Origin of the sequence: Lysinibacillus sp. UBA6686 (assembly GCF_002455205.1) — a bacterium.
In the GTDB taxonomy this organism is placed as follows: Bacteria; Bacillota; Bacilli; order Bacillales_A; family Planococcaceae; genus Lysinibacillus; species Lysinibacillus pakistanensis.
On sequence record NZ_DKJS01000008.1, the window covers coordinates 1 to 57671 of the forward strand.

Below are 57671 nucleotides of genomic sequence, written 5' to 3' on the forward strand. Positions count from 1 at the left end.
TCATTGACATAATAGTATTTCAACAACAGGAACCCCTTTCACATGATGTGGTGAAAGGGGTTTTTAAGTGGATAGGCTGTTTTACTTTTTATTACACTAGAAAATTCTTTACAGTCACGAAATCTATGATAAGATACTATTTATTTTAATGGAAATAGGAGAAGTGAAATGTATTGGCAACTACAGTAAGAGAAAGTGATAGTAAAGACACAAACAAGTTAAGTTTATTTCATTTAACTTGGCCGATTTTCTTAGAAGTATTTTTATTTATGTTAATGGGCCTTGCTGATACTTTTATGCTAAGTGCTTTATCTGATAATGCTGTATCTGGGGTTGGTGCAGCCAATCAATATATTCATATTGCGATTTTAATACTTGAAGTAGTTGGTAACGGTGCATCGATTGTTGTATCTCAATATTTAGGCTCAAGGCGCTTTTTTGAAGCTGCGAAGATATCAGCTTTGGCAGTTACGATGAACATGGTTGTAGGAATCATTATGAGTGTGCTTTTTTTCTTCTTCGCAAGTCATCTAATGACAATGATGAACTTACAGGGAGAAGTACTTAAATATGCCCAAAGCTATTTAGTCATTATAGGAAGCTTTATTTTTTTACAGGCAATTATCAATGCATTAGCAGCAATAATTCGCGTGCATGGTTGGACGAAACAAACAATGTATGTATCACTAGGAATGAATGTGCTGCACGTTATTTTAAATTACGGTTTAATCTTTGGTAACTTAGGATTACCTGAGCTAGGTGTAAAGGGAGCAGCTATATCTTCTGTTATCAGCCGTGGATTAGCAGTTCTAGTATTTTTCTGGCTGCTGTATCAGGTGATGGAGGTAAGAGTGAAGCTAGAATATTATTTTGAGTATTCAAAGGACTATATTCGAAAAATATTAAACATCGGTTTGCCTTCTGCATTTGAGCAGGTGCTTTATCAATTCTGTCAGATAGTTTTCCTATACTATGCAACATATTTAGGGGCTGAGACATTGGCAGCGAGACAATATGCAATGAATATTTCAATGTTTACGTATTTATTTGCCATTGCAATTGGTACAGGAACAGCCATTATTATTGGCCGTTATGTTGGAGCTGGCAATAAGGATCAGGCCTATCAACAGCTTTGGAAAAGTGTACGTGCAGCCTTTGTATTTACATTTGCAATGGTGGCGATTGTGACAATCTTCCGTAAGCCATTAATGCATGTTTTTACGGATAATACAGAGATTATTGCTATTGGTGCCTCTGTATTAGCATTAAGTATTTTGCTTGAGACGGGACGTACAATGAATATTGTGGTTATTAACTCATTACGTGCCTCTGGTGATGCTAGATTTCCTGTGAAGATTGGCTTTTTATCAATGGTTTGTATGAGTCTTCCTTTGGGGTATTTATTCGTCTTTGTTTTAGATTGGGGTCTAGTAGGTATTTGGCTAGCGATATCAGCAGATGAATGGATGAGAGCGATTATCGTATACTTTAGATGGAAAAGTCGTAAATGGGAGCGTTATGCGCTTGTTTCGCCGACAGAACAAAAGGAGGAACATTGAATGGGGGCACTTTCTAAACGAGCTGCTGGAGCGGCTTTAATGAATAATAATCTATCACTTTTTGCCTGTCCAATTTGTCAGGAATCCATGACGATACAGGAGCAAGGGAGAATGGTATGTTCAGCCAATCATTCTTTTGATATTGCCAAGCAAGGCTACATTAATATGCTGACACATGGAGCTGCTTCAAAATATAGCAAGGAGCTCTTTGAGTCTCGTAAGACGGTTATTGATAGTGGCATTTATGATGAAATTGAAGATAAAATTATAGAACTAATTGCTCCTGCACAAACCGTGCTTGATACTGGCTGTGGGGAGGGCTCACATTTAGCCCGTATAATGGCTGAGAAAAAAGGCATTGGTGTGGGGATTGATATTGCGAAGGAAGGAATACTTGCTGCATCTAGACATTATCCAGAGCAGATTTGGTGTGTGGGTGATTTGGCGAAAAGTCCATTTGCAAAATCGAGCTTTGATGCCATTTTAAATGTGCTATCACCCGCAAATTACGAAGAATTTAAACGTTTACTAACTCCAGGTGGTTGTGTAGTAAAGGTTGTCCCTCAAAGTAGGTATTTGCATGAGCTTCGAGCACAATTATATGCGGATTCGGACAAGGAGTCCTATTCAAATGACCAAATAGTTGCTCGTTTTAAAGAAAGCTTTATGGAAGTAAGTGTGAAGCGCATCACCTATACGACACCATTTGCTACTGAACTAATCCCCGCATTGCTTGAAATGACGCCAATGGGGTGGCATAAAAAAGAAGGCGCTGCTATCCGTTTAAATGAAATTACAATTGATGTTGATATATTAGTGGGCCGTGTATAACTTTGAAGAAATTTGGAAACTCCTGTGAAAAAAACAGGAGTTTTGTCGTTTCTGGAGAAGAAGTAAGTGAGGTAATAGAGATGGAGGTGTGCGTATGGCAATGACCATGCCGGAAACAATACGTTCCACTGCAACAATTGGTGAACGCTTACTTTTTCGAACATTAAAGGAATATTTGCCTGATGATTATATTGTTTACTATGAGCCTGAAATTTTAGGAAGAAGGCCGGATTTTGTTATTTTAGGTCCTGATTTAGGGTTAATTGTACTTGAGGTGAAGGATTATACTAAGCACACCTTATTGCATGTCAATCAGGATACTTGGATGATTCGTTCTGCTAAAGGAAATCAAACAACGGTTAAAAGTCCATATAAGCAAGCAAAAGACTATATGTTCCATCTATGTGATGCACTTAAAAAGGATAAAGGTCTTGTGCAATTGGAAGGTAAATATCAATTTAAACTTAAATTCCCCTGTGGAGCAGGTGCGGTATTTACAAGAATGACACAAAGTGATTTTATTGAACATGATCTTTATAGTATAGTAGAGCCCAATTTTTGTTTAACTAGAGATGAAATTGATCCAGACTATGAAGGCTTTTCAGAGGAAAATCTCTTTGAAAAAATTATGAATATGTTCAGCATGCCATTCCGATTAAAGGAACCTCTATCTCCAGAGGATATCAATAGAATACGCTATCACCTATTCCCAGAGGTTAGAATAAGTGCGGAATTTAAAGCACCTGTCCCTTATCAAGATCAGTTATTGCTGTCATTGCATGATATCAAAACAATGGATTTACATCAGGAAAAATTAGCTAAGCAGATAGGTGATAAAAATCGACTAATCCGTGGAGTGGCTGGGAGTGGTAAAACTTTAATTTTGGCAGCTAGAGCCAAGATTTTAGCTAAGCAGCATCCTGATTGGAAAATTTTAATTTTGTGCTACAATATTTCTCTCGCTAAGGCAATAGAGCAAATGATTTTTCATATGATGTACACCCCTGATAGTTTGTTTGATTTTGATTTTTCACAGGGAATAGATGGCTACCAAGAGAAATCTCATCAAATACAAGTCCGCAATTTTCATGCATTTTTAAGACAGGATTTAAAAATCTCTGAGGAAAGAATACCACTTTTACTAGAAAAGTTAGAAAAGGGCGAAGCTATATTACCAAAATACGATGCTATTATGATTGATGAGGGGCAAGATTTTGAGAGTCAATGGTTTAAACTAGTGGCAAATTTACTAAATCCAAATACCATGTCACTACTCTTAGTTGAGGATCGTGCTCAATCAATTTATAAACGAGCGCGCTCTTATATTCAAGATACGGGTTTAAACTTCCAAGGTCGATCAAGGGTATTAAGTATTAATTATCGTAATACAGCCCAAATTGTGAAGTTTGCCTGGGATTTTTATCAACATTTCTCCATACTAAAAAATAAGGTTGTGTCAAAGGAGATAGAGGGCGAAATTATTGCTCCGCAAAGTACAAGACGTAAAGGAGAAGAACCAGCCATAATTCGACGTAATAATTTCTTTGAAGAGGCTCAAATTGTAGCATTACAAATTCGGAAATTGCATGTAGAAAAGAAAATCCCATATCATGAAATCCTTATTTTATACAGGGTACGAAAGAGTAAGGGACAGGATTATGTAGCCATTTTACAACAAAAGCTACGAGAATTAAATATTCCGTATTATTGGATTGCGGAATCGGCTGACAGCAAACGTGCCTTTGAGCGCAATGAAGAATCGGTCAAAATTAGTACAATTGATAGCAGTAAAGGCTTGGATTTTCAAGTAGTATTTATTGTGAATCTTGATAATACACCTTGGTATCTAGAGGAAGATTTAGAACAGGAAGCTTCACGTCTTTATATTGGTATGACACGTGCAAAGCAATATTTATGTTTATCTTATTCAGGTGATTCTGCCTATACACAATACTTTGATGAAATTGTTTTGACAAGAAGAAAGATAGATAATAAAGATAGCTATAGCGGATAGCGTTGAATGGACTTATGCAATTGCAGTATACTGGTCTTTTCGATTACAATGGGGATAACTATTGAAATAAGGTAGGAATGAAACAGTGTATAAATTAGCAGCAAATGTTGTCAAAGTGTTTTTAAAATTAATGGGCTCAAAGGCTCGGGTATATGGGGAAGAAAACTTACCAGAAGAAGGTGGGTATATTATTGCATGTACCCATACAGGCTATGTTGATATTTTAAATTTAGGGGTTGCGATGTATCCTAAAGAAATTCATTTTATGGCTAAAAAGCAATTATTTGAAATGAAGGGACTTGGCTGGCTTATTAAACGTTTAAATGCTTTCCCAGTTGACCGCGATAATCCTGGTCCTAGTGTTATTAAAATTCCCTCTCAATTATTGAAGGAGGGGAAAATTGTTGGTATATTTCCTTCAGGTACTAGAAGTGCAGAAGGTACAGATTTAAAGCAGGGTGCTATTACAATAGCACAACTGTCCAAAGCACAAATCGTACCAGCCGCATACGTGGGTGCGCGTAATGTTGGTGATGTTTTTAAACGTGGAAAAGGTTATCTAATTTATGGTGAACCCTTTTATGTTACGGGGAAAGGCAAAGAAGGACGCGATGAATTCACACATCGATTAGAGCATGAACTAATGTCTTTAACAGAGGAATTAGAACAGCGCATTGCAGTTGTGAAAAAATAAAGTCAATGTTATTTTGAGAAGATTTACTGAACGTTAGTATATTCAATTAAAAGAGCACTCAGAATCACGTTTGATTTTGGGTGCTTTGTTGTAGGAGGATATGGAAAATGATTCATGTACTTTTTGTATGTTTGGGGAATATTTGTCGCTCCCCAATGGCGGAAGCAGTTATGCGTAATTTGATTGAGAAAGAGAGCTTGACTCATAAAATAGCAGTGGATTCAGCCGCTACAAGTTCTTGGCATATTGGTGAACCTCCTCACAAAGGAACTCAAGAGAAGCTTAAAGAATACGGCATCTCCATAAAAGGAATGCAAGGACGCCAATTGCACAAGACAGACTTTGAAAAATTTGATTACATTATTGGTATGGATGAAAGTAATATACGAAATATTCGAGCAATGCTAGGCAATCCGGATTCGTCAAAGATTTTTCGTTTTTTAGATTTAACGATCCATCAAAAAGATGTACCTGATCCATACTATACAGGGGATTTTCAAGAAACATATGATTTAGTTTTAGAGGGCTGCTATGCTTTACTAGAAAAAATCAAAGGAGAACAAAAACTGTAGGAAATTGATGGTCAGGCGCCTTAATAACGCAAAATTTCATACTTTATTTTTAGTGTTAAACATTGGTACACCTAGCTTTGCAAGCGTATTTTGTGTTATTATTTGCAGAGTAAAGATACGATAAGTATTTAACTTCTTTCAGCAGAAGTTTCCCACCTCTATAGGTGGTGAGATGAATACGAATTTTATTTACTTTTTAGAGGGTGTCCAAACACCCGCTGAAATAGAGGAACTCAGTCTAAGAACGCCACGTCCTGTGGCAACGACTGGGTGACCAACATCTTGTTGGCCTAAAGCCTCCGGCGGATGTCACGGAATCGAAAAGGAATTCTTTGTGTAGCACAAAGCCGATTCCAGACGCAATTATGCCTAGGCATAATTGATTTACCATATACAGATGTGTAATTTCACATCTATGATTTTGATAAACTTACATGTTGAAAGAGAGTGGAAACAATGGGTCGTAAATGGAACAATATTAAAGAAAAGAAAGCGTCTAAAGACCAAAGTACGAGTCGCATTTATGCAAAATTTGGACGTGAAATTTATGTGGCAGCTAAATCGGGGGAACCAGATCCTGAATCAAACCGTGCGCTTAAAGTTGTTCTTGAACGAGCAAAAACATATAGTGTTCCTAAGCATATTATTGAAAAAGCAATTGAAAAAGCAAAAGGCGCTGGCGATGAAAGCTATGATGAATTACGTTATGAAGGATTCGGACCAGCAGGTACAATGATTATCGTTGATGCTTTAACTAATAATGTTAATCGTACTGCTTCTGATGTACGTGCAGCATTTGGTAAAAATAATGGGAATATGGGTGTAAGTGGGTCAGTTGCTTACATGTTTGATTCTACGGCCGTAATCGGTTTAGAGGGCAAGTCAGCAGATGAAGTTCTTGAAATTTTAATGGAAGCGGATCTTGATGCACGTGATATTCTAGAAGAAGAGGATACAGTTATTATTTATGCAGAGCCAGATCAATTCTTTGCTACACAAGAAGCTTTAAAAGCTGCTGGTGTACAGGAATTCACTGTGGCAGAGCTGTCCATGCTTCCACAAACAGAAGTAGCATTAACGGGTGACGATATAGTGAAATTTGAAAAATTAATTGATGCATTAGAGGATTTAGAAGACGTACAAAATGTTTTCCATAATGCAGATTTAGGTGAATAATTAAGAAAACCAGTAGCATAAACGCTACTGGTTTTTAATTAGGGGGAGACTTGTGCAAACGGTTTTAGCAATTGTTTTATTTTTAATAACGTTATTTTTTGTTATAGTCCAGCCACGCCAATTATCTATAGGTTGGTCTGCCTGTATAGGAGCTCTGTTAGCATTGGCACTAAAGATTGTTACTTGGCATGATGTTTTAGAGGTTACAGGGATAGTTTGGAATGCCACTTTATCATTTATCGGCATTATTTTAATCTCTCTTATTTTAGATGAAATCGGTTTTTTCGAGTGGGCAGCTCTACATATGGCACGACTTGCTAAGGGCAGTGGTATTCGATTATTTATTTATATTGCCTGTCTTGGAGCCATTGTTGCAGCTTTATTTGCGAATGATGGAGCAGCATTGATACTAACCCCGATTGTTTTAGCTATGGTTCGTAAGCTCCATTTAACTGAAAAAATGATTTTCCCATTTATTATTGCGAGTGGCTTTATAGCAGACACGACTTCATTACCCTTAGTCATTAGTAATTTAACAAACATTGTGTCAGCAGATTATTTTGATATAGGGTTTATGGAGTATGCCTTACATATGTTTCTGCCCAATATCATTTCTTTATTGATAAGCATTGTTGTACTTTATATTGTTTTTCATCGTTCAATTCCTAAAGCCTATTCTCTAGAGGCAGTTGAAAACCCGAAACTGGCAATTCGTGATCAAAAATTATTTTCACTTTCGTGGTATGTAATAGCTATTCTATTAATTGGTTTCTTTACGAGTGAGCTTTTAGCAATTCCAGTATCTTTTATTCTATGTGGTGTAGCGGCAATCTTTTTCTGGCTTGCGCGCAAAAGTGATACGGTCGATACAAAGCGAGTTGTAAAAGGAGCACCATGGAATATCGTGTTCTTTTCTATTGGGATGTATGTGGTGGTTTACGGCTTGAAAAATGTAGGGATGACGGGGTTGCTTGCAGATTTATTAGAGCATGCTATTCAACAGGGGTTAGTTGTCTCGACAATTACGATGGGGTTTGTTGCAGCGGTATTGTCAGCTATCATGAATAACTTACCTACTGTCATGATTGATGCGTTAGCTATTGCAGATACAAATGCTACAGGGATTATAAAAGAAGGGCTAATTTATGCAAATGTCATTGGCTCCAATTTAGGTCCAAAAATGACACCGATTGGCTCACTTGCAACATTATTATGGCTTCATATATTGGCGCAGAAGGATATTCAAATAAGCTGGATGCAATATATGAAAATAGGTATAATTCTAACAATCCCCACCCTTTTCGCTACTTTACTAGCTTTAGTTGCGTGGATAACCCTAATATCATAGAAATGCAGTCGAAATAATTAAAAGGCTAGCACAATGAGTAAGAAATGCCGATCAAACGAATTTACTAGCATTAACACGGAACGAAGGAAGTAATAGAGAAGCAATCAATACATGTAAATTAGCATAAAAGTCAAAAAACTATCTTTCAATGGGGACTTCCCCTGTGGAAAGATAGTTTCTTTATTAGCATAAAAGTATGAATATAAGCATATTTGTGTAAATAATCAAATAATTCGTGCATAAATGCGTTTTACCCATTGTGAAAATTTTCAAACCATAACATAATATATAATAATACATCTGATGAGCGAGAAAAAAAGGGGGTCAAAGCATGAAGTTTTTACGTTCGATACAGGGGAAACTGATTATCATTTCACTAGCATTATTAATAATACCTAGTTTAATTATAGGTTTAGTTAGCTATGGTAAAGCTAAAAATGGTATGGAGGATATTGGGGAACAAGTTATTAAAAATAGTGTTGAATCTGCTTTGCAATTAATTGAGCTCGCAAATGAAAGTGTAGAAAAAGGAGACATCCCTTTGGAGGTGGCTCAGGAGCGAGTGCGTGAGGCATTTCTCGGGCCAAAGGATAGTGAGGGAAAGCGGCCAATTAATTATCCTGGAGATTTAGGAGAGTACGGCTATATTTATGTCTTAGATGATAAGGGGACATTAACAACTCATCCAACTAGAGAAGGGGATAATCTATGGGAGGATCAGGATAGCAGCGGTAATTATTTTATTCGTGAAGTAACAGAAAAAGCACTTGCGGGAGGAGGTTTTACGGAGTATGAATTCGAGCTACCTGGTCAAGATGTATTAGCCGATAAAATTATTTATTCTGCTAAGGATCCTAATTGGGGATGGATCATAGCATCAGGTACATATATGCAAGACTTTAATAAGGAAGCTCATTCATTATTATTTGTTATTGGCATAACATTATTGGGGGCCGCCATTATTGGAACTACAGTTGTCATAATGGTTTCTAGACATTTAGCCGTACCTGTTCAAAAGCTATCTAAGCGTGTGCGTGAAGTAGCTAAAGGGAATCTAACAGTAGAAATTGAAGATTTACAACGCTCAGATGAAATTGGGCAGTTAAATGAAGGCTTCAATGAAATGGTCGATCAATTAAAAACGTTAATTACGGATGTAGAGGAAGCCATTGTAGAGATTCAATCAACATCATCAAATTTAACATCTGTCGCTGAGGAAACAAATGCTTATGGGGATGAAATAGTAAAAGCAATTAATGAGGTTTCAAAAGGGGCTGTAAAGCAAGCTTCGGATTCTGAGGATACAAATCGAACGGCTATTAATTTTGCGCAGCAGATTGAAGTACTGCATGATAAGAATGAATTAATATTTGACGCCTCCCAACATATGAAACAATCCAATCAGGAAGGACTTGTCAACTTAAATAGATTAAAAGAGAAATCACAAGAATCTTCAGCATTAATTTACACTGTACAATCAGTATTCAGTAGTTTAATTGAGAAAGTAAGAGAAATTGAAGGAATTGTCGGTACGATTACGGAGATTTCGGATCAAACAAATCTTCTTGCATTAAATGCATCCATTGAGGCAGCTAGAGCTGGTGAACATGGTAAGGGATTTGCAGTTGTGGCTGAGGAGGTAAGAAAGCTTGCTGACCAAACATCTGTTGCAACTGAACTAGTTCGAACAACTTTAAAGGGAATTGAAAGCGAAACCAATTTAGTAAACGACGAGATGAAGAAAACAAATGTCATCGTTCATCAGCAAAATGACTCTGTGGCTATTACTGAGTCCTCCTTCAAGGAAATTGAATTAGCGGTAGAGAAAATAATTGCAGTCATTGGGGATATGACTGAGGGCGTAGCGTATTTGAATAGCTCGAAGAATCACATTATGCACTCTATTGAAAGTATTGCCTTGATAAGTGAGAAAAATGCCGCTGCATCAGAGGAGGTAACAGCCTCAGTGGATGAACAACAGCGTGCGATTCAATTGGTTAGTGAATCTTCTAATGATTTAACAGACGAAATAACAGCATTACAGGAATCAATTAGACGCTTTATATTAAGATAATTGAACAGGATGTTTGTACCGTAGCACCGGACAAGCATCTTTTTTTCTTTCCTAAACGTTAATAAAAGGTAGGGGAGGAAATTATCATGAAAAAATGGGTGATGAGACTAGGCTTATTAAGCATTGTCATATGTATTGGCATGTATATTTGGCTAGGTAAAGAGATGAAGGAAGGCGTTCAGCCAGCTGCAAACGGAAAAGCTGCGTATATGATTGTGCTAGGTGCAAAGGTAAAACCAGGGGGCATTCCATCGCTTTCATTGAAAAATAGATTGGAAGAGGCTGTGAGGTATCTAAAGAAATACCCTCATGTCCAAGTAATTGTTTCTGGCGGACAAGGGCCGGATGAAGATCAGACTGAGGCTTCAGTTATGCTTGAATATTTACTAAACAATGGCATCGAAGCTAGCAGAATAATAGCAGAAGATCGATCTACATCAACCTATGAAAATTTACTATTTTCAAAGGAACTACTACCGAAGGAAACGAAGCATGTTACGATTGTCTCCAATGATTTTCATTTAAAGCGAGCAAAATATTTAGCTGAAACATTGGATCTAGAGGTAGATGTGGTGGCGGCCAAAACACCAAAATCAGTAGAAGCAAAGTTAAGGCTACGTGAAAGAGCAGCATTATTAAAAACATATATAATTGGCTATTAAATTGTTTCTTAATACTAGATATTTGGCATATAATAGAAATATAACGGTGTATGAAAGAGGGGACTTCTATGAAAACGTTTAAAGACTATGAATACCGTCGACCAAATATTGAAGAAATGAAAGAGCAGCAATTATCTTTAATTGAGCAATTTAAACGTGCGCAGACGATGGACGATCAAAGTAGCATCATTCAGCAACTCAACGCTTTAAGTAATGATTATGCTACAATGGCGAATTTAGTGTATATACGTGCATCAATTGATACAAATGATGAATTTTATCAAGCAGAGCGTGATTATTTCGATGAGGTGGGTCCCGAGCTAGAAGAGGTAACTACAGAATATTATAAAGCATTGATAGCTTCTCCATTTCGTGAACAATTAGAGAATAAATGGGGTCAGCAGCTATTTGATTTAGCAACTTATCAAATTAAAGGCTTTTCACCAATAGTCATTGATTTAATGCAAAAGGAGAACAAGCTTGTATCAGAATATAATAAACTAGTAGCCTCCGCACAAATTGATTTTAATGGGGAAACATTAACACTTGCTCAGCTTGGACCATTTGCAGAGTCCACTGATCGTGAAATACGTAAATCAGCAACAGAAGCACGCTTTGGCTTTTTTGCTGAGCATGAAGAAGAATTTGATCGACTCTATGATGAGCTTGTAAAGGTACGTCATGAAATTGCCGTTAAACTAGGCTATAAAAATTATGTGGAGCTAGGCTATGTTCGCATGAACCGCATTGATTATAATGCAGATATGGTGAAGAAATTCCGCGATCAGGTTCGCGATTTAATTGTACCAGTTGCTTCTGAGCTGTATGAGCGTCAGGCAAAGCGAATTGGTATTTCTGATTTTAAATTCTATGATGAAGCATTAAACTTCTTATCAGGAAATGCAACTCCAAAGGGTGATCCAGCTTGGATTGTAGAGAACGGTAAAAAAATGTATGAGGAATTATCACAAGAAACGGGTGAATTCTTCAATTTCATGATTGATCATGAATTAATGGACCTAGTCGCGAAGAAAGGGAAAGAAAGCGGTGGGTATTGTACATTTATCGAAAACTATCATTCACCATTTATCTTCTCAAACTTTAATGGTACTTCAGGTGATATAGATGTATTAACACATGAAGCTGGACATGCCTTCCAAGTGTATTCAAGTCGTGACATCGGTATTCCAGAATACTTATGGCCAACATTTGAATCTTGTGAAATTCACTCAATGAGTATGGAATTCTTCACATGGCCTTGGATGGAGCTGTTCTTTAAAGAGGACACAGAGAAATATAAATTTACACATTTAAGTAGTGGTCTATTATTCTTACCATATGGTGTTGCGGTAGACGAGTTCCAACATGTAATATACGAAAATCCAACAATGACACCTGCTGAGCGCAAGTCAGCATGGAAGAAAATTGAGGAAACGTATTTACCACATCGTGACTATGATCATAATAATTACCTTGAAGCAGGAGGAATTTGGCAACGACAGGGTCATATTTATGCAAGCCCGTTCTATTATATTGATTACACGCTAGCACAAATTTGTGCCTTCCAGTTCTGGAAGCGCTCAAGAGAAGAGTTTGAGGAAGCGTGGAAGGACTATTTACATTTATGCGGCTTAGGTGGTTCTATGTCCTTTACAAAGCTTGTAAAAGAGGCTGGCTTAATATCACCATTTGAGGATGGCTGTGTCGAATCAGTTATTGGTGAAATCAAGGCGTACCTAAATTCAGTAGACGACACGGCACTATAAATCTTATACACACTTGATTATTTAAATTCGTGACACTTTCACTGTGTAAATACTTGTGAAAGTGTGCGAATTTTTTAGTTGTGAATGTATGTATAGTAAATTTTATTTTAACAATCAATACTAGGATACTTGCGAAATGGTTAATATATCAGTAGTATTTTCAGTAACTGTGAAAAAAGGAAGTGAATGAGAGTGACAAGAAAAGTTTGGTTTCAAGTAGGCGTAGGGATATTATTAACACTACTAATCATTAAATATTTTGTGGAGATTCATTGGATTTTTTCACCGCTAGTTATCCTATTAAAAGCGATTTTTGTGCCTCTATTACTTGGTGGTGTTTTATACTATGTGACAGAGCCAATTCAGCGATTTTTGGAAAAACGTAAATTCCCGCGGTGGGCAAGTATATTAACAATTATTATAGGGTTAATTGCTATTGCAGGCATCTTTGGATGGATTGTAGGAAATCCGATTGCAGAGCAGGTCAATAAATTAGTAAAGAATGCACCTATGATTAGTGCGAATATAAGTGCAAGTATTAGCACAAGTATTCAAGATGCAACGGACTATCTGTTGCAAAATAAGGATAACTTCCCAACACAGTTGAAAGATATTATTGATAAAATGGCAAACTCCGTACAGGATATTGCGGTAGTGGCAAGTAAAGGGCTTGTCTCCTTTTTACAATCTATAGTGTCTGTCTCCTTATTGGCTATTTTAATTCCATTCTTCTTTATTTTTATGTTGAAGGATCACGAAAAATTTGCGCCTTCGATTTATAAATATTTCAGTGGTGAACGTCGTGAATGGATTAAAAAAACATTAAGTGAAATTGATGATGTTCTACGTAGCTATATTCAAGGACAGCTGCAAATTAGCTTTTTATTAGCGCTTATTATGTACGTTGGGTATTTAATTATTGGTTTAGAGTATTCATTGCTCCTTGTCATATTCGCTTTCTTTATGAATATGATTCCGTTTATTGGACCTTGGATTGCCTTTACACCAGCTTTAATTGTTGCAGTAATACAGGATCCAGTTCTTGTAATATGGGTATCAGTTGTAACACTTGTTGCGCAGCAAATTGATAGTAACTTTATAACACCAAATGTTATGGGAAAAACACTAGATATACATCCATTAACAGTTATTACGATAATTTTAGCAGCAGGTAATATTGCGGGCTTTATCGGAATTATTATTGCTGTGCCATTTTATGCCGTATTAAAGGTTATCGTATCCAATATTTATGATCAACGTAACGCAATTAAGAAAAGGGCTACGAAGTCAGTATAGGAGTCGAAAAAATGGAACAAGAAATTGTGAAGGTTTTTAATGAGCAGCATGAACAAATTGGAACAGCAACGAGAGCTGAGGTACATGAGAAAGGGCTGTGGCATGAAACATTCCACTGTTGGCTTGTCAATGAGAATTATATCTATTTTCAAATCCGTAGTGCACAGAAAAAAGACTACCCAGGCTTGCTGGATATAACAGCAGCAGGGCATTTATTAGCCGTTGAGACAGTTGAATCAGGAATTCGTGAAGTAAAGGAAGAGCTGGGTCTTGCTATCAATGTGGATGATGTCGTAAAAATGGGCATGACATCCTGTAGTATAGTTTCAGAAAATATGATCGACAATGAATTTTGCCATGTTTACATATATCCATTCAAACATGATTGGGATTCTTTTGATCTTCAATATGAGGAAGTGTCAGGGGTTGTGAGAGCCGATTTAAATGAGGCAGAGGCCTTCTTTTTAGGAAAAACAGCCACTCTTAATATTGAAGGCTATGAATACTTCCCTGACGGTCAACGAGCAAAAATTGTGCGTCCAGTTAGTGCTGCACAGTTTGTTCCATATCGAGAACTATATGTAGCACATGTGATTCAGTTTGTAAAAGACAAGATGTTTAAAACAACATAAGTAAAATAGGACAAGAGCTATTCATTAATAGTGCTTGTCCTATTTCGCTTCGTTATAACAGAAAAAATAAGTTATACTGTAGGAAGATTGTATAGAAAAGGAGCATTTTATATGCTAACATTTGAACAAAAACAAGGTATCATCGAATCATTTTCTGAGCTTACTAAGAAGGAAATTTCTTTAAAGCGCTTAAATTATCATTTTATGGACAGCCTGTATGAAAAGACCATTGTTGTAGAAAAGCTTCATCCAAATGGCAACGGATTTGTCTATGTTGGAGATTTATTGCGTTATGAGGAAGAGGCGAATGATAAAGGCTTAGTGAATATACGTGATTATGATGAGCAACGACTTCATGAAATTATTGAAGATGCTATTCAATATTTATCAGAGGAAGAGGATGAACAAGAGCCGATTGTTGAGATATGGCAAAGTAGAGATAATGTACAATTAACATTAGCCTTTGAGCAGCGTTCTTGGAATGTTTATCATGGAGAAAATTTAGAAGAAGCTTTTGGTACGTATGATGCTGCGAAAGAATATTTACTAGAAGAAGGTTTTCGGAATAAGAAATAAGTAGTTCGGGGGAACAGGGTCAATGAATGGGAAAAAATTAGTGGGAATAGTAATTGTAGTTGTTGTTGCAGCGTGTTTATTTTCAGTTTTCACGATTACTAAATTTTACAAAGACCACGAGAAACAGCCAAATAGTGAAAATCGTGAAATAAATAAGTCAAAGAGCTTGAATTTAATTTTACCACAGGCTACAATTATCTCGAATTCAAGATAATTGGAAGGTGGACTGTTTATGCAGCACGTTTTTTATAAAGGAACAGATGAAACAAAGCCAGTATTGTTGTTACTACATGGTACAGGTGGAAATGAGGAAAGCCTAATTGGTCTTGCAAGGGAAATTGATGAAACTGCAAGCATTTTAAGCGTTCGTGGGAATGTGTTAGAGAATGGCATGCCACGCTTCTTTCGTCGTTTAGCGGAGGGTGTTTTTGATATGGAGGATTTAATCTTCCGTACAAAGGAATTATATGACTTTTTATCAGAGGCAGCACAGCAGCATGAATTTGACCGCAAACAAGTTGTAGCTATTGGCTATTCAAATGGTGCAAATATTGCTGCAAGCCTATTATTCCATTATGAGAATGCTTTAGCAGGTGCTATTCTTCATCATCCGATGGTACCAAGAAGAGGCATAGAACTTCCGAAACTTTCATCTATTCCTGTCTTTATCGGTGCTGGTACAAATGATCCGATGTGTACTGCACAGGAATCAGAGGATTTAGGGGCACTTTTAACTTCAGCAGGCGCAAATGTGACAACTAAATGGTTTAATTTTGGTCACCAGCTGACTATGCCTGAAGTAGTAGCAGCAAAAGAATGGTATAACAATATTTATGCATAAAAGGAAAAATCCGCAGCCCTACAAAGGAAGCGGATTTTTTGATCTTACTTATTTTTTTTAGCAAAGGGTAGCCACCAGTTCCAGTCACCGAACAGCTTCATGAGACTAGGTACAAGCATAAGACGGATAATGGTCGCATCAATTGCAACGGCAATGGCTATACCTACACCAATTTGTTTAACAGGCATTACATCCGTAAAGGCAAAGGCACCTGTAATAACAATCATAATAAGTGCTGCAGATGTAATAATACGACTAGTAGAAGTAAGTCCATCAATTGTGGCACGTGTATTATCTACGCCTTTTAAATATTCCTCTTGAATACGTGAAATTAAGAAGACTTCATAATCCATACTTAAGCCAAACACCAGACAGAAAACAATAACTGGAATAATCAGGACAATTGAACCTGCATCGATACCAAAATGTCCATATTGGAAAATATAGACGAGTATTCCGAAGGCAGAAGAAAGACCAATAATATTCATAATAATCGCTTTTAGTGGAATTAATACGGATCTGAAAGCGAGCATTAAAATAAAAAATGTTGAAATAAGAATAATAGAAATAGCCAATACAATTTTATTGGCAATTTCATCGAAGATTTCTTGATTGAATTTTGCCTGCCCACCGAGTGCAAAATCAACGCCTAAATCCTTATCTTTCCATTTTCGAGCAAATTTTTGCGCAGTAGATGAAGAACCGGCCGCATCTAATGTAATTGGGATAAATAGCTGAGTATCTTTAGTAAACGTACTTAAAACGGGCTGTAATTGCTCTGCTACCTGTGGAATTTCCAAGGAAGCATTCAGTTCCTCAGGTGTGTTGATGTTAGCAGCCGTATAAATCGTTGACACATTCGTTACTAATGGATCAGCAAGTAGCTTTTCCTGAATCGTATAAATAAGCTCTCTCGCCTCATGATTCTCCCATCCTTCCTTTCGATCAGCGAGCAAGTATAATGTCGAGGTTTCACCAAGCCCAAATGTGTCATCTAATTTATCATAGGCTGTACGTGCATCATATTTAGTCGGTAATGAGTCCACTTGAGGTATTTTAAGTTCAATATCCTTCAATGGAATCATACCAATACCTAATAGGAATAATGCTGCAATAACAATCGTTACTGGATACTTCATAACAAAGCCTGCAAAGCCACGCCATCGATTAGCTCCACCGGGCTTTACACGTATTAAACGCCATTTATTTAAGCGATCTCCTAGGAGCATCATCGTAGCAGGTAGTAGCGTAAGGCCAGAAAGAACTGCCAGTAATACCACAATCGTTCCACCTAATGCAATGTTATGGAAAATTTCAACGTCTATGACTATCATCGCACCCAAACCAATCATCACACATACGGCTGAAAAAATAATAGATCTTCCAGCGGTTTGTATAGCGATTTGTATGGCCTCAGGGATGGATGTATGAGCCCGTTCCTCACGATAACGGTTAATAAACAATAGAGCAAAATCGATACTTAAAGCTAGTCCAAGCATAGGTACTATATTTAATACAAAAATAGATAAGTTAACATTACCGCTAAGCAATGTCATAACGCCAAATGCAGTGACAACTGTGACAACACCAATAATAATTGGTAGTATAGAGGCTACAACAGTCCCAAAAGCAAGTAAGAGGACTATAATTGCAATTGGCAAGCCTATTGCTTCTGCGGACGCTAAATCTTTTTGACTGGCTGTATTAATGTCTGCAGAAATAACGGGTCCACCTGTTATAGTAACACCGTCTTTTTCAATCAAAGAACGAATATCCTCTACAATATCAGTTTGATTATCAATATTATTTTTCAGATGAACCATAGCATAGGCAATGCCGTTCTTTTGTAAAGAGGCATCATCAAGTGGTGACTGAATGGAGTGGATTGCCTTGATGGTATCCAACTTCTTTAAAGTATCTTGAATTTCCTTATCTTTAGCTGGATCGAAAACAACCAAAATTGTATCTGAAGGCAAATCAAAATTTTTGGCTAGCTCTTTTGTGACATAGGTATGATCTCCTTCCACAAAAAAGCCATCTCCTTGCAACTTACTTGGCAATTGTATGGCAAAAACGGCCATAGCAATAAAAATCACAAGCCAAATAGCTACAATGGCTTTTGCATGTGCTGTTATAAAAGCTGAAAAAATTTTCATAGTTGTGTAGCATCCCCCTTTTCAAATAGTGTAAAGGATGTGTCTCATTTTGTCGTGTGACAATGTTAAGACTCCTGTCCACTAATGAACAGGAGTCTTAAAGTGTTGAAAATCAAAATGGTCAATGATACCTTTGTGAGTATTTAGTCAACATGAAGGTGAATCTCGTTCCGAGCTACTCGCTTTATTGCTGACGCTTCGCTTTCGCACGGAGCAAAGCTTCCAGTGGGCGGCAACATGAGTGAAGAAAGCAGTTAGTCGGAACGGAGATAGACTTCTCGTTTTGAAAAAGGGCTATACCAACAACAAGAGACTCCTGTCCACCAATGAACAGGAGTCTTAGATGTAATTTAAAAGAATAAAGATAATAATAAGTAAATAACAGCAGCCATTACTGCAGAAATTGGCATTGTAATAATCCAAGTAGTGACTATTTTACGAGCCATTCCCCAGTTAACACCTCGTACACGTTGTGCAGAGCCTACCCCCATAATTGAGGAAGAAATTACGTGAGTTGTTGATACTGGTAGATGGATTAAAGTAGCGCCAAAAATTACAGATGCAGATGCTAAGTCTGCAGCTACCCCGTTTACAGGGCGGATCTTCATAATTTTACCGCCGACTGTTTTAATAATTTTATAACCGCCTATAGAGGTACCAAGACCCATAGCAGTTGCTGCCGCTGCACGTACCCAAAAAGGAATTTCATCCCCTGTATGTAAGCCTCCAGCAATTAAAGCCATGGTCATAATTCCCATTGCCTTTTGAGCGTCGTTTGTCCCATGTGTAAATGATTGAATAGCTGCTGTGAAAATTTGCATCGTACGGAATCCTTTATTTGTACGATATAAATTCAAATTTTTAAATAATAGTTTAAATAGTGTCATCATCAGAAACCCGGCACAAATAGCAAGGATTGGTGAAAAGACCAATGCCATGATAATTTTAGTAAAGCCGCCATAGTTTAAAACGTTGAAACCCGCAGATGCTACAGCAGCCCCTGCAATGGAACCGATTAATGTGTGTGATGAACTAGAAGGAATTCCAAAATACCATGTTAGTAAATTCCAGATAATTGCCGAAATTAATGCGGCTAAAATAACAATTGAGCCTGTTGTGTCTCCTTGAAAGGCATTTAAAGAGAAAGGATCTACAATGTCTTTTGTAAGAGCTTTTGCCACACCAACAAAAGTAATAGCCCCGATAAAATTCATCGTTGCTGCCATTAAAATGGCTGCTCGTGGTGGTAATGCTCTAGTGGAAACCGAAGTTGCGATAGCATTTGCTGTATCATGGAAGCCGTTGATAAAGTCAAATGTTAGGGCAAAGATGACGACCAGTACGGTTAGTATAATGATTGTGTTCATTGTAAGTGCCCATCTCCTAATTACGCGTTACGCATGATAATTGTTTCCATTGTGTTGGCAACATTTTGACAATAATCAGCGATATCTTCTAATTGTTCATATATATCTTTAAATTTAATAATTCGAATCGGATCTTTCTCATTTAAAAATAATTGTTTGATGGATGAACGTTGTACTTCATCACATTCACGCTCATAATCTTTAATTAGAATTGCGTGTGGACGCATACCAATAAGATTCTTTTTCTTTAACTCTTCTGTTGCTTTAACAATTTCATCAGCACTTTTTGAGATGTATCCTAAGAAGATACGCATTGATTCATCGACTTCTGTTAGGGAGAACATTTCAAAATGAGCGATACAATGCTCCGTACCATCTAATACATCATCCATACGAATCGCAAATTCTAAGATGTCTTCACGCTCGATAGGTGTCATAAATGATTTATTTAGCATGACGATTAGATCATGAATGAGCTTATCGCCAGCCGTTTCGTAATTTTTCATAGTAATGCTAATCTCTTTCAGGTCAGCTACACTGTTGATACGAAAATCATTTGCGTAATGTACGGCCTCTCTCATATTTTCAGCAATTTTATGCAGGGCAATAAAGAAAGGGTCTTGTTTTTTTGAGTTAAGCATGCAAATCGAATCCTCCTGGATATAAAATTAATCGACCTCTAAACTTTACTATCATAACAAAATCTTTAATTTTTCTACATAAAATTCATACATTCTACACAAAACTTTACATTCCTGTAATATGCAAAATGTTCACAAAATATAAGCTGGAAACTGAAAATAGTAATAAAAGAGCTTTTAAATAGGGGATTATAATAGCCAGTATTATACAAAGAACTTTCAATCGTCAATGTAATTGTAAAGATAATGTAAAGAACGGCTTTCTATTTAGTGTGCCCTTTTTCTTAAGAATATCTTCATTTTTATCCTTTAACTTTTTTAAGAATTTTTTTCTACAATAGAAAGAGAATGAGAAAGGGGCGTTAATGACAATGATTCAAGTCGAGAACTTACAACATACATTTTTAATCGGAAAAAAGGGCAAGGAAAAACAAATTCCTGTATTGAAAGGAGTTAACTTTGAGGTTAAGCAAGGAGAGATTGTTGCAATTGTTGGCAAAAGTGGGTCTGGAAAATCAACCCTATTACAAGTTTTAGCGGGATTCATGAAATCTGAGCAAGGATCTATCAAGATTAATGGAAAGGAAACAGCTCATCTTACAGAAGCAGATAGTGCAGCTTTTCGTTTGAGCCAATTTGGCTTTATTTTTCAAAACTTTCAATTAATGCCCGGATTATCTGCGTTTGAAAATATTGAACTTCCTTTAAAGTTACAGGGCGCTAGGAAAGCTGTGCGAAAGGAAAAGGTAAAAAAAATAATGGACAAGGTTGGCTTATCAGAGGTATCAGACCATTATCCAAATGAATTGTCTGGTGGGCAGCAACAGCGTGTAAGTATTGCTAGAGCTTTGATCACTAATCCACCTATACTGTTGGCAGATGAACCTACAGGAAGTCTTGATTCGGAAACTGAGCAAGATATTTTGTTGCTTATCCAAAGCTTAAATCGTGAGCTTGGTTTAACATTTGTCATCATTACTCATGACGAAGAAGTAGCAACCATAGCGCATAGACGTTTCCGTATGTACGACGGTGAGCTTGTTAAGGAGGAGGCTTAACATGTTATTTAAAGATCAGATAGATTTTGTTACACAACATATTAAGAAAAATAAATTACGTGTCTTTATGACGGTGCTAGCAGCAACAATGGGCTGTGCATTTTTAATTGTCCTTGCATCTGTAGGATTTGGTCTACAGGATTCATTACGCAATGATATATTATCAAATGAAAAGGTAACAAAAATTCAAGTATTCGATAATGAGCCGTTTACAGATAAACAAATACAGGAAATAAAAGGGGTCGAGCATGTTGAAACTGTACTTGAAACAATTACAGTGAATGCCTCTGCACACTCATTTTTTGAGGGACGAGATACAAGCTCTAACCTCTATGTTGCCAATATGCAGGATTTTGAGCAAGTAAATGGCAAGCTTGCAGAAGGGAAGTATCCATCAAAACCAAATGAAATTATTGTTGGCTATCATTTTGCTCAAACCTTATTAAATGATGCTGAGCGTAAAATCATTGAAGAAAAAAATAAAGAAGCCGAGGTAGAAGGCACATATTATGATGGTAAAGAAGAAGGGTATAAGGAATCTTTAATTGGCAAAGAAATCGAATTGTCACTCGCACCTAACCTTAGTGCAGCTAAAGAGACAGAGAAAATGAACTATACAATTGTGGGTGTGATGAAGGAGCCCTCCTATGATTGGATGATTAATAACGCTGTCTATATGGACATAGAACAAAAGCCAGTATTAGCATCTAATTTGGCTACAACGGTAGATGTTAAAGAGGATGAAATGTTTTTCTCGGAATTTAATATTTTTGCTGATACGTTAGAAAATGTGAAGCCTATATTAGATAGTCTTAAAGATAAAGGCTATAGCGTGTATTCTATTACTGAACAATTAGATCAAATGAATGTATTTTTCCTTGTTCTAAAGATTGGTCTTATATTTGTTGGAACAATTGCCGTATTAATTGCATCAATTGGTATTTTCAATACAATGACAATGGCCGTAACAGAGCGTACTCGTGAAATTGGTGTGCTAAAGGCCATTGGTGCTAGTCCTAAGCTTATCCAACGATTATTTTTAATGGAAAGTACGTTCATTGGTCTCGTGGGTACTGTTATTGCAGTAGCAATATCATATGCAATAAGCTTCGTAGCTAATGCCGCATTACCGTTAATTTTAAAGGCTGCAACAGGTGAAGATGCTTTTAGTAATAACAATATTATATTTTCCTTAATTCCTTGGCAGCTTGTTGTTATTGCAGCAGCTATCAGTATTGGAGTGGCTATGATTTCAGGCTATCGTCCAGCACGTAAAGCCACTAAAATCGATGTTATCCAAGCGTTACGACAAGAACTATAATAGAGAAGGCGGTCCAAATATATTGGACCGCCTTTTTTTCTGTGTTTACTATAAAAAATTATAAGTATGTTTCTAATTCTTTCGCTAAGAATGGCTGGGCATTTAGTAAGGCTAAAAAATTATCGTAACGAGCACGCTGTTCGGAGCTCGTTTTTTTACCTGTGTGATAAGCACGGATAAGAATGTTTTTTGGTGTGTTTTCCATGTCGATAAACTCCAGTAATTGTGCCTCATAGCCAACAAGAGATAAAATTTCGGCTCGAATAGCATCCGTAGCAAGTGCAGCAAATCGTTCGCGTACAAGTCCATGCTGAAGCATGATGTCAAGTGCTGGTGTATTTAATTGGCGATTTAATTCATGCTGACAGCAAGGAACGCTTAAAATAACCCTTGCTCCCCATTTCACAGCACGTGCTAAAGCCATATCTGTGGCAACATCACAGGCGTGTAATGTCACAACCATATCTACATTTGACTCACTATTATAATCATTAATATCCCCTACTAAAAACTCAAGCTGCTCGTAACCTAAATCATTTGCGATTTTGGAACATTCTTCAATGACTTCTTTTTTCAAATCTAAGCCTGTAACACGAATATCTAAACCCTTTTCAACTTTCAAATAATGGTAAAGCGCAAAAGTTAAATAGGATTTTCCAGAGCCAAAATCTAAAATACGCACCTGGCGATCCTTTGGTAAATAAGCAAGGGCATCATCAATAAATTCAATAAAGCGATTAATTTGTTTAAACTTATCATATTTTTGTTTTTTAATTTTTCCTTCTTCTGATTGCACGCCAAGACGGATTAAAAATGGATATGGTTGATCCTCTCTAAGAAGATAGTTTTTTTGGCGATTATGCGCTAAATTAATTTGCTTGGGAGCGGCTGATTTATCTGATTTCCATAGTACTTTATTCTTTTTGGATAGTTGAATTTGTACTTTTTCGTCTATAAAATCCATATGCGCTTGACGGTATTCATTAAAAAATAATGCAAGTCTTACTGGAAAATCCTCTAGAGGGACATTTTCATGTTTTAAAATACGTTCAAATTGGTACTCAATTTGTATATGATAAACATCCTTAAGCAAAATAGGCTTTAGCTTGATGCGCTTAACTTCATTTGATTTCATTCGTGGTTGACTAATGGTCGCTGTAACAAGTTGCTGCTGTAAAATTCTCTCTGTCAGTTGAGTTTTCATTTCTTCAAATATCATACTTTTTCGCCTTCTTTATTCAGTAATAGATGGCACTAGTTTAACACAATTTATATAGAGCGATGATACTTTAAGTGTTATACAAAATGCATAAAAGTAATTTTATGGGAATATTTACTTTAAGTAGAATAGATGAAAAAGCCACAAGGAGGAGAAAATATGTCAGGTAACATGTATCAATTACTGGCGATTGTTATTTATATGGTAGTAATGCTAGGAATCGGCTGGTATGCATTCGTTAAAACGTCCAATTTAACAGATTATATGCTTGGTGGTCGATCACTTGGCCCTGCTGTAACAGCCCTTAGTGCAGGAGCAGCGGATATGTCAGGCTGGCTCTTAATGGGCTTGCCAGGAGCCATTTATTTATCTGGTTTGGTGGAGGCTTGGATTGCTATTGGGTTAACCGTAGGAGCCTATTTGAATTGGTTGATTGTCGCTCCACGATTGCGTGTCTATACACAAGTAACAAATGACTCCATCACCATTCCAAGTTATTTAGACAATCGTTTACGTGACCATACAAAGCTGATAAGAATTGCATCTGGTATTATTATTTTAATATTTTTTACATTTTATGTATCATCGGGAATGGTAGCAGGGGGTAAGTTTTTTGATAGTTCATTCGGCTATGACTATCATACAGGTTTATTAATTGTGTCTGCAGTTGTTGTAGCTTATACACTATTCGGGGGTTTTTTAGCGGTTAGTTATACCGATTTTTTACAAGGGCTCATTATGTTTTTGGCACTCGTAACTGTACCATTATTTGGTCTATTTTTAACGGGGGGTCTAGGGGATACGATAGCATCTATTAAAGCGGTAAATCCTGAGCATTTAAATTTATTGCCAGCAACTGCAACAGCAGCAGGAGTTATTTCTTCGCTTGCATGGGGGTTAGGTTATTTTGGACAGCCACATATTATTGTTCGTTTTATGGCCATTAGCTCAGTGAAAGAGACGAAGCAGGCTCGACGTATTGGTATTGGCTGGATGATGCTTAGTCTATTTGGTGCGATTGGGACTGCGCTGGTTGGTGTCGCCTATTTCGAACAAAATGCTAGTGAGTTAAAAGATGCTGAAACCGTATTTATTGTGCTTGGTCAAATTCTATTTCATCCCTTTATTGCGGGGATTATGCTAGCTGCCATATTAGCCGCGGTAATGAGTACAATTTCATCGCAATTAATTGTTACTTCTTCAGCACTTGTAGAAGATATTTACAAGGCATTATTTAATAAAACAGCAGAGGATAAGCATTATGTATTTGTTGGGCGTATTGCTGTTTTAGTTGTAGCCATTGTAGCCGCCATTTTAGCTTGGAATCCAGAAAGTTCTATATTGGACTTGGTTGGCTTCGCATGGGCTGGCTTTGGTGCTGCTTTTGGTCCCATTATATTGCTTTCATTATACTGGAGAAAGCTAACAAATTTCGGGGCGTTAAGTGGAATGGTAGCAGGAGCTGCAACAGCCTTTATCTGGGGTAAGATTAAAGTTTTAAGTGGTGCACTGTATGAAATTGTACCAGGCTTCGTTGTTTGTTTCATCGTTGCTGTTATTGTCAGTATGTTGACATATAGACCAAACAAAGAAATAGAAGAGGAATTTGAACGTACCGAAGAATTACTAAAACAAGAGAAATAAACAAAATGCGCCTTTTACAGGGGCGCTTTTTGCTATGAAAAAAACGGCATGATTTAGGGCATTATATGGTAAGATGAAGAAAATTTATCGTAAGAAGCACCAGGTATTGGTGGGAGGATTGTGGATGAATAGAATCAAGGATGTCGATATATTGTTAGAAAAGGCCATATTAGTTGGCGTCAATTTACGAAATGATGAGCATTTTGATTATTCAGTGGAGGAGCTAAAAAATTTAGCAGAAGCTTTAAATGTTGAGGTAGCAGGGGTTATTACTCAAAATTTAGAGCGTATTACGCCATCTCATTATGTAGGCACAGGCAAAATTCAAGAAATAAAAAGCTTTTATGATGAAGCAAATGCTAATTTAATCATTTTCAATGATGAATTGTCTCCTTCACAAATTCGTAATTTAGAGCGTGATTTGGAGACTAAGGTTATTGATCGGACAATGTTAATTTTAGATATTTTTGGACGCCGAGCTAAAACACGAGAATCACAGTTACAGGTAGAGTTAGCGCAGTTGCAATATATGCTGCCTCGATTAGTTGGCTTACATGCCTCTTTGAGTCGCCAGGGGGGTGGCACAGGCGGTGGCTTTAAAAACCGTGGAGCTGGTGAAACGAAGTTAGAGCTAGACCGTCGAAAAATTGAGGATCAAATTGCTAAAATTAAGAAAGAACTAGAGCAAGTAAAGGAACAACGAGAGACGCAGCGTAAACAACGACGCAAAAATGCTGTCCCTGTCGTTTCTATTGTTGGCTATACGAATGCTGGTAAATCTACTATTATGAATCAACTACTCGCTAAAATCGGGCAGGAGGATCATAAACAAGTATTTGAAAAGGATATGCTATTTGCTACGCTTGAAACATCTGTCCGTCAAATAGAACTACCTGATAGGAAGAATTTTTTATTAACAGATACAGTTGGGTTTGTTAGTAAATTGCCACATCATTTAGTAAAGGCGTTCCGTTCTACGCTGGAGGAAGCGCGTGATGCAGATTTATTGCTACATGTGGTAGATGTATCAAATGCAGAGCATGGTTTTATGATGCAGGTAACGAATGAAACACTTAAAGCTGTGGGTGTTGAAGGAATACCAACGATTTATGTTTACAATAAAGCTGATTTGGCAAACGTTCCATACCCAGTTGTAAGTGGAGATAATATTTGGATCTCTGCAAAGCAGGGAGTTGGTTTAGAGGAATTACTACAATTGATACGACAACATATTTTCGCTAACTATGTGACGTGCAAAATGCTCATACCCTATGAACAAGGGAATATTGTGTCCTATTTAAATGAACATGCTTCTGTCTATGACACAGAATATGAAGAAAATGGAACACTGCTTACTCTTGAGGTCAAGGAAGCTGATTATACGAAATATGAGGGATACGTAATTTAATCGCCATACTGATGTAAAAGCATGCTATTTCTAGCATGCTTTTTATCATGACTACGTTCGAAATGCTTTGTGGATAATCCTAGCATATATGTTAAAACTATAAAAAATCTGATTATAAAGTATTTTGAAATAATTTAATAGCTATTTATAGTTTTATTGTAATGGAAGAGTAAGAAAACTTAGATATATCAAAGGACTTAATATTATTATATAAAAATAAGTCTGAAATTATAGAAAAATGATAAATTTTCAACATTTTTTAAAACTCTTGATAAAGTTTTTAAAACGCTTTAGTATGATGAAACAAAGTTTTTTATTCATGATAATGGGTAATAATATTTTTGTTGAATAATGAAATCGGGAGAGGATATTGTTATGTCTACTAAAGATGAAATTGTAAAATCCGTCCCTCAAAATGGCTTTGTTGGACACCCTAAAGGGCTCTTTACATTATTTTTTACAGAATTTTGGGAACGATTCTCCTACTATGGTATGCGAGCAATTCTCATTTTCTTTATGTATTATGAATTGAACCAAGGCGGACTTGGTTTAGATCGTGGAACAGCAAACTCTATAATGGCTATTTATGGTTCACTCGTATATATGTCGGGGATCATTGGGGGCTGGATTGCCGATCGACTGTTAGGTACACGTAAAACAATATTTTATGGTGGCGTGTTAATCATGGTTGGTCATTTACTGCTAGCATTACCAGGTGGTATACCCATGTTATTTACTTCAATGGCCTTTATTGTTATGGGGACAGGCCTATTAAAGCCAAACGTTTCAAGTATTGTTGGCGATATTTATGCAGAAACGGATAGCCGTCGTGACGCAGGGTTCTCAATTTTCTATATGGGTATTAACATGGGGGCATTCATTGCACCATTTATTGTCGGAACAATTGGACAAAAATATAATTTCCACCTTGGCTTCGGTTTTGCTGGGTTAGGTATGCTAATTGGTTTAATTGTTTATAAATTAACAGAGAAAAAATATTTGGGGTTAGCAGGCTTACAAGTCAATAATCCGTTAAAGCCAGAAGAACGTAAAAAAGTCTTTACACAATTCGGTATGGCAGCATTAATTATTATCATTTTAGGTGCAATCGGCATTAAAACGGGTGTACTGACAATGAATGTATTCAGTTTAATCATTACAGCTTTAGGAATTATCATTCCAACGCTGTTCTTTTTCTTCATGTATCGTAGTAAAAAAACAACACAGGATGAGAAATCTCGTCTACTTGCCTATATTCCATTGTTTTTATCTGCAGTTATGTTTTGGGCAATTCAGGAGCAAGGTGCTACTATTTTAGCAACATACGCAGATTCGCGTACACAGTTGAATATTGGTGGCTTTCACATTCAATCTTCATGGTTCCAATCATTAAACCCATTATTCGTTATTACGATGGCTCCGTTATTTGCAATGCTATGGTTAAAATGGGGAGATAAACAACCAACTACTCCTCGAAAATTTGCCTATTCTTTATTCTTTGCAGGGCTATCATTCCTAGTAATGATGATTCCGGCATATTTATCAGGTGGAGAAGCATTAGTAAGTCCATGGTGGTTAGTCTTATCTTTCTTTTTAGTCGTTGTCGGAGAGCTTTTGTTATCACCAGTAGGGTTGTCAGCTACGACAAAATTAGCACCAAAGGCATTCGCTGCACAAACAATGTCTCTATGGTTTTTAACTAGTGCCGCGGCGCAAGCGATTAATGCGCAACTTGTTAGGGTATATGAAGTTGTAAGCGAATTCACGTATTTCGGCTTCTTAGGTTCTTTATCAATTGTTATCGGGATTATTTTATTAGTACTTTCGCCAATCATTTCAAAAGCTATGCGAGGTATTAACTAAATTAAAGGATGTAAGTACAGTTTAATGATGGCTGTACTTACATCTTTTTTTATTGATTTTAAAACTGGATGGATAGAATGAATGAAATGATTAAAAGGGAAGCAGAAGTGAAGGATAGAAGTATCAAAGTGAAGGATAGGACACATAAAGTGACTGATAGGAAAGAGCTGTCGCTATCGTTTTATTTGCTAAATGTGGGTATAAGCTTCTATGAAAAGATTTTTTTTTAGTTATAATAATCTTACTAGTATGAAAATTAAAGGGGGCTGGTTGCTATGAAGGAAGCATTGGATCGTTTGAGGCCAAGATTAATGGAAATTTTCACATATTTACATGCAAATCCAGAAGTAAGCTGGCATGAGGTTGAAACCACCAATTATATTTTTGATTTATTAACAAATGAAGGATTTTTACCTATACGCTTTAAAAACAGTACAGGACTTTATGTTGACGTAGGAAAAGGCAGTCCCAAGGTTGGCTTGCGAACAGACATAGATGCGTTATGGCAGGAGGTAGATGGTGTTTTTCGAGCAAATCACTCCTGTGGGCACGATGGACATATGACGATGGCTATTGGTGCTCTGTTGCTGTTAAAAGAGCAGGCTCAGTCGTTAAAGGGTACCATTCGTGTAATATTCCAGCCCGCTGAAGAAAAAGGAACAGGTGCTTTATCTGTTCTAAAGGAGGGAGTTATTGATGATTTAGACTTTTTATTCGGTGTCCATGTAAGACCGGTGCATGAACTTGAAGATGGTACATATTGTGCTGCATTGTATCATGGTGCCTCACGATTAATGGAGGGAGAAATTATTGGTGAAGATGCACATGCAGCAAGACCACATCTTGGTGTAAATGCTATTGAGGTAGGAGCAACAATTATTGAAGATTTAAGAACCATTCATACCGATCCAATGGTTCCAGTGTCCATCAAGATGACTAAATTCCACGCGGGAGGTGAATCTGGCAATATTATTCCGGGGAATGCATCCTTTACGATTGATATTCGCGCGCAGAAAAATGATGTCATGGATGCACTTGCTCAAGGTGTAAAACGGGTGATTGACTCCTCTAAAATCTTGCATAAAGTACAAATTGAATTAAGAACAGTTGCAAATATAGTCGCAGCTGAGGTAGACCCTGCTGCTCAATACATCATGGAACAGGCGATCGTCCAAGCGACCGGATTGTCGAATTTAAGAAAGCCAGTTCATACACCAGGTGGCGAGGATTTTCATCACTATGCAGTGCAACGCCCCCATTTAAAAACAAGTATGCTCGGTTTAGGCTGTGGATTAACCCCAGGGCTGCACCATCCAAAGATGAGATTTAAACAGGCAAGACTTGTAACGGGAGTTGAAATTCTGACAAGAGCGGTATTGTTAGCTTTGGAGTCGGGGAATACGAAGGAGGCATCGGCATAATGTTAGAAAGAGTGCGAATTCAAAAAATAATGACACCTAATGAGATTGCAGAAGTGCAGAGTTTAAATGCAGAGATTTGGGGAACTCAGGCTATCCCCTCACATCAATTATTGGCAGCAGTCCAAAATGGTGGACTAGTACTTGGAGCTTATTTAGAGGAAAAGCTTATTGGCTTTAACTATTGTTTTGTAGGTTATCGTGAAGGGATAATGTATTTGCACTCACACATGATTGGTGTGGAGAAATCATATCGTGAACAAGGCGTAGGAGAATTATTAAAGCACGCACAACAGGAATATGCAAGGGATCATGGGTTTCAGCTTGTGCAATGGCTATTTGAACCATTGGAAGCGCGTATGGCTAATTTGTCATTTTTGAAATTGAATGCTTTTAGTTATCAGTATGAAAATGATTATTATGGTCAGCTCCAAGATGATTTTAACGAGGGGCTGCCTTCAGATCGTATTGTTGTAGAATGGTGGATTGAGCGTGATCGAGTAGAGGATAGTTTGGATGAGCTGGAAGAGGGAGCTGAAGAAGTTGTACCGTGGTCATTGACAGTGGATGGCTTACCAGTACTAGATATCGATGGTACATTCCAGCAAGAGCAATCCTTTTATAAAGATGCTTATTTATTACCTATCCCTCAATTTTTACAAAAGATGAAAGTGGAAAGCCCTAAGCTTGCAGAGGACTGGCGTTATAAAGTTCGTACAATCTTAACAACATTATTTGAACAAGATTATGCCATTGTAAGAATGAAAAAGCACAAGGAATATGTGCATAGCTATCTGTTAGTAAGACGCTCCTTATTAGCTTTATAATAAGGTTAAGGAGTGAATATGCGTGAAACTAAAGGAAATTATTGTTAGACATATAAAAATGCCCATGAAAGCGCCTTTTGCAACGAGCTTTGGTACCATTCACGACAAAGAATTGCTACTAATAGAAGCCAAAGATCAATCAGGCACGATAGGATGGGGAGAAGCAGTTGCCTTTGTAGCACCTTGGTATACAGAGGAAACATTAAAAACAACATGGCATATGCTGGAGGACTTTTTGATACCTATCTTGTTACATAAAGAGATTGGGCATCCAGATGAGGTTAGTACTTTATTTTCCTCGATTCGCCGTAACTGCATGGCAAAGGCCTCAATTGAAGGTGCTGTATGGGATATATACGCGCAGCAAACAAATCAATCATTGGCTAGAGCCTTAGGCGGTAAAAAGGAGCGAATAGAGGTAGGAGTTAGTGTGGGTATTCAGCCTTCAAAGGAAGTTTTACTCACTGTTATACAGAATCATCTTAAAAAGGGCTATAAACGAGTGAAAGTGAAAATTAAGCCAGGCCATGATGTGGAGGTGGTACGTGCTATTCGTTCTGAAATGCCTGATCTCCCGTTGATGGTAGACGCTAATTCAGCCTATTCATTAAATGATTTAGATGTATTGCAGCAGCTTGATGCATATAATTTATTAATGATAGAGCAGCCATTAGCTGTGGATGATATTGTGGATCATGCTAAGCTGCAAGGGAAAATAACAACACCTATTTGCTTAGACGAAAGTATCACCTGCTATGAGGATGCCCGCAAGGCAATAGAGCTTGGTAGCTGTGGTGTTATAAATATCAAGATAGGACGAGTTGGCGGATTAACCGAAGCCAAGCGAATCCATGATCTATGTAAAGAGAATAATATTCCAGTTTGGTGTGGTGGCATGCTAGAGGCAGGAATTGGACGAGCACATAATATAGCATTAACATCACTTAGCAATTTTATATTGCCTGGAGATACTGCGGGTTCTAGTCATTATTGGTATGAGGACATTATTTTTCCTGGAGTGATTGTGGAAGACGGCTATATAAGTGTGCCACAGACTATAGGAATAGGATATTCGCCAAATATAAAAGTAATTGAGAAGTTGACACTTAGCAAGAAAGTTTACCAATAATTAGAGTAGGGCGTTGGCCGATTTTCCCTCTAAATTCCATATTTTTTTGTGATATGCATCTCTTAGTGATTTAACATCAAAAACGAGGAGAGGACTGTTTGAAGAAAAGCTTGCAAATCGGTGGTGCCTATGTAGGGATTATCGTCGGTGCAGGATTTGCATCAGGACAGGAGATCGTACTTTATTTTACGAGCTATGGCTATAAAGGAATTTACGGTGCATTTCTTGCTACTTTTGGGTTTGCTTTAATTGGTATGTGCATTGCCCAAATTAGCTCAAGATACCGTACAATATCACATAAGGATTTGATTTATCAAATATCAGGGCAATCTATGGGATTTGTGATGGATTATTTACTGTCACTCTTCCTATTTGGTGTAGCGGTTATCATGTTTGCTGGAGCGGGTGCCACATTACAGCAAATGTTTGGGCTACCTGTTTGGCTAGGAAGCATTTGCATGATTGTTCTTACGATCGCAACAGTCATGATGAATGTCAAAAGCATCATCAACATTATTGCGATAGCTACCCCTTATTTGCTAATTATTGTATCCATAATAGCGGTCTATTCATTAGCCACAATGGATTTAACCTTCGTTGAGCAGTCTGTGATTGCACAGCAGGCACGAGTAAGTTCAAAAAGCTGGTGGATGACGGCATTACTTTATATGTCTTTTAATATAGGTGTTTGTTTTTCCCTATTAACAGTAATGTGTGGTGCTATTCGCAATGAGAAGGTTGCAGGTATGGGGGGCATTATAGGTGGGATTTTGCTTGGAGCTTTAATATTGCTAATTAATCTTTCCCTTCTTGCTAAAATGAATGTCATAGTAGGATTAGACATACCGATGCTAGCATTGGCAAATGAAATTCATCCATTCGCTGGTCTTCTAATGTCCTTTTCTTTATTAGGAATGATTTATAATACTGCCGTAGGAATGTTTTATTCCTTTATGGTTCGTTTTTTTAAACCTAGCAAACCCAGTTTTAAGGTTGCGAGCGTCATGATTGGCATCTTAGGTTTTTTTGCAAGCCTCGCCGGATTTACGACGCTTGTGGCAAAGCTATATGCTGTTATGGGATATGTAGGTTTTATGTTAGTAATTTTTATTATTTTTGCATGGCTAAAAAGAAATCAACGTATTGCTTAATTAAAAAGGTGATTGAGGAAAGATAAAATATTTTATTCTCAATTACCTTTTTCCTTTGTATAAGAAATTTGAAGAATAAGTGAATATTTTCAATTTACGTAATAGTAGAAAGTGTTGCTATTTTGTTATTTCTGCTCGTTTTTAAAGAATTCTAGTAAAAACGAGAACAATTCTCATTTATAGGTTGACTGAGAATGAAAACACACTTATAATGGGAATCGTGAGTAATGATAATCATTTTCACTAGAGAATGGATTACGAGCTAAAATGAATCTACCGGGGATTACAATGAAAATAAGATATCTTTTAACAGCAACTGTAGTGTTGTCGATTGTGTCACTGTTTATCGGAGTAGTGAATATTAAACCGAGTGATCTATTAGACTTCCAATCAGAAGAAACTAGACTATTTTTAATTAGTCGTGTGCCAAGACTTGTAGCAATTTTACTGGCTGGTGCAGGTATGAGTATTGCTGGTTTAATTATGCAAAGCTTAAGTAGGAATAAGTTTGTGTCACCCACAACAGCAGGTACTTTAGATGCTACAAAATTGGGCGTGCTGATTTCGATGATGTTTTTTACAAATGTCACGTACTTTCAAAAAATTTCCTTCGCTTTCCTATTTGCTTTAGCCGGCACACTATTATTTATGCAAATATTAAATCGGATTAAATTTAAAGATGCAATCTTTATACCGCTTATTGGCTTGATGTTTGGGAATATCCTTTCGTCTATTACGACATTCTTTGCGTATAAGGCAGATATTATCCAAAACATTTCTGCATGGTTACAAGGAGATTTCTCATTAATGATGAAAGGTCGTTATGAACTTTTATACATAAGTGTACCCGTGCTGATTTTTGCTTACATTTATGCAAACCGTTTCACAGTCGCTGGTATGGGTGAGGACTTTGCTAAAAACCTTGGTCTCTCCTACAAGTTTGTTGTGAATTTTGGTTTAGTGTTAGTAGCCCTTATTTCAACAACAGTGGTGCTTACTGTTGGTGTGATTCCTTTCCTTGGGTTAATCATTCCAAATATCATTTCGCTGTTCAAGGGGGATAATCTTGCAAAAACATTGCCTCATACTGCTTTGCTAGGGATGTCGTTCTTACTATTATGCGACATTTTAGGGCGTGTGCTGATTTACCCTTATGAAATTCCAATTAGTATGACAGTTGGTGTCATCGGAAGTGCGATCTTCCTAATTATGTTGTTTAGGGGGAAAGCATATGCGTAACCATACAAAGATGTTGATTTTAATTGGTCTTGCAGTAGCTTCTATCTTACTGTATGTATTTTATGAACTAAATGGAAACTATCATTATGCGTTCCCTCGCCGCCTTATTAAAGTCGTAGCGATGTCGTTAACGGGAATAGCTATTGCATATTCTACTGTGGTTTTTCAAACAATTACACATAATCGTATTTTAACGCCAAGTGTAATGGGACTAGATGCATTATATATGATGGTTCAAACATGTATCTATTATTTCTTTGGTTCAATGTCGATATTTGTGATTAGCGCTCAATACAATTTTTTACTTGCTGTTTCAGCAATGGTTGTCTTTGCATTAATTTTCTATCGCGTATTGTTCAAAGAGGGGAAGCGCCCAATTTACTTCTTACTGCTTGTCGGTATGATAGTAGGAACGTTTTTAGGAAGTGTGACAACGTTCTTCCAAGTTTTAATTGATCCGAATGAATTTTTAAGCTTACAAAGTAAAATGTTTGCAAGCTTCAATAATGTGAATTCGGATTTAGTGTGGCTTGCAGCTATTGCAATTATTGTTGCCTTTCTCTATGGCTGGCGACATATGAGCCAGTTAGACGTAATGTCTCTTGGTCGTGATACAGCTATTAACTTAGGAGTGCCATACGATAAGCTTGTACAACGCATGCTTATACTGTCCTCGGTATTAATTGCAGTATCTACTGCTCTTGTTGGACCCATTACATTCTTTGGTTTAATCGTAGCAAATTTATCTTATCAATTTTTCAAAACGTACAAGCACTCTGTGTTAATAGCAGGTTCTTGTGTGATGAGTATTGTTGCTTTAGTCGGTGGTCAATGGATGGTTGAACGAATTTTCAACTTTAATACAACACTTAGCGTTATTATTAACTTTGTAGGTGGCGTGTACTTCATCTACTTATTATTGAAGGAAAGTAGGTCAGCAGGATGATCCAAGTAAAGGAACTCTCCAAGTTTTTTGGCAAAAAACCGGTCATTCAAGATGTCAGTGTGGACGTTGCCCCAGGGAAAATTACGTCATTTATTGGACCAAATGGTGCAGGTAAATCAACATTACTTTCAATGGTAAGCCGTTTACTAAATGCAGATACTGGAGAAGTATTACTCGATAAATCAGATGTACGTCGTTGGAAATCAGATGACTTTGCAAAGCGAGTTTCTATTTTGAAGCAATCAAACTATATGAATGTACGTCTAACTATTCGTGAGCTTGTGTCATTTGGCCGTTTCCCTTATTCAAAAGGAAATTTAAAGCCAGAAGATGAGCTAAAGGTAGATGAAGCTATTCAATATATGAATTTAGAAGATATGCAGCACAATTATTTGGATGAATTATCAGGTGGTCAGCGTCAGCGTGCTTTTATTGCTATGGTTATAGCTCAGGATACGGACTATATACTGCTTGATGAACCACTTAACAATTTAGATATGAAGCACTCTGTGCAAATCATGAAAATTTTACGAAAGCTAGTGGATGAGCTAGGTAAAACGGTTGTTATTGTATTGCATGATATTAACTTTGCATCCGTATATTCCGATCATATCGTAGCCTTAAAAAATGGGCGTGTTGTAAAAGACGGGCCAACAAATGACATCATCAACTCGGATGCTTTGAAGGAAATCTATGATATGGATATCCCGGTTCAGGAACAGAATGGCTGTCGTATTTGTGTGTATTTTAACTCTTAGTAGTAATAGATGGTCCAACCATCATCAAACAATAAATTTTAATTTTAAAGGAGCAATTTTACAATGAAGAATTGGAAATTACTTACTATATTAATGGCGATGATGCTATTAGTATTAGCTGCTTGTAGTTCTAAGGAAGAAGATAAAGAAGATGATAAAGGAACAACAACTGATAAACCAGCTGAAGAACAAAAGGAAGAAGCCTCAGCATATCCAATCACAATCCCAGGTAGCACAAGCGGAGAAAGCACATTTAAAGAAGTAACACTTAAGGAACAACCAAAAAACATTGTCGTATTTGACTATGGTTTCCTTGATACTTTAGATGCTTTAGGAGTAGAAGTTGCAGGTATTCCTCAACAATCTGTTCCTAGTTATTTAAGCAAATATACTGATACAACTTATGTAAATGTTGGTTCTTTAAAAGAGCCTGATTTCGAAGCTATTTCTTCAATGGCTCCTGATATTATTTTCATTTCTGGTCGTCAAGCTTCTGCTTACGAGGAACTTTCTAAAATCGCGCCTACAGTATTTGTTGGGGTAGATAACGCTAATTTTGTAGAATCATTCAAAACGAATACTGAATTAGCTGGTAAAATCTTTGGTAAAGAAAAAGAAGCTGCTGATGCATTTGCTGCATATCAAGCTAAAGTAGAAGAATTAAAAGCGAAAACTACTACATCAGAAGAGAAAGCTTTAATTGTTTTAGGCTCTGAAGGCTCATTATCTGCATATGGTCCTGGTTCACGCTTTGGTGTGATTCATGATGTATTTGGTGTAAAAGCTGCTGATGAAAACATTAAAGTTGATACTCATGGTGACAATGTAAGTTTTGAATATATTCGTGATACAAACCCAGATATTTTATTTGTAGTTGACCGTGACGCTGCTGTAAACCCAGAAGGTGAGTCAGGTACAAAAGCTGCAATTGAAAACGAAATCGTAGGTGCTACTAATGCCGCGAAAAATAACAAAATCTTCTACCTTGATCCTCAAGTATGGTATTTATCAGGTGGTGGATTAACTTCTGAAACACAAAAAGTTGAAGATGTCTTAAAGGCGTTTAATTAATATGTTTGTACAAATTAAACGAATTGTAGTGACGGAAGGGAATTCGGATAAGGTTGTGGAACGTTTTGGTGCTAAGTCAGACGGGCCATCGCTTCTTGAGCAGCAACCTGGCTTTGTTGATAAGCAGGTACTTGTTAAAAAAGTGCGCCGTGGTGATGAAGAAGTGCTAATCATGGTTCGTTGGGAATCAGAGGAAGCATGGAAAAATTGGGAGAAGAGTCCTGAACATATTGCAGGTCACAAGGCAAGCGCAGGCAAGCCGAAGCCTGAACACGTTATTGAAAGCGGACAAGAAGTTTACTATGTAAAAGGCTAATAAAGGTAAGGTGTCTCAATTTGAGGCACCTTTTTTGATGTAAAAGAGGAGAAGGAAGGCAATTAGAAACCTTCCAAAAGACAGATAAGTGAGCGAGGGATTTGCAGATTATTAAGTGGATCGTTCAATCTAGCATCAAAATTAAGTTAATGTTTAATTGTCGTTCTATTCCATGTATTAAAGGCCTTAGTAATATTAAAAGAAATACCACTATCATTAATGGAAACGCCCGCTAAATTGGCGGTAGGTTGATATTGTGTCCAATTCGTTTCCTTCATCGTTGATAAATTACCAGATGAGGAGATATCGATTGCCAAATCGGTATTACTATGATAAATGGAGGAGCCAATTAAATTCTCCTCTTGTCTAATAACGGAAGTATTAGAATCATTATTAGTCATAGATGCACCTCTTGCATTAATAATGGTGCAATGTGTAGTTGTATATAGGATTGGTGCATTAATATTTAGCCCAGAGGTAAATGGAATGACTAAAGGTGATACAGACCAGCCTTCTTCAAAAACTCTTATAATTCCGTAAGGTTCAATAAACATGTCCAACCTTTGTTGAAAAGTATCCTCAAATCCAGGTATCTCACTAATAAAATTCGATAATGTAGTATTATTTTTATATTCTGCCAAGGTTTCCAAATAAGCTTGTTGCTCGGCTTTAATAATAATCTGTTCAATGCTTTGTTGTTCATGTGAAGGTTTTTTGATGATAATTTCTTCTTCTGAGACAGAAATTGCACAAGAAAAAGTAGCCGTAAGGATTAGAACATTTTCATTTACTCCATTTTTCATTTCAATCACTCCCAGTTTCGGAGAATCCTTAATAGATTTAAATTCTTCCTATATTTAAATTAAATACCTTATGCCCAAATGCTTAATCGTAGCTTTATTTAAGCGTAACATCAGTAAGGACGCCATTTCAATGGTGAGTTTACGCCAAAAAATGGCGGTCGGTTAGACAACACCGCCACTTTTTTTACTAATTCTTAACAAAAAAATGGCGTGATGTCTATGAATACCGCCATTTTTTGGCGGTAATTACGTTTGAGAAAATATGGTAAATATTCCCTAAAAAACAAAAGTATGTAGTATTATTTCCCATTAAAATGTATAATATTTATTAATATATTTAAAGGGGGAAGGGACTATTGAAGGGTCTTGATGAACATATTAATGAATCATTGGACATTATTTTGGAAAACGAGACTATGTTGGGCTATGATTTAAAATCGATGCTAAAAAGCTTTAAAGAGGAAAAAAGAACAGTAGGCTATTCATTTGGGAGACTCTGTGTTTTGCATTATGAAGCATTTACAGAGCGTTTAGATAAGGATATTTATAAAGTAGCCGCGGCTATTGAGCTTCTTATTTTGTCATTTGATATTATAGATGATTTGCAAGATAAGGATTCAGACTATAGCTGGAGTAAAACACCTGAGTTATCATTAAATGTTGCATTGGCTATGCTAGTAATGGCTTCTAAAATAATACGTGAAACCACATTTGAACACAAAAATAGGGCTATTCAAATTCTTGAGGAGTACGCATTAGGTAGCATTAACGGACAGCAGCTTGATTTACTCAATAACTGTAGAGATGAGCAGTCCTATTTACAAATGATTGAACAAAAATCAGGTTCATTAACAGCACTGAGTTGCCTAATTGGGGAAGTGCTTGCGAAAGGTGAAATCTCTTCTCAGGTGAAGGAATATAGTAAATACATAGGCATTATTCAACAAATTAAAAATGATATTCAGGGTTTAAAAACCTGGGGCCGGAAAAATGATTTGCTAAATAAAAGATACTCATTGCCTATTATTTATCTTTTATCACAGAAAAATGATGTTTCAAATTCTGTAAAAAACTATTATAATGATGATATAGTTGCAGTTTTGGATAATAATGCTACAGAAAACGAGTTGACAAATGGTGGTGCAATACGTTATGCCATAACCATTAAAAATGTCTATAAGTTTAAAGCATTGAGCTATCTTGAAAATGTAGCTATAAAAGAAGTAGGTAAAGATTACCTAAAAAAACTTATGAAATGAGGAGAGATTATTATGATGAACGTAATTCAGTATCTAGAACAAAACCCAGCCCTAGTTACACTTTTAAAGGAACAAAAAGCCTCATTGATTGGAATTTCAGCTGTGGAACAAAAAGCAATTTTAGATGCATTTAATAATGAAATTGATTTAGAGGGCGGAATTTGGAACTAAAATTATTATCAGGTAGGATTTTTTGGCGCGCTATAAGTCTCTATTTAGCAATTGGTCTTTTTTTGCTATATGTGAATTATAGCGGGCCTTTTTTGAATATAGGGCTTAAGGAAGAGGAAGGACAATGGGTAATCACTGATTTCTATTACAAAGAATGGGCAATGGATCAAAATATATCTACAGGTGATATTGTTGTAAATGTTAATGATACACCGATTGAAGATTTGGATAATGTTAAATACTTATCTACAATATTATCTGCGCATGATTTAACGATCATTAAACAGAACGGGGAGAAAGTAAATGTAAAGATACATCATTTTGATATCCCTCAGCAATTTTACTATCTTTTGGTGATGCCTGCTTGTTATTATTTTATAACTTTAATTATCACTTCTTACCTTTACTTTAAACAAAAAAATACAAAACTTATAAATCTACTAATTCTTTTTATGCTCACAGTTTCTATAGCATACGTTAGTAGCGGAGCTTCGGGAAGATTGAATTCTGCTGGGATTATCATTAACCGTGGAAGCATGTTGTTATGCCTAGTGTTATTACTACACTTTTTAAGGAATTATTATACATTTTTAAAAACAAACTGGTTGCTTTCTAACAATATAAAATTATTTTATTTACTACCCGTGATAGCCATGATTTTGGGCTGTATTGGCATTATATATCCATCTTCTCATAATTTACTTTCTAATGTTGTATTAGCTATTTTCTTCATTTTCCTAATTATCATACTTAGTATATTATTGCTAAGCTATTTCAAATATAAATCGCCTCAGTTGAAGATGTTGCTGAATAGTATTATGATTCCTTTTCTGCCATTCCTATTTCTATATGCATTCCCTAACATCTTATTTCATCGATACATTCTTTCAGCTGAAATTAGTGCTCTATTTTTATTATTAATTCCTTTTAGTTTTATTTTTACACAGCTAGCTGAACGATTATTTGATATTGAATATCATATTACAAGACTTCGTTATTATGTGATTTTTTCATTATTGTTTACTGTGTGGTTTACAGTTGGCTTATATTGGATTGCAGGTAAATATTTAACGATGACTGTCGTATCAGGTGTTTCATTCTTTACCTTTGTATCTGTAGTTGTACTTTTTTACATAAAAGAAAAGGTTGATTATCGAAAACGAAAAATCCTATTTTCAACAAAAGGTGATTACATACATCAGCTATATACTGCGGTAGATCGAATTGGTAAAACTATTAAAATAGATGAACTATTAAAGAAATTTGCGCAAGAGGTTTCGCTGCATCTTGAGCTAGAGGATGTATTTGTATTAACCTATGACTATGGTATCCATCAATTTACTTCAACGGCTGAGGGAAAAAGGCTTTCGTTTAATCCTCTAGTTATAGAGGATTTGAAATTGGGAGAGATTCGAAAAATCGACAAAGTCTACATAGCCTTTCTCCATCAAGATGCTCATTGTAAAAGAGCCTTAGTATTGGGGCATAATAATTCGATTCATTTAAAAGAAGAAGAGCTTTTATGGCTAGAATTGCTCCTGCTTTATGTTAATAATTTTATTGAAAATACAAAGATGGTGGAAGAACTGTTAGAGGAATTAAAGCATATGAAGCAAGCAGACGATAGTCATTTACCGTGGTTAAACAAACTACTCTGGCTACGCTTTGAAGAAGAAAAATATCAATTGGCACAGGAATTACATGATACCAATTTGCAAGAGCAACTGCATATTGCTCGAGAGGTTGATGCTCTTGTTAATGCAAAGAACACGGCAGAAATTCAAGAAAAACTTGCAAAAATTCATAAGCAGATGGTTGCTTCCCTACATGATTTAAGAACCTATTGTGAAAATTTGAAGCCTCCATTACTTGATACGTTAGGATTAAATGCAGCTTTAGAGAAGCTGATTCGAAAGGTAACAGAAAGAGCTAATTTTATGTTACTTTATACGATAGATCGCCTTTACCTAGAGGATGAACGTATGAACTTAATGATCTATCGACTCTTTCAGGAATTGCTCAATAATGCTTTAAAACATTCCTACGCTAGAACGGTTGAAATACATCTTCAAGAGACTGATGATGGATTTGAAATTTTTTACAAAGATGATGGTATTGGCTGCAATGTTGATGATATTATTATTGCAGAATCAATGGGGATTCGTGGTATGCAAGAGCGTGTAAAAGCCTTTAACGGGCAATTTTATATTGAGTCGCAAATTAATGAAGGGATGTCGATTAGAATTACAGTAAAAGAAGGAAGTGACACACTTGATTACGATGCTCATAGTGGATGATCACCCTATTGTGTTAGAGGGAACAAAAAATTTATTTCAAGAAAACGAAGACATTATCGTTGATACAGAATGCGATGCAACAAATGTTATCCAGAGAATTAGAAATAACCCCTATGATATTTATTTGATAGATATAAATATGCCATTAGAAAATGGTATAAATTTAGCCCGTAACATTAAAGCTATTCAGTCAAAAGCTTCAATTATTCTTTATACAGGTGATGATATTACGGATTATTATCCGCTTATCTTAGAAAGAAAAATAGAAGGAATTTTGGCGAAAACAGCTTCCAAGGAACAAATATTAAGGACTGTACGCGCTATTGCTAATGGAGAAATTGTTTTACCTCAAAATTTCTTAGACTTTCTCGATAATAGATTTAAATTGCAAGATGCTAAGCTTGATATTCATTTAAATGAAAAAGAAAAGAAAATTTTAAGATTGATTGCCGAAGGACATACGAATAAGGCGATAGCAATTGAGCTAAATATTCCTCAGCGAACAACAGAAAGATATTTAACACAGTTGTTTTCTTTGCTAAATGTTGACTCACGTACAGAGGCTGTAAATCTTGCTGAAAGAATGAATTTACTCTAGTGCAACTATGTGTTATAATAAAATGGAACTGGTATATATTTCAATAAAAAGGGAGACATTAGGTAGTTTCAAACTCCCATATATTAACTTAGGTAAAATTTCCTTATTCACAATACTAAATACCTATATTTTTCTTTTGACACCGCCAAAAAATGGCGGTGTTTTTTATATATACGCCAAATCACGCCAAAATTTTCATTAAAGACCGCCATAAAATTGGCGTAAACCTAACATTGAAATGGCGGTATAAGTACTGGTACGCTTATGTTAATCGTGGTTAAGTAAATTTTGCTGTAGTAAGTAATAATAGACAAAAAATTTGTAAAAAAGGTACCTTGCTATCTATGAATAAAGTAGAAATTGTAGATTTTTTAAAGTTACTAGCTAGTCAACGTACTTCACCATAAAACTTTATATAAAGGTAGGCGTGTATTTTGAAAGTAGAACTTGAAAATTTATTTTCTATAGATGAATCTAATCAAGATCAAGTCATTAAAGTGTATAATCGCTATGGAATTTTTATCGGTGCGCCTGAAATTAGAAAAAGAAATTTAAAGGCATCATTTAATCCAATTTTTACATTAAATGAAGAAGTAACATATGAACAAGTAGCTGCATTATATAAATCTTTGGAGCGCGAATTAGGGATTGTTTCTATTGGAGAACGTTTTTACTTTGATTTTTCAGATAGTGAATATGAGCAAGCACCATTGTTTACCTTAAATTCAACAGGCAATTCACCTGATATGTTTGTAGATGATAAAGGAACTCTATTTTCCATAAGTACTTATTGTCAACATTGTGGGCTAATGGAAAAAGAGCAACTTTCACCAATTGTTATTGATACAACAGAAATGAAAGATCGCCATCTTGTACACGTGAGCGGATATTGGATAGCTTCACAGGAATTAGTAGCATTAATGGAGCAGGAGGACATTCAAGGTTATGAGCTACTTGAGGTAATCCATCAGGGGACAGAGGAAGGTAAGCAAAAGGCATTTCAAATTATACCTACACAAGTATTGCCCCAATGTAGTAATGAAAGAGTGAAATTATATTTTGCAACGGAGCAACCGCCATGTCGATGTGGATTAAGTGGTGTTATTAATGGCCCAGATATATACAAGAATGAAGACTTGAAAGATCTGACAGGTGATGTATTCTACTCAGCAGAGTGGAGTCATGATGGCAGATATTTGTACCGAAAAACTTTGTTTAGTAGAAAGTTCAGAGAAATTATTATTAAAAACAATATTTCTCGTGAGGTAAGAGGCGAAAAGGATAAAAACTTTGGACCTAGAGATTGGTTATTTGACCCTGTACTTTTAAAATAAGCTTTCTGACAATGATATAAAGATGAGGAAGTGTTTATTTTGTTTAGAAAAATAATACCTATCATTGCAATATTGTTTATCGTTGCATTAGCTGTTTCCAATTATTTCAATACAACTAATAAAATAACATTTGTTATGGTTCAAGAAAATGAAAGCAGTTGTTCATTGATCTAGACAAATGGAATATTTACCCCTTGCTAATTAAAATATGATATGATGTGGAAAATAAAATAGCAGGGTGAAGTAAGGTATGAAAACTTTGGTATATCCATTAGCATTATTAACACTAATTATCTATTGTTGGCTACAGGTTAATTTTCAAAGTCATTCGATTGAAAATTTTGATACAAAAATGGCAGAGTTTTTTTTCGGGAATCGTTTTATTGAATTTTTTCATTATATCGGCGAACCTGTATTTGTAATTTTTGTAGCTCTTATTTTAATTGTTTATTTAGCTTGGCAGGCAAAAAATTATCGAGGTATTTTATTTGTTTTATTAACAATAGCGGGTGGTAATGTACTGAATCAAATTTTAAAAAAATGGGTACAACGACCACGACCTGAAATCGAAGAGCAACTTACTTCTTTCAGTTTTCCATCTGGACATTCTATGACGGGGATTTTATATTTATTCACAACAGCCTATATTTTATCGGAAAACAATAGTAAAGGACGTAAAATTTTGCTTTGGATTGGCGCAATCATTTTAACTGTTCTTATTGGTTTGTCTCGAGTTGCTGGTGCTCGTCATTTTGCTTCCGATGTGTTGGCTGGCTGGAGCATGGGCTATACGTGGTTCATCATTTGTATGTTTTGGTATGGACGTCGAAAGCGATATTTTCAAAGAAATCAATAATGGCATGTATAGAGGGAGCTGGCATACTAAGCATAGCTCCCTTTGTTATATAGAAATTTAAGTAGCTTATTATAAGGGAATACCTTGCTCAACCTCTATAAGCTTTTTTACAACCTCTAAGCAGTCATAAAATGTTTCGAATGGTTTATAGGGAAGATCGAGTTCTTTACAGCGTGTTATAAGATGATCTCTAGCAAGTACTAAGTCTGCCTGTTTAGCAGCCTCAAAATCAGATAGGGAGTCCCCAATCACAATTTTAAAATAATCACTCTGTGTAACTTTGCGCATGACACTTGGCTTACAGCAGCCACAACCCTGCGTATTAAAATTAGAACATTCCTCATCACAACTGTTTGGAAAGACAAGCTTGATTTGCCGCCCCGAAAAATCAGCACGATTACAATATATACCTGAAAATGGCCCATAGCTTTCTAACAGAGGGTCTATGAAAAAATCAACTCCGCTGCTAACGATATAAAATGGAATCTGCTTTTCCTGTGCAAAGCTCACAAAATCCCCAAAGCCTTCACGTATAATGACCGTATCTAATAAATAGTCGATGATAGCTTCTTTTTGGTTAGCTAACAATAGCTCGAACATGGCTGAAACACCTTCTTTAAAGGATATGGTTTGTTCCATCATTGCTTTTGCGATTTTCTCAGAATCCTCTGGTACGAATTGAGTCATGAGTGCGACGATATTATCAGTTTCTGTTATGGTGCCATCGAAATCACAGAAAATAATTGGTTTCAAGCTACTTCCTCCTTCAAGAAAAAACGTCTACCTTTTCAGTAGACGTTTAAACATTACTTTACTTGTATACCATGTTCATCGGCTTTTGTTAGGATAATTTGATGATCTGGAAATTTATTTTTCATAGCTTTTACAAAATCGTCAGCAATAGTGGTTGGAATAATGGAAATAAGAGTTGGTCCAGCTCCACTTAATGCTGTTCCAAATGCACCATTCGCCTTAGCCTCTTTATGAATTTCTGTATAGTTTGGAATTAATTTTGCCCGGAATGGCTCATGGAATAAATCAGCTTCCATATAGCGACCTGCTCGCTTGAAATCACGTGCCATTAATGCAGCGGCGAGCATATTGGCATTTGCTGAAGCATGCACTGCATATGTGCGTTCAAATTGCTCTGGTAGCACAGAACGAGATTCGCTTGTTTTTAGTTCAACATCCGGTACAAAGACCACAAAGGCAGCGTCAATATCATTGACATGGAATGTATCGACAATGCCGTTCTCATTCATTGAAGAAATGGTTAAGCCACCTAATACTGATGCGGTAGCATTATCTGGATGTCCTTCAATTTGTGAGGATAAATTAAGTTTATCCTGCACAGATAAGCCTAACTCACAGACCTGGTTAGCAAGCTCGATGCCAGCCACAATAACGGCTGCGCTACTTCCTAAACCACGTGCTAACGGAAGCTCACTTGCCATCTCTACACGACACGCAGGGAGCTGTTTTCCGAATTGATCAGCAATTTTTTTAGCAATTACGTATAGTAAATGCTCCTCTAACTCAAACTCTTTAGGACCATTATCATCGAGATGGATAATTTCCCAATTTTCTTGAACAGAAACAGTTAGCTTTAAGTAAAGGGACAAGCCAAGTCCTATCGAATCAAAGCCAGGGCCTAGATTGGCTGTGCTCCCAGGAACTGAGATTTGCCACATTTTACTCATAGTACGCCCTCAATGTATTGGCGAATTTCTTCTTCATTATTTTTAAGAGAAACAACCTCTACTGTTGAAACATTCATTGCAGTATCAGGATCTTTTAGTCCATTACCTGTGAAGATTGTAACAACTTTTGAGCCTTTAGCGATTTTGCCATTTTCAACAGATTTAATAACACCAGCTAATGATGCAGCAGAGCCTGGTTCTACGAAAATGCCCTCTGTACCAGCAATTAATCTATAGGCTGCAACGATTTCTTCGTCTGTAACGGAATCAATAATGCCACCAGACTCATCTCGAGCTGCCTCTGCTAATTTCCAACTTGCTGGATTTCCGATACGTATTGCTGTTGCTACAGTTTCTGGTTCAGCAATTGGTTCTCCTTTTACAATGGCTGCGGCACCTTCCGCTTCAAAGCCATACATCTTTGGAAGACCACAGCTTTTTGCAGCGTTGTATTCTTTAAAGCCCTTCCAGTATGCAGTAATGTTGCCTGCATTACCAACAGGGATGCATAGATAATCTGGTGCTGCTCCTAAAGCATCTACGATTTCGAATGAGGCTGTTTTTTGACCCTCAATCCGGTATGGATTTACTGAGTTTACAAGAGCTACAGGAGTAGTTTCACTTACTTGACGGACAATGTTTAAGGCATCGTCAAAGTTTCCGTCGATTTCGATAATCTTTGCACCATACATTGTTGCCTGTGCTAGCTTACCTAGAGCTACTTTGCCCTTAGGAATAACTACAATTGACTGGATTCCAGCGCGTGTTGCATAAGCAGCAGCTGCGGCTGAAGTGTTACCTGTAGACGCACAAATTACGCATTTGCTTCCATCTTCAATGGCCTTTGCAACGGCAAATACCATACCTCTATCTTTGAATGAGCCTGTTGGATTTGCTCCTTCGATTTTTCCATAAAGCTCAATCCCAAGCTTTTTGGATAAGTTAACCAAATGTATAAGAGGTGTATTACCTTCGTTTAAAGTTAGGGCAGGTGTATTTTCTGTTACGGGTAAAAATTGTTTATATTCTTCAATTAAGCCTTTCCACATAACGTTTACGATCTCCTTTTGTTCTTATAGAAAGAACAGTTGTTTTTGTATAAAAGACATTTTAACGCAAATCGTACTATATTTTCAATAGCATTTAAGAAATTGTCGAAACAATTCGGTAATTTGAATATTGCTTGTCACTTTCTTGAAACAACTGTATAGTATACACATAATGTAAAGTCAAGTGTAAAGACAGGTGGTTATATGACAACAAACACAGTTAAAACAAATAGGACTCAACAATCTATCTCGCGTAATAAGCTTTTAGGGGTAGCGGGTGTTGGCTGGCTTTTCGATGCAATGGATGTAGGAATTTTATCGTTCGTGATTGCAGCTCTAGCAGCAGATTGGGGGCTAGCACCTAATCAATCAGGTTGGATAGGCAGCATTAATTCTATCGGAATGGCTGTAGGGGCACTCGTTTTCGGTGTATTTGCTGATAAAGTAGGCAGAAAACAAATTTTTATGTGGACATTGGTATTGTTTTCGATTGCAAGTGGTTTATCCGCGTTTACAACTACTTTATTTGCATTTATGGCCTTACGCTTTTTAGTAGGCATGGGGCTTGGTGGAGAGCTTCCTGTTGCCTCAACATTAGTTTCTGAAAGTGTTGAAGCTAAGGAAAGAGGAAGGGTAGTTGTTTTACTAGAAAGCTTCTGGGCAGCAGGGTGGTTAATTGCAGCACTGATATCCTATTTTGTTATTCCTACATGGGGCTGGCGTGTTGCTTTATTGTTAACAGCGCTTCCAGCAGTATATGCAATTTATCTTCGCTGGCATTTACCAGATTCCCCTCAGTTTACGGTAAAAGCAGAATCGAAGAAACGTAGTATAGGACAAAATATTGTAGAAGTATGGTCGAAGAAATATGCACGTTCCACTTTTATGCTGTGGGTGCTATGGTTCACGGTAGTATTTTCTTATTACGGAATGTTTTTATGGCTTCCTAGTGTTATGGTTGGTAAAGGATTTGATATGATCTCAAGCTTTAAATATGTGCTCATTATGACGCTTGCTCAGCTGCCTGGCTATTTCACTGCCGCGTGGTTTATAGAAAAATTTGGGCGGAAATTTGTACTTGTTTCCTATTTAATTGGAACGGCTGTAAGTGCTTTCATTTTTGGAAATGCTGAGACGCTGGCAGTCTTGTTAACGTCTGGAATGTTTTTGTCATTCTTTAATTTAGGAGCATGGGGTGCTCTTTATGCTTATACTCCTGAGCAGTATCCGGCTGTGATTCGTGGTACAGGTGCGGGGATGGCGGCAGCAGTTGGACGTATCGGGGGTATTTTTGGTCCTCTTCTAGTAGGTTCATTATTAACAGCGGGGTATGATATTGGTTTTATTTTTGCAATTTTCTGCGGAGCTATCATTATTGGCGTTATTGGAGTGCTATTTTTAGGAAAAGAGACAAAACAAATCGAATTAGATTAATTAGAAATGTCTTGGGCTATTAATAGTCCAAGACATTTTATTTTTGGTAAGTATAATGCTGTTTTACAAAAAGGCTATTAATTATTGCTCTTTTAATACATAAAAATTAGAATTTGTTAATTTTTATACAATTAATTTCTTGAATCTGTTAAAATAAAAAATCAATATAAAGTTCCTTTCAATTAATAAAGTTGATAAAGATACTAGGGTTAATAAAAATATAATGAATTTTTGTCAATTTATTGCGAACTATTATATTAGCAAGTTAAAGCGCTAAAGATTTTTCTGAAAAGTCATTGTATTCAAATTGTAATCGTGATACTGTATTTTTAATCGAATTTAGAGTCAGTAGTAAACAATCTCCATTCGTGATAATTTCATTGAAAGAAAGGTTGTTAGAGATGAGCATTAATGAAGAAATAAAAAGAAGGTTTGTTAGGTTATCGAAGGGACAACGCAAAGTTGCACAATTTGTTATGAACAACCCCACGGCTATAATTGGTAACGGTGCGGCTGAAGTTGGGAGACAAGCAAATGTGAGTGAATCGACAGTTATCCGTTTTTGCTATGCGATGGATTTATCGGGTTATGTAGAGCTTCAGGAAGAAATTAGAGGTTATTTATTGTCTCAAAATGGGACTAGTCTTCAACCTACATATACTTCAAATAAACAGCAAAACACAGGCTTTGGTAAGATTATGCAACGTGATAGTCAAAATATTCAAGATACGATCCATCTGATTAATGACAGTATGCTGCAGAAAAGTTCGAAATGGATGCATACGGCAGATAATATTTATATTTTAGGTACTCGTCAAGCTGCATCTATTGCAAACTGGTTATCCTATACACTAAGAACTTTACGCTCAAATGTTAAGCAGCTTCGTTCAGATTCCGATGATATTGTTCAGCAAATTAATAGCATGGGAGAGCATACAACACTAATCGTTTTCTCATGTGATAAGCATACTAATGATATAAAAACTATCGTTGAAATTGCAAAGATGAAAAAGGCAAAAATAATTGCCATTACAGGGTCAGCTTTGTCACCTATTCGTGATTATGCAAGTGCAATATTTGCACTTGGTATGAAAAACCAAACGTCGCTGGATATTGTTCCCGTTTTATTTTCGTTTCTACATGCATTAATTGAGGAAATGATTAGTCAGGATAAGGCGCAATATGATAAATATCAGCAATCCTATGAACAGGTAGAAAATAATTTATTATTCTTGGATGCAGCAAGAGAAAAGCAAGTTTTTTAAGGCATTAGGCGCGTAGAACGTTACTGTTCTATGCGTTTTTTTAAGAAAACAGAAAAAAGATGCCCAAATAAGTTTTAGACACCTTGAAAAGAAGCTTATAAAATCTTACTGAAGCTGTATTCGTTCATGTAGCGATTGTTTAACTTAATGGCGTTTTTTCGAATTCCTTCTTGCTGAAAACCTAATTTGTTGAATAAATTTAAGGCGATATCATTATGCTCCATAACAGACAATTCTAAGCGTGAGATTTCTCGCTGTTTAGACCATTTCTCAACTGCCTCCATGAGTGCTAAACCAATTCCTTTTCCTTGGTACTCTTCTTTAACAGCTAGGTGAATAGATGCAACGTGTTTATTTTTAGAATGCTTGTGGCCATGGATAACTGCATAGCCAGCAAAACTACCATTTAATATACAAAGTAAAATTGTTCTGTTTTTTAGTTGCTTCCAGTAGGTTAAATTTTTACGAAGCTGTTGTACAGTTAAATCCAATTCATCTTGGACGTTATACATAAAGTCAGTTTGTTCAAAGATCTCTTCCTGTAAATGTATAAATGATCTAGCATCTGATGCTTCGATTGCTCGGATTATGTAGGCAGATGGGATGTCATCATCATTAGAGATATTATTCGCTGTAGCCTTCATTTGTGTACGTGAGAAAGTTACACTAGTTCCAAGTTTAATGTCAATGACGTAGTAACCTGCATTTGTCCATGTCAAATAGTGTGTAAGAGGAGGCTTTGTTTTTTTCCACCAGCTTTTATTCAAATAAGCTGCATTTGGTAAGGCTTGTCCCATAATATTTTCGAGTTCGCTAAAGGATAAAGTAATTTCTTGTTGTAAAGCTACTTCAAAATAATTTGCTAAAGGAATATACTTTTTTTCCATCTTCTTTGTCATTGTAATCCCCATTTCCTGTATATCCTAAAATATAGACTATCTGATAATAGCATAAACTTATGGTTTCTTAAATATAAAAACGCAACTATATATCTATTTATTTCAATTATTTTTAATGAAGTATTAATAATTAATAATAAATGTTAAAAATAGGATGGTAAAAAAATATAAAAATATAGTTATTGAGGAAAATATTCATCTACTAGCTTGCCTATGTATCTTCTTTAACCTATGGGGAAAGTAAGATAAGTAATATGTAGAAGTTATTTTGATATACGGAAAATATCAAAGGGATTTTTAAAGCAAGTATATTGAAAGCACTGATAGACAAAGTTTTACTTTCTATCACGATAGTTCATAGGGTATGATAAAATAAAATAAATGTTATTGCTATTTAGGAGGAGTAATTTTAATGAGTAAAGTTTTAGTTTTTGGTCATAAAAATCCTGATACAGACACAATTACATCTGCCATTGTCTATGCATATTTAAAGCAAAAATTAGGGATAGATGCTGAAGCAGTTCGTCTAGGTGAAGTAAACAACGAAACACAGTTTGCTTTAGATAAATTTGGCTTTGCGGCACCACGTTCCATCTCATCAGTAGTAGGAGCAGAAAAAGTAATTCTTGTAGACCACAATGAATTCCAACAATCTGCTGATGGCATTGAAGAAGTACAAATTACAGAGGTAATTGATCATCACCGTATTGCCAACTTCAAAACAGCTGATCCTTTATACTACCGTGCTGAACCTGTGGGCTGTACTGCTACAATTTTAAATAAAATTTTCAAGGAGAATAGCATTGAAATACCTGCAAATATTGCGGGATTAATGCTTTCTGCTATTGTTTCAGACACATTACTATTCAAATCACCTACTTGTACAGAGCAAGATATAAAAGCTGGTGAGGAATTAGCGTCAATTGCAGGAGTTGACATCGCAGAGTACGGTTTAGCAATGCTGAAAGCAGGTGCCGACCTTTCAGATAAATCATTAGAGGATCTTTTATCATTAGATGCAAAAGAGTTCCAGTTCGGGGAATATAAATCTGTAGTTGCTCAGGTGAACGCTGTTGATATGAATGACGTGCTTGGACGCCAAGAAGAATTAGAAATTTTATTAAATAAAAATGTTGCAGAAAATGGATTAGATTTATTCTTTTTTGTTGTGACAGATATCTTAAATAATGATTCAACAGCTGTTGCAATTGGACAAGTAGCAGAGGCTGCAGCAAAAGGATTTGGAGCTGAGTTAGTAAATAATCGAGTTATTTTACCGGGTGTAGTATCTCGTAAAAAACAAATTGTACCAATTTTAACGGACGCATTGAAATAATAGAGAAAAGAGGCTGTCTTCGAAAAGACAGCCTCTTTTATTCTAATTTTAATGGCTGTACAGCAGGACCTTCAAGAACTTCTCCCTTGGCATTGAAGCGGGACCCATGACATGGGCAATCCCAAGTTTCATCAGCTTCATTCCATTTAGTTTTACAGCCTAAATGCGTGCAAGTTGGTGTATTGGCATGTCTAAGATAGCCACTGACAAATTCCTTGGCTACAAATCCTCCAACCTTAAGCATTTGCATAAATTGAGCACCAAATTTTGTACGTGCTGGTGAATAAAGAGCAATTGCACCGTCTTCACTCCTTGAACCTGTAATTAAGGAAGACAATATATCTCCAGCTACAAATGAGTTAGAGATTCCCCATTTACGGTAACCAGTTGCAATGAGGACATTAGGCTGCGATTTTGCAATTCTTCCTACATAAGGAATCATGTCAGGTGTTTCAATATCCTGTGCGGACCAACGATAGATTGGTTCTTGCTCGAAATGCGCCCTCATTTCTCCTTCGATGGCTTCATAATAGGGTTCTGTGTTCGCTTTTTCACCTGCAATATGGTTAGCACCACCTAACACTAAATAATGCTCATTGTTTATGGTAGCTGTACGAATTGAACGAGATGGGAAATCTACACAGAGATACTGCCCTTGCATTGTTTCATTAATTTTGCTAGCGACCATATAGGAGCGGCTGTTAGAAAGCTTAAAAAGATGTAGCCCTTTAAAGGCTTCAATGGGGTAATGTGAACACAAAATAAGTTTGTTATATTGAACCGACATATTATTTTCGGTATGTAAATTATTTTGTGATATGTTTAATTGCTGCACACGAGTATTTGTATAGAGTTTTGCACCCATTGATAATGCTTCTTTTGCAAGAAAATTACAAACCTCCACTGGATTTATTTGCGCCTGCTGCGACATACTAAGTGCTTTTGTAATTGGGAAAGGAAGCTCTGTTTCAGAGGTGATCTTTGCTTTGATATTTAAAACTTTGTAGGCATTCCATTCTTTTAATAGCTGTTCATATCCTGTTTTTGTTTGGCAATAAAGTAATGATTCTACTTGCTGGACACTATTCTTCGGAAGTAATTGCATCGCTTTTTCAATAGCGAGCTGATTGAGCTGATAATAAAGCCTGGCTTCCTCTACTGATAGTTTTTCAATAAGTTCTGAATAAACTAGGCTATGCTGTGCAGTTAATTTTCCTGTTGAATGACCAGTCGTACCATGGCCTAAATGTGTATTTGCTTCAAGTAAGACTACGTCAACACCCGATTTAGCCAAGGTATAGGCTGTATAGAGACCTGTCAAGCCTCCTCCAATAATGCATACATCACAAGTTGTAGAAGCATTTAGAGATGTTAAGGAGATGGAATCAGATGTTGCAAGCCAAAGAGATTGTATCATACATAAAATCCTCACATTGTTTTTACGTTCAGTATGTAGATAGGTTTGAAAATTTATGCAAAGAAGCATAAAAATTGCCTTGCTATAAGGTCTATCGCTACAATGTAGCAAAAAGGAGTGTGTTGGATGATGAAAATTGAAATATGGTCAGATTATGTATGTCCATTTTGTTATATTGGAAAAAAACAGCTTGAGCAGGCAATAGAGGATACAGGTTTTACAGGACAGGTGGAGCTTGTATATAAAAGCTATCAACTTGATCCAACTACACCTGTTGATACAAATGTATCCACGTTTGAAGCTTTAGCGAAAAAGTATGGTATGTCTTTAGAAAAAGCAAAGGAAATGACGCAAGGCGTGGCAGCTAGGGCCAAAGAGGTTGGTCTAAACTATAATTTTGATAGGCTTATGGAAGAAAATACTTTAAAGGCACATCGTCTAGTGAAATGGGCAGAGCAGCAAGGGGATGCTACAGCACTTGTAGAAGCCCTTTTACATGGTTATTTTATTGAAGCAAAACGGATTGGACACGATAATGTATTAGTCGATATTGCTGAGCAAGTAGGTTTGAATCGTGATGAAGTTGCGAAAGTTCTTGCGTCTGATGAGTATAAAAGTGAGGTAGAATCGGACATTCAGGAAGGGCTAGAACTTGGTGTACGTGGTGTACCGTTCTTCGTTGTCAATCGTAAGTATGGTATTTCAGGTGCTCAACCACAGGAAGTATTTGAAGATACTTTACGTAAAGTGGCACAGGAAGAGGGTTTACAGCCAACATTAAAAATGGCTGGCACTGATGAAACTGGAGTATGCACAGACGAAAGCTGTAAGTTTTAAATTAAGCTAGACGGATATTAATCTGTCTATATGAGTATTTCAGTCAAAAGTATGAAATTAATAATGTTGACTTTTGACTGAAAATTTTTTAGACTAAGGAAGTCATATATCTCGAAATCGAGATATACTAAATTATGATTTTAAAGGGAGATTTTATATAATGAACGTATTAGTAGTAAAAGCAAACAACCGACCAGATGGTATTTCAACAAAAATGTATGAGACATTTATGGAAAATGTAAAAGGTGTTAATGTTACAACGTTTGACGTGTATAAAGAAGATATGCCTTATTTTGGTCAAGATCTTTTCAATGCTTTTGGTAAAGTACAAAATGGCGGAGAGCTAACTGACATCGAATCTCGTCTTTTAGCTGCAAAGCAAAAAGCGATGGATGCTTTAACTGCAGCTGATGTAGTTGTATTTGCTTTCCCACTTTGGAACCTAACAATTCCAGCTACATTACAAACTTTCATTGATTATGTATACCAAGCTGGATACACATTCAAATATAATGAGCAAGGCCAAATGGAGAGCTTAATGACAGACAAAAAAGCAATTATTTTAAATGCGCGTGGTGGTTACTACTCTTCACCAGAAGCTCAACCACTAGAAATGGCAGTGAACTATATTAAAAATATTGCAGGTGGCGTATTCGGTATGGAAATTATCGAAGAAGTTGTTATTGAAGGACACAATGCTTCACCAGATAAAGCTCAAGAAATTATTGCAAATGGCCTAGAAGAAGTTAAGAAAGTAGCTCAATCTTTACAATCTATCCACGCATAACCAATATTTTTTTAACAAAAGTTCTCTCTAATCTGAGAGGACTTTTTTTTATTGGTGTAGTAGAGGTACGGTGGTGGTATAGTGGTCTGACATATTGAAGCTATACACTTAATGTTAATTTACATTAAATAACATCATATAGTGAAGAATAAGAGGAATTGGTATTAATCTATGATTTTCTAGTAAAGTGCTTTGCTAATCATTCAAAAGTACATACAATTAGGTCTATTTAGTCAGTAAATATATGAATTAGTATAATATAATAGAAATTGTAGGAAAATAATAGATTTATAAGGAGGTTGTTACATGAATAAGAAATTAATGACTAATTTTTTTGCAATGTTACTTATTTTATTCACATTGCTTCCATTTGGACTGTCTGCAAATGCTGCATCGAACGATGTGACACGTGGAGATTTCGTGAAAGAATTAGTGGGAAAATTAAACGTTGAGCTAGGTGATGGTTCAAATCTGTCCTTTACGGATGTTCCAAAGGATTTAGCTCCTTATGTGGAAAAAGCAGTAGAACTGAACTTGATTAAAGGTAAAAGTGTCACATCGTTTGGACCAAATGATAAATTAACACGTCAACAGGCTTTTGTTATATCTGCTCGTGGACTAGTTAATGAAAACGCTTCATTCTCAGTGTTAGATAAATTCAAGGATGCTCATTTAATTGCTAAGACACATAAGCAAGATTTAGCAAATGCTGTTGCAGCAAATATTTTACAAGGCTTTGATGATAACACAATTCGCCCCCGCGACTATGTGACATCAGAGCAAATGCAAAGTATTGTGGAACGTTTTGTAGCTGAATATAAATCACCAGTAGCTAAGACTACAATGGATCTACAAATTTTAGGGACGACAGATATCCATACAAACCTAGCTAATTATAATTATTACTTAGATGCTGAATCAGCCGATGTAGGATTAGCGAATACTGCTGCATTAATTGAACAAGCACGTGCTGAGAATCCAAACACATTATTGTTCGATAATGGCGATTTAATTCAAGGGACGCCATTAGGTTCTTATAAGGCGTTGGAAAACGTATTAAAGCCTGGTGAAGTTCATCCAGCGATTGCAGCACTTAATGCATTGAAATATGATGGTGGAACGTTAGGTAACCACGAATTCAACTACGGTTTAGCGTTTTTAGATGAGGTATTAAATGATGCACAATATCCAGTTGTAAATACAAACACTTATGATGCTAAAACAAAAAAACATATGTATACGCCTTACGTCATTTTAGAAAAAGAGGTTGTAGATCATACAGGTAAAAAGCACACACTTAAAATAGGTGTTACAGGTATCGTACCAACAAAAATTGTTGAGTGGGATGCGATTCATTTAGCAGGTAAAGTTGATATGCAGGAACCTGTTGAAGCGGTAAAAGAAATTGTGCCAGAAATGCAAAAAGCAGGCGCAGATGTAATCGTCGTTCTTTCACATTCGGGTATTGGTGAAGATACGTATGTGGAAGGCGTAGAAAACGTTGGTTATCAAATTGCTCAAATCGAAGGTATTGATGCGTTAATTACAGGCCACTCTCATTTAACATTCCCAGGTGACTATAAGGATCTTAAAAATGTAGATCAAGAAAAAGGGACAATTAATGGAGTACCTACTGTTATGGCAGGTAGCTACGGTAGTCATCTTGGTGTTATTGATTTAAAGTTAGAGCTACAGGGCTCAAAATGGATTGTTGTGGATGGACAAGGTTCTATTCGCTCTATTAAGAAAGAGGGATTACAGCCTTCTAAAACAGTTTTAAATGCGATTAAGGAAGCCCATGAAGGTACTTTAAAGTATATTCGCCAACCTGTTGGTGAGACAACTGCACCAATCCATAGTTACTTCTCTATGGTCCAAGATGATCCTTCTATTCAAATTGTTACACAGGCTCAAAAATGGTTTATTGAAAAGGAATTAAAAGGTACTGCTGATGAAAAGACACCACTGCTTTCTGCTGGTGCACCTTTCAAAGCAGGTTCTCGTAATAATCCTGCCGATTATACAAATATTCCTGTAGGTCCTCTTGCAATTAAAA

General features: G+C 36.4%; 51 protein-coding genes (1 of these 51 running past the window's edge). 41 read left to right on the forward strand and 10 right to left on the reverse strand.

Annotation, left to right across the window (positions count from 1 at the left end; translation table 11 throughout):
- The first annotated feature begins 173 nt into the window (after nucleotides 1–173).
- The 15 genes from B2R82_RS02080 to B2R82_RS02150 all read left to right on the forward strand — a co-directional run bounded on the left by B2R82_RS02080 (nucleotide 174) and on the right by B2R82_RS02150 (nucleotide 16041).
- Complete coding sequence (locus tag B2R82_RS02080) at nucleotides 174–1559, forward strand: MATE family efflux transporter (protein ID WP_286923287.1); 1386 nt, start codon at nucleotides 174–176, stop codon at nucleotides 1557–1559.
- On the forward strand, nucleotides 1560–2390 hold the full coding sequence (locus tag B2R82_RS02085) for a putative RNA methyltransferase (RefSeq protein ID WP_286923288.1): 831 nt from the start codon (nucleotides 1560–1562) through the stop codon (nucleotides 2388–2390).
- A gap of 94 nt (nucleotides 2391–2484) precedes the next feature.
- Complete coding sequence (locus B2R82_RS02090) at nucleotides 2485–4404, forward strand: 3'-5' exonuclease (protein ID WP_286923289.1); 1920 nt, start codon at nucleotides 2485–2487, stop codon at nucleotides 4402–4404.
- A gap of 85 nt (nucleotides 4405–4489) precedes the next feature.
- Entirely contained in the window at nucleotides 4490–5098 is a 609-nt protein-coding gene (locus B2R82_RS02095) for a lysophospholipid acyltransferase family protein (protein ID WP_286923290.1), read from the forward strand.
- Nucleotides 5099–5205: 107 nt separating this feature from the next.
- The gene (locus tag B2R82_RS02100) at nucleotides 5206–5670 is read left to right on the forward strand and encodes a low molecular weight protein-tyrosine-phosphatase (protein ID WP_286923291.1); all 465 of its coding nucleotides are present in this window, start codon (nucleotides 5206–5208) and stop codon (nucleotides 5668–5670) included.
- Between the two features lie 456 nt (nucleotides 5671–6126).
- Nucleotides 6127–6846 carry a YebC/PmpR family DNA-binding transcriptional regulator gene (locus tag B2R82_RS02105; RefSeq protein WP_286923292.1) on the forward strand — a complete coding sequence of 240 codons (720 nt, stop codon included), beginning with the start codon at nucleotides 6127–6129 and terminating at the stop codon, nucleotides 6844–6846.
- A gap of 52 nt (nucleotides 6847–6898) precedes the next feature.
- The gene (locus tag B2R82_RS02110; RefSeq protein ID WP_286923293.1) at nucleotides 6899–8194 is read left to right on the forward strand and encodes an arsenic transporter; all 1296 of its coding nucleotides are present in this window, start codon (nucleotides 6899–6901) and stop codon (nucleotides 8192–8194) included.
- A 331-nt stretch (nucleotides 8195–8525) separates the two neighbouring features.
- Nucleotides 8526–10268, forward strand: a complete 1743-nt coding sequence (locus B2R82_RS02115) for a methyl-accepting chemotaxis protein (RefSeq protein ID WP_286923294.1) — start codon at nucleotides 8526–8528, stop codon at nucleotides 10266–10268.
- A gap of 86 nt (nucleotides 10269–10354) precedes the next feature.
- Nucleotides 10355–10930 carry a YdcF family protein gene (locus B2R82_RS02120; RefSeq protein ID WP_286923295.1) on the forward strand — a complete coding sequence of 192 codons (576 nt, stop codon included), beginning with the start codon at nucleotides 10355–10357 and terminating at the stop codon, nucleotides 10928–10930.
- 68 nt (nucleotides 10931–10998) lie between these two features.
- The gene (locus B2R82_RS02125) at nucleotides 10999–12696 is read left to right on the forward strand and encodes a M3 family oligoendopeptidase (protein WP_286923296.1); all 1698 of its coding nucleotides are present in this window, start codon (nucleotides 10999–11001) and stop codon (nucleotides 12694–12696) included.
- A 186-nt stretch (nucleotides 12697–12882) separates the two neighbouring features.
- On the forward strand, nucleotides 12883–13992 hold the full coding sequence (locus B2R82_RS02130; protein ID WP_286923297.1) for an AI-2E family transporter: 1110 nt from the start codon (nucleotides 12883–12885) through the stop codon (nucleotides 13990–13992).
- An 11-nt stretch (nucleotides 13993–14003) separates the two neighbouring features.
- Nucleotides 14004–14624 (forward strand): NUDIX hydrolase, encoded by a 621-nt coding sequence (locus tag B2R82_RS02135; RefSeq protein WP_286923298.1) that lies wholly within the window; start codon nucleotides 14004–14006, stop codon nucleotides 14622–14624.
- Between the two features lie 111 nt (nucleotides 14625–14735).
- Nucleotides 14736–15200 carry a hypothetical protein gene (locus B2R82_RS02140; RefSeq protein ID WP_286923299.1) on the forward strand — a complete coding sequence of 155 codons (465 nt, stop codon included), beginning with the start codon at nucleotides 14736–14738 and terminating at the stop codon, nucleotides 15198–15200.
- A 22-nt stretch (nucleotides 15201–15222) separates the two neighbouring features.
- Entirely contained in the window at nucleotides 15223–15414 is a 192-nt protein-coding gene (locus tag B2R82_RS02145) for a hypothetical protein (RefSeq protein ID WP_286923300.1), read from the forward strand.
- An 18-nt stretch (nucleotides 15415–15432) separates the two neighbouring features.
- Complete coding sequence (locus B2R82_RS02150; protein ID WP_286923301.1) at nucleotides 15433–16041, forward strand: alpha/beta hydrolase; 609 nt, start codon at nucleotides 15433–15435, stop codon at nucleotides 16039–16041.
- Nucleotides 16042–16085: 44 nt separating this feature from the next.
- On the opposite strand, the gene B2R82_RS02155 is transcribed toward B2R82_RS02150, so the two are convergent.
- From B2R82_RS02155 to B2R82_RS02165, 3 genes are all read right to left on the reverse strand, one after another.
- Complete coding sequence (locus B2R82_RS02155) at nucleotides 16086–18197, reverse strand: MMPL family transporter (protein ID WP_286923302.1); 2112 nt, start codon at nucleotides 18195–18197, stop codon at nucleotides 16086–16088.
- Nucleotides 18198–18547: 350 nt separating this feature from the next.
- A complete protein-coding gene (locus tag B2R82_RS02160) occupies nucleotides 18548–19564 on the reverse strand; it encodes an inorganic phosphate transporter (RefSeq protein ID WP_286923303.1) in 1017 nt (338 codons plus the stop codon).
- Nucleotides 19565–19584: 20 nt separating this feature from the next.
- On the reverse strand, nucleotides 19585–20205 hold the full coding sequence (locus B2R82_RS02165) for a DUF47 domain-containing protein (protein ID WP_283869854.1): 621 nt from the start codon (nucleotides 20203–20205) through the stop codon (nucleotides 19585–19587).
- A 371-nt stretch (nucleotides 20206–20576) separates the two neighbouring features.
- On the opposite strand from B2R82_RS02165, the gene B2R82_RS02170 reads away from it, so the two are divergent.
- Nucleotides 20577–21263 carry an ABC transporter ATP-binding protein gene (locus B2R82_RS02170; protein WP_286923304.1) on the forward strand — a complete coding sequence of 229 codons (687 nt, stop codon included), beginning with the start codon at nucleotides 20577–20579 and terminating at the stop codon, nucleotides 21261–21263.
- Between the two features lies 1 nt (nucleotide 21264).
- Complete coding sequence (locus B2R82_RS02175; protein WP_286923305.1) at nucleotides 21265–22584, forward strand: ABC transporter permease; 1320 nt, start codon at nucleotides 21265–21267, stop codon at nucleotides 22582–22584.
- A gap of 58 nt (nucleotides 22585–22642) precedes the next feature.
- Here the strand turns inward: B2R82_RS02175 and B2R82_RS02180 are convergent, their stop codons facing one another.
- Nucleotides 22643–23803, reverse strand: coding sequence for a class I SAM-dependent methyltransferase (locus B2R82_RS02180; RefSeq protein WP_286923306.1), 1161 nt, complete (start codon nucleotides 23801–23803; stop codon nucleotides 22643–22645).
- 159 nt (nucleotides 23804–23962) lie between these two features.
- On the opposite strand from B2R82_RS02180, the gene putP reads away from it, so the two are divergent.
- The 12 genes from putP (at nucleotide 23963) to B2R82_RS02240 (ending at nucleotide 37573) form a co-directional block, all read left to right on the forward strand.
- Nucleotides 23963–25447 (forward strand): sodium/proline symporter PutP, encoded by a 1485-nt coding sequence (putP, locus tag B2R82_RS02185; protein WP_286923307.1) that lies wholly within the window; start codon nucleotides 23963–23965, stop codon nucleotides 25445–25447.
- A gap of 124 nt (nucleotides 25448–25571) precedes the next feature.
- Nucleotides 25572–26855, forward strand: a complete 1284-nt coding sequence (hflX, locus tag B2R82_RS02190; RefSeq protein WP_286923308.1) for a GTPase HflX — start codon at nucleotides 25572–25574, stop codon at nucleotides 26853–26855.
- 375 nt (nucleotides 26856–27230) lie between these two features.
- Entirely contained in the window at nucleotides 27231–28718 is a 1488-nt protein-coding gene (locus tag B2R82_RS02195) for a peptide MFS transporter (protein ID WP_286923309.1), read from the forward strand.
- A gap of 275 nt (nucleotides 28719–28993) precedes the next feature.
- The gene (locus B2R82_RS02200; protein WP_286923310.1) at nucleotides 28994–30139 is read left to right on the forward strand and encodes a M20 peptidase aminoacylase family protein; all 1146 of its coding nucleotides are present in this window, start codon (nucleotides 28994–28996) and stop codon (nucleotides 30137–30139) included.
- A complete protein-coding gene (locus B2R82_RS02205) occupies nucleotides 30139–30963 on the forward strand; it encodes a GNAT family N-acetyltransferase (RefSeq protein ID WP_286923311.1) in 825 nt (274 codons plus the stop codon). The genes B2R82_RS02200 and B2R82_RS02205 overlap by 1 nt, the downstream gene beginning before the upstream one ends.
- A gap of 22 nt (nucleotides 30964–30985) precedes the next feature.
- The gene (gene menC / locus B2R82_RS02210; protein WP_286923312.1) at nucleotides 30986–32092 is read left to right on the forward strand and encodes an o-succinylbenzoate synthase; all 1107 of its coding nucleotides are present in this window, start codon (nucleotides 30986–30988) and stop codon (nucleotides 32090–32092) included.
- 98 nt (nucleotides 32093–32190) lie between these two features.
- On the forward strand, nucleotides 32191–33243 hold the full coding sequence (locus B2R82_RS02215; protein ID WP_286923313.1) for a hypothetical protein: 1053 nt from the start codon (nucleotides 32191–32193) through the stop codon (nucleotides 33241–33243).
- 288 nt (nucleotides 33244–33531) lie between these two features.
- Nucleotides 33532–34482: an ABC transporter permease gene (locus B2R82_RS02220; RefSeq protein WP_286923314.1), complete on the forward strand. Its 951-nt coding sequence runs from the start codon at nucleotides 33532–33534 to the stop codon at nucleotides 34480–34482.
- The gene (locus B2R82_RS02225; RefSeq protein WP_286923315.1) at nucleotides 34475–35428 is read left to right on the forward strand and encodes an iron chelate uptake ABC transporter family permease subunit; all 954 of its coding nucleotides are present in this window, start codon (nucleotides 34475–34477) and stop codon (nucleotides 35426–35428) included. Before B2R82_RS02220 ends, B2R82_RS02225 begins: the two co-directional genes overlap by 8 nt.
- Entirely contained in the window at nucleotides 35425–36186 is a 762-nt protein-coding gene (locus B2R82_RS02230) for an ABC transporter ATP-binding protein (protein ID WP_283869842.1), read from the forward strand. The genes B2R82_RS02225 and B2R82_RS02230 overlap by 4 nt, the downstream gene beginning before the upstream one ends.
- 63 nt (nucleotides 36187–36249) lie before the next feature.
- A complete protein-coding gene (locus B2R82_RS02235) occupies nucleotides 36250–37257 on the forward strand; it encodes a siderophore ABC transporter substrate-binding protein (protein WP_286923316.1) in 1008 nt (335 codons plus the stop codon).
- 1 nt (nucleotide 37258) lies between these two features.
- Complete coding sequence (locus B2R82_RS02240; protein WP_286923318.1) at nucleotides 37259–37573, forward strand: antibiotic biosynthesis monooxygenase family protein; 315 nt, start codon at nucleotides 37259–37261, stop codon at nucleotides 37571–37573.
- A gap of 146 nt (nucleotides 37574–37719) precedes the next feature.
- Here the strand turns inward: B2R82_RS02240 and B2R82_RS02245 are convergent, their stop codons facing one another.
- Nucleotides 37720–38376 carry a hypothetical protein gene (locus tag B2R82_RS02245; RefSeq protein WP_286923319.1) on the reverse strand — a complete coding sequence of 219 codons (657 nt, stop codon included), beginning with the start codon at nucleotides 38374–38376 and terminating at the stop codon, nucleotides 37720–37722.
- 356 nt (nucleotides 38377–38732) lie between these two features.
- Between B2R82_RS02245 and B2R82_RS02250 the strand changes: the two genes are divergently transcribed.
- From B2R82_RS02250 to B2R82_RS02275, 6 genes are all read left to right on the forward strand, one after another.
- Nucleotides 38733–39635 (forward strand): polyprenyl synthetase family protein, encoded by a 903-nt coding sequence (locus B2R82_RS02250; protein ID WP_286923320.1) that lies wholly within the window; start codon nucleotides 38733–38735, stop codon nucleotides 39633–39635.
- 12 nt (nucleotides 39636–39647) lie between these two features.
- Entirely contained in the window at nucleotides 39648–39806 is a 159-nt protein-coding gene (comX, locus tag B2R82_RS02255) for a competence pheromone ComX (protein ID WP_286923321.1), read from the forward strand.
- A gap of 17 nt (nucleotides 39807–39823) precedes the next feature.
- The gene (locus tag B2R82_RS02260; protein WP_286923338.1) at nucleotides 39824–42103 is read left to right on the forward strand and encodes a sensor histidine kinase; all 2280 of its coding nucleotides are present in this window, start codon (nucleotides 39824–39826) and stop codon (nucleotides 42101–42103) included.
- Nucleotides 42087–42701, forward strand: coding sequence for a response regulator (locus tag B2R82_RS02265; protein WP_283872933.1), 615 nt, complete (start codon nucleotides 42087–42089; stop codon nucleotides 42699–42701). Before B2R82_RS02260 ends, B2R82_RS02265 begins: the two co-directional genes overlap by 17 nt.
- Before the next feature lie 434 nt (nucleotides 42702–43135).
- Nucleotides 43136–44035, forward strand: a complete 900-nt coding sequence (locus tag B2R82_RS02270; RefSeq protein WP_286923322.1) for a hypothetical protein — start codon at nucleotides 43136–43138, stop codon at nucleotides 44033–44035.
- A 250-nt stretch (nucleotides 44036–44285) separates the two neighbouring features.
- Nucleotides 44286–44891 carry a phosphatase PAP2 family protein gene (locus B2R82_RS02275; RefSeq protein WP_286923323.1) on the forward strand — a complete coding sequence of 202 codons (606 nt, stop codon included), beginning with the start codon at nucleotides 44286–44288 and terminating at the stop codon, nucleotides 44889–44891.
- A gap of 69 nt (nucleotides 44892–44960) precedes the next feature.
- Here B2R82_RS02275 and B2R82_RS02280 read toward each other — a convergent pair whose 3' ends face one another.
- The 3 genes from B2R82_RS02280 to thrC are packed head-to-tail and all read right to left on the reverse strand — an operon-like array spanning nucleotide 44961 to nucleotide 47640.
- Entirely contained in the window at nucleotides 44961–45644 is a 684-nt protein-coding gene (locus tag B2R82_RS02280) for a 2-hydroxy-3-keto-5-methylthiopentenyl-1-phosphate phosphatase (protein WP_286923324.1), read from the reverse strand.
- Nucleotides 45645–45697: 53 nt separating this feature from the next.
- Nucleotides 45698–46591 (reverse strand): homoserine kinase, encoded by an 894-nt coding sequence (gene thrB / locus B2R82_RS02285; RefSeq protein WP_286923325.1) that lies wholly within the window; start codon nucleotides 46589–46591, stop codon nucleotides 45698–45700.
- Nucleotides 46588–47640 carry a threonine synthase gene (thrC, locus tag B2R82_RS02290; protein WP_286923326.1) on the reverse strand — a complete coding sequence of 351 codons (1053 nt, stop codon included), beginning with the start codon at nucleotides 47638–47640 and terminating at the stop codon, nucleotides 46588–46590. Before thrC ends, thrB begins: the two co-directional genes overlap by 4 nt.
- A gap of 204 nt (nucleotides 47641–47844) precedes the next feature.
- Between thrC and B2R82_RS02295 the strand changes: the two genes are divergently transcribed.
- Both B2R82_RS02295 and B2R82_RS02300 read left to right on the forward strand, forming a co-directional pair.
- A complete protein-coding gene (locus B2R82_RS02295) occupies nucleotides 47845–49074 on the forward strand; it encodes an MFS transporter (RefSeq protein ID WP_286923327.1) in 1230 nt (409 codons plus the stop codon).
- Between the two features lie 401 nt (nucleotides 49075–49475).
- Nucleotides 49476–50339 carry a MurR/RpiR family transcriptional regulator gene (locus B2R82_RS02300; RefSeq protein WP_286923328.1) on the forward strand — a complete coding sequence of 288 codons (864 nt, stop codon included), beginning with the start codon at nucleotides 49476–49478 and terminating at the stop codon, nucleotides 50337–50339.
- Nucleotides 50340–50434: 95 nt separating this feature from the next.
- Here the strand turns inward: B2R82_RS02300 and B2R82_RS02305 are convergent, their stop codons facing one another.
- Nucleotides 50435–51238 (reverse strand): GNAT family N-acetyltransferase, encoded by an 804-nt coding sequence (locus B2R82_RS02305; protein ID WP_286923329.1) that lies wholly within the window; start codon nucleotides 51236–51238, stop codon nucleotides 50435–50437.
- 412 nt (nucleotides 51239–51650) lie between these two features.
- On the opposite strand from B2R82_RS02305, the gene B2R82_RS02310 reads away from it, so the two are divergent.
- Nucleotides 51651–52574, forward strand: a complete 924-nt coding sequence (locus tag B2R82_RS02310) for a manganese-dependent inorganic pyrophosphatase (protein WP_286923330.1) — start codon at nucleotides 51651–51653, stop codon at nucleotides 52572–52574.
- Between the two features lie 37 nt (nucleotides 52575–52611).
- On the opposite strand, the gene B2R82_RS02315 is transcribed toward B2R82_RS02310, so the two are convergent.
- Nucleotides 52612–53991, reverse strand: coding sequence for an FAD-dependent oxidoreductase (locus tag B2R82_RS02315; protein WP_286923331.1), 1380 nt, complete (start codon nucleotides 53989–53991; stop codon nucleotides 52612–52614).
- 129 nt (nucleotides 53992–54120) lie between these two features.
- Here B2R82_RS02315 and B2R82_RS02320 point away from each other — a divergent pair, with 129 nt between their 5' ends.
- From B2R82_RS02320 to B2R82_RS02330, 3 genes are all read left to right on the forward strand, one after another.
- Nucleotides 54121–54828: a DsbA family oxidoreductase gene (locus B2R82_RS02320; protein ID WP_286923339.1), complete on the forward strand. Its 708-nt coding sequence runs from the start codon at nucleotides 54121–54123 to the stop codon at nucleotides 54826–54828.
- A gap of 160 nt (nucleotides 54829–54988) precedes the next feature.
- Nucleotides 54989–55615 carry an FMN-dependent NADH-azoreductase gene (locus tag B2R82_RS02325; protein ID WP_286923332.1) on the forward strand — a complete coding sequence of 209 codons (627 nt, stop codon included), beginning with the start codon at nucleotides 54989–54991 and terminating at the stop codon, nucleotides 55613–55615.
- A gap of 306 nt (nucleotides 55616–55921) precedes the next feature.
- Nucleotides 55922–57671 carry the 5' portion of a bifunctional 2',3'-cyclic-nucleotide 2'-phosphodiesterase/3'-nucleotidase gene (locus tag B2R82_RS02330; protein WP_286923333.1) on the forward strand. The gene runs 611 nt beyond the window's last position, so 1750 of the gene's 2361 nt are visible here — the first part of the coding sequence; its start codon is at nucleotides 55922–55924; its stop codon lies off the right edge, out of view.

Coding starts and splice junctions, on each gene's coding strand:
- B2R82_RS02235 (WP_286923316.1), top strand. CDS start 36,250: ATGAAGAATTGGAAATTACTTACTATATTAATGGCGATGATGCTATTA.
- B2R82_RS02175 (WP_286923305.1), top strand. CDS start 21,265: ATGTTATTTAAAGATCAGATAGATTTTGTTACACAACATATTAAGAAA.
- thrC (WP_286923326.1), bottom strand. CDS start 47,640: ATGTGGAAAGGCTTAATTGAAGAATATAAACAATTTTTACCCGTAACA.
- B2R82_RS02320 (WP_286923339.1), top strand. CDS start 54,121: ATGAAAATTGAAATATGGTCAGATTATGTATGTCCATTTTGTTATATT.
- B2R82_RS02240 (WP_286923318.1), top strand. CDS start 37,259: ATGTTTGTACAAATTAAACGAATTGTAGTGACGGAAGGGAATTCGGAT.
- B2R82_RS02325 (WP_286923332.1), top strand. CDS start 54,989: ATGAACGTATTAGTAGTAAAAGCAAACAACCGACCAGATGGTATTTCA.
- B2R82_RS02090 (WP_286923289.1), top strand. CDS start 2,485: ATGGCAATGACCATGCCGGAAACAATACGTTCCACTGCAACAATTGGT.
- hflX (WP_286923308.1), top strand. CDS start 25,572: ATGAATAGAATCAAGGATGTCGATATATTGTTAGAAAAGGCCATATTA.
- B2R82_RS02300 (WP_286923328.1), top strand. CDS start 49,476: ATGAGCATTAATGAAGAAATAAAAAGAAGGTTTGTTAGGTTATCGAAG.
- B2R82_RS02150 (WP_286923301.1), top strand. CDS start 15,433: ATGCAGCACGTTTTTTATAAAGGAACAGATGAAACAAAGCCAGTATTG.
- B2R82_RS02265 (WP_283872933.1), top strand. CDS start 42,087: ATGCTCATAGTGGATGATCACCCTATTGTGTTAGAGGGAACAAAAAAT.
- thrB (WP_286923325.1), bottom strand. CDS start 46,591: ATGAGTAAAATGTGGCAAATCTCAGTTCCTGGGAGCACAGCCAATCTA.
- B2R82_RS02205 (WP_286923311.1), top strand. CDS start 30,139: ATGTTAGAAAGAGTGCGAATTCAAAAAATAATGACACCTAATGAGATT.
- B2R82_RS02165 (WP_283869854.1), bottom strand. CDS start 20,205: ATGCTTAACTCAAAAAAACAAGACCCTTTCTTTATTGCCCTGCATAAA.
- B2R82_RS02295 (WP_286923327.1), top strand. CDS start 47,845: ATGACAACAAACACAGTTAAAACAAATAGGACTCAACAATCTATCTCG.
- B2R82_RS02085 (WP_286923288.1), top strand. CDS start 1,560: ATGGGGGCACTTTCTAAACGAGCTGCTGGAGCGGCTTTAATGAATAAT.
- B2R82_RS02305 (WP_286923329.1), bottom strand. CDS start 51,238: ATGACAAAGAAGATGGAAAAAAAGTATATTCCTTTAGCAAATTATTTT.
- B2R82_RS02230 (WP_283869842.1), top strand. CDS start 35,425: ATGATCCAAGTAAAGGAACTCTCCAAGTTTTTTGGCAAAAAACCGGTC.
- B2R82_RS02135 (WP_286923298.1), top strand. CDS start 14,004: ATGGAACAAGAAATTGTGAAGGTTTTTAATGAGCAGCATGAACAAATT.
- B2R82_RS02315 (WP_286923331.1), bottom strand. CDS start 53,991: ATGATACAATCTCTTTGGCTTGCAACATCTGATTCCATCTCCTTAACA.
- B2R82_RS02225 (WP_286923315.1), top strand. CDS start 34,475: ATGCGTAACCATACAAAGATGTTGATTTTAATTGGTCTTGCAGTAGCT.
- B2R82_RS02195 (WP_286923309.1), top strand. CDS start 27,231: ATGTCTACTAAAGATGAAATTGTAAAATCCGTCCCTCAAAATGGCTTT.
- B2R82_RS02245 (WP_286923319.1), bottom strand. CDS start 38,376: ATGAAAAATGGAGTAAATGAAAATGTTCTAATCCTTACGGCTACTTTT.
- B2R82_RS02100 (WP_286923291.1), top strand. CDS start 5,206: ATGATTCATGTACTTTTTGTATGTTTGGGGAATATTTGTCGCTCCCCA.
- B2R82_RS02200 (WP_286923310.1), top strand. CDS start 28,994: ATGAAGGAAGCATTGGATCGTTTGAGGCCAAGATTAATGGAAATTTTC.
- B2R82_RS02155 (WP_286923302.1), bottom strand. CDS start 18,197: ATGAAAATTTTTTCAGCTTTTATAACAGCACATGCAAAAGCCATTGTA.
- B2R82_RS02170 (WP_286923304.1), top strand. CDS start 20,577: ATGATTCAAGTCGAGAACTTACAACATACATTTTTAATCGGAAAAAAG.
- comX (WP_286923321.1), top strand. CDS start 39,648: ATGATGAACGTAATTCAGTATCTAGAACAAAACCCAGCCCTAGTTACA.
- B2R82_RS02145 (WP_286923300.1), top strand. CDS start 15,223: ATGAATGGGAAAAAATTAGTGGGAATAGTAATTGTAGTTGTTGTTGCA.
- B2R82_RS02120 (WP_286923295.1), top strand. CDS start 10,355: ATGAAAAAATGGGTGATGAGACTAGGCTTATTAAGCATTGTCATATGT.
- B2R82_RS02275 (WP_286923323.1), top strand. CDS start 44,286: ATGAAAACTTTGGTATATCCATTAGCATTATTAACACTAATTATCTAT.
- B2R82_RS02160 (WP_286923303.1), bottom strand. CDS start 19,564: ATGAACACAATCATTATACTAACCGTACTGGTCGTCATCTTTGCCCTA.
- B2R82_RS02180 (WP_286923306.1), bottom strand. CDS start 23,803: ATGATATTTGAAGAAATGAAAACTCAACTGACAGAGAGAATTTTACAG.
- B2R82_RS02105 (WP_286923292.1), top strand. CDS start 6,127: ATGGGTCGTAAATGGAACAATATTAAAGAAAAGAAAGCGTCTAAAGAC.
- putP (WP_286923307.1), top strand. CDS start 23,963: ATGTCAGGTAACATGTATCAATTACTGGCGATTGTTATTTATATGGTA.
- B2R82_RS02310 (WP_286923330.1), top strand. CDS start 51,651: ATGAGTAAAGTTTTAGTTTTTGGTCATAAAAATCCTGATACAGACACA.
- B2R82_RS02115 (WP_286923294.1), top strand. CDS start 8,526: ATGAAGTTTTTACGTTCGATACAGGGGAAACTGATTATCATTTCACTA.
- B2R82_RS02140 (WP_286923299.1), top strand. CDS start 14,736: ATGCTAACATTTGAACAAAAACAAGGTATCATCGAATCATTTTCTGAG.
- B2R82_RS02220 (WP_286923314.1), top strand. CDS start 33,532: ATGAAAATAAGATATCTTTTAACAGCAACTGTAGTGTTGTCGATTGTG.
- B2R82_RS02130 (WP_286923297.1), top strand. CDS start 12,883: ATGAGAGTGACAAGAAAAGTTTGGTTTCAAGTAGGCGTAGGGATATTA.
- B2R82_RS02125 (WP_286923296.1), top strand. CDS start 10,999: ATGAAAACGTTTAAAGACTATGAATACCGTCGACCAAATATTGAAGAA.